Annotated in this window: 46 protein-coding genes, 1 tRNA gene, 2 rRNA genes and 2 pseudogenes (2 of these 51 only partly in view); 30 read left to right on the top strand and 21 right to left on the bottom strand. The window is 58.8% G+C overall.

Annotated elements, in window-relative coordinates:
• The 3 genes from OU993_RS10385 to OU993_RS10375 all read left to right on the top strand — a co-directional run.
• Positions 1-687 carry the 3' portion of a sulfite exporter TauE/SafE family protein gene (locus OU993_RS10385; RefSeq protein ID WP_268156793.1) on the top strand. 129 nt of this gene lie to the left of the window's left edge, so the window shows 687 of its 816 coding nt (coding positions 130-816); the start codon falls outside the window, past its left edge; it ends in the stop codon at positions 685-687.
• 16 nt (positions 688-703) lie between these two features.
• Positions 704-2,200 carry an amidase gene (locus OU993_RS10380; RefSeq protein WP_268156791.1) on the top strand — a complete coding sequence of 499 codons (1,497 nt, stop codon included), beginning with the start codon at positions 704-706 and terminating at the stop codon, positions 2,198-2,200.
• 320 nt (positions 2,201-2,520) lie between these two features.
• Positions 2,521-3,540, top strand: a complete 1,020-nt coding sequence (locus tag OU993_RS10375; protein ID WP_268157652.1) for a 1-aminocyclopropane-1-carboxylate deaminase — start codon at positions 2,521-2,523, stop codon at positions 3,538-3,540.
• Positions 3,541-3,556: 16 nt separating this feature from the next.
• Here the strand turns inward: OU993_RS10375 and OU993_RS10370 are convergent, their stop codons facing one another.
• Positions 3,557-4,039: an Lrp/AsnC family transcriptional regulator gene (locus tag OU993_RS10370; protein ID WP_268156789.1), complete on the bottom strand. Its 483-nt coding sequence runs from the start codon at positions 4,037-4,039 to the stop codon at positions 3,557-3,559.
• 35 nt (positions 4,040-4,074) lie between these two features.
• Here OU993_RS10370 and OU993_RS10365 point away from each other — a divergent pair, with 35 nt between their 5' ends.
• The 8 genes and pseudogenes from OU993_RS10365 to OU993_RS10330 all read left to right on the top strand — a co-directional run bounded on the left by OU993_RS10365 (position 4,075) and on the right by OU993_RS10330 (position 14,547).
• Positions 4,075-5,058, top strand: coding sequence for a DMT family transporter (locus OU993_RS10365; RefSeq protein ID WP_268156787.1), 984 nt, complete (start codon positions 4,075-4,077; stop codon positions 5,056-5,058).
• 432 nt (positions 5,059-5,490) lie between these two features.
• A complete protein-coding gene (locus OU993_RS10360) occupies positions 5,491-6,036 on the top strand; it encodes a TetR/AcrR family transcriptional regulator (protein ID WP_268156785.1) in 546 nt (181 codons plus the stop codon).
• A gap of 473 nt (positions 6,037-6,509) precedes the next feature.
• Positions 6,510-8,072 (top strand): glycosyltransferase family 2 protein, encoded by a 1,563-nt coding sequence (locus OU993_RS10355; protein ID WP_268156784.1) that lies wholly within the window; start codon positions 6,510-6,512, stop codon positions 8,070-8,072.
• On the top strand, positions 8,069-9,139 hold the full coding sequence (locus OU993_RS10350; protein WP_268156782.1) for a hypothetical protein: 1,071 nt from the start codon (positions 8,069-8,071) through the stop codon (positions 9,137-9,139). Before OU993_RS10355 ends, OU993_RS10350 begins: the two co-directional genes overlap by 4 nt.
• A gap of 153 nt (positions 9,140-9,292) precedes the next feature.
• A complete protein-coding gene (locus OU993_RS10345) occupies positions 9,293-11,068 on the top strand; it encodes an N-acetylglutaminylglutamine amidotransferase (protein ID WP_268156780.1) in 1,776 nt (591 codons plus the stop codon).
• Positions 11,069-11,073: 5 nt separating this feature from the next.
• Positions 11,074-12,874, top strand: a pseudogene (ngg, locus tag OU993_RS10340) (N-acetylglutaminylglutamine synthetase).
• Between the two features lie 3 nt (positions 12,875-12,877).
• A complete protein-coding gene (locus OU993_RS10335) occupies positions 12,878-14,080 on the top strand; it encodes an osmoprotectant NAGGN system M42 family peptidase (protein WP_268156778.1) in 1,203 nt (400 codons plus the stop codon).
• 65 nt (positions 14,081-14,145) lie between these two features.
• Entirely contained in the window at positions 14,146-14,547 is a 402-nt protein-coding gene (locus OU993_RS10330) for a four-helix bundle copper-binding protein (protein WP_268156776.1), read from the top strand.
• A gap of 32 nt (positions 14,548-14,579) precedes the next feature.
• Here OU993_RS10330 and OU993_RS10325 read toward each other — a convergent pair whose 3' ends face one another.
• From OU993_RS10325 to OU993_RS10295, 7 genes are all read right to left on the bottom strand, one after another.
• Positions 14,580-15,704, bottom strand: coding sequence for a Gfo/Idh/MocA family protein (locus OU993_RS10325; RefSeq protein ID WP_268156774.1), 1,125 nt, complete (start codon positions 15,702-15,704; stop codon positions 14,580-14,582).
• An 85-nt stretch (positions 15,705-15,789) separates the two neighbouring features.
• Positions 15,790-16,599 carry a 5-deoxy-glucuronate isomerase gene (gene iolB / locus OU993_RS10320; RefSeq protein WP_268156772.1) on the bottom strand — a complete coding sequence of 270 codons (810 nt, stop codon included), beginning with the start codon at positions 16,597-16,599 and terminating at the stop codon, positions 15,790-15,792.
• A complete protein-coding gene (locus OU993_RS10315; protein ID WP_268156770.1) occupies positions 16,596-16,850 on the bottom strand; it encodes a hypothetical protein in 255 nt (84 codons plus the stop codon). The genes iolB and OU993_RS10315 overlap by 4 nt, the downstream gene beginning before the upstream one ends.
• 22 nt (positions 16,851-16,872) lie before the next feature.
• Positions 16,873-17,766, bottom strand: coding sequence for a myo-inosose-2 dehydratase (gene iolE, locus OU993_RS10310; protein WP_268156768.1), 894 nt, complete (start codon positions 17,764-17,766; stop codon positions 16,873-16,875).
• 1 nt (position 17,767) lies between these two features.
• Positions 17,768-19,588, bottom strand: coding sequence for a 3D-(3,5/4)-trihydroxycyclohexane-1,2-dione acylhydrolase (decyclizing) (iolD, locus tag OU993_RS10305; protein ID WP_268156766.1), 1,821 nt, complete (start codon positions 19,586-19,588; stop codon positions 17,768-17,770).
• Entirely contained in the window at positions 19,585-21,525 is a 1,941-nt protein-coding gene (locus OU993_RS10300) for a bifunctional 5-dehydro-2-deoxygluconokinase/5-dehydro-2-deoxyphosphogluconate aldolase (protein WP_268156764.1), read from the bottom strand. Before OU993_RS10300 ends, iolD begins: the two co-directional genes overlap by 4 nt.
• Before the next feature lie 116 nt (positions 21,526-21,641).
• Complete coding sequence (locus OU993_RS10295) at positions 21,642-22,460, bottom strand: MurR/RpiR family transcriptional regulator (RefSeq protein ID WP_268156762.1); 819 nt, start codon at positions 22,458-22,460, stop codon at positions 21,642-21,644.
• A 147-nt stretch (positions 22,461-22,607) separates the two neighbouring features.
• On the opposite strand from OU993_RS10295, the gene iolG reads away from it, so the two are divergent.
• Positions 22,608-23,597 (top strand): inositol 2-dehydrogenase, encoded by a 990-nt coding sequence (iolG, locus tag OU993_RS10290; protein ID WP_268156760.1) that lies wholly within the window; start codon positions 22,608-22,610, stop codon positions 23,595-23,597.
• Positions 23,598-23,615: 18 nt separating this feature from the next.
• On the opposite strand, the gene OU993_RS10285 is transcribed toward iolG, so the two are convergent.
• Positions 23,616-24,164, bottom strand: coding sequence for a cupin domain-containing protein (locus OU993_RS10285; RefSeq protein ID WP_268156758.1), 549 nt, complete (start codon positions 24,162-24,164; stop codon positions 23,616-23,618).
• Between the two features lie 153 nt (positions 24,165-24,317).
• Between OU993_RS10285 and OU993_RS10280 the strand changes: the two genes are divergently transcribed.
• Positions 24,318-25,652, top strand: a complete 1,335-nt coding sequence (locus OU993_RS10280; protein WP_268156756.1) for an aspartate aminotransferase family protein — start codon at positions 24,318-24,320, stop codon at positions 25,650-25,652.
• Between the two features lie 58 nt (positions 25,653-25,710).
• Here OU993_RS10280 and OU993_RS10275 read toward each other — a convergent pair whose 3' ends face one another.
• A complete protein-coding gene (locus tag OU993_RS10275; protein WP_268156754.1) occupies positions 25,711-26,649 on the bottom strand; it encodes a LysR family transcriptional regulator in 939 nt (312 codons plus the stop codon).
• A 187-nt stretch (positions 26,650-26,836) separates the two neighbouring features.
• Between OU993_RS10275 and OU993_RS10270 the strand changes: the two genes are divergently transcribed.
• The 4 genes from OU993_RS10270 to OU993_RS10255 all read left to right on the top strand — a co-directional run bounded on the left by OU993_RS10270 (position 26,837) and on the right by OU993_RS10255 (position 31,371).
• Positions 26,837-28,012 carry an MFS transporter gene (locus OU993_RS10270; RefSeq protein ID WP_268156752.1) on the top strand — a complete coding sequence of 392 codons (1,176 nt, stop codon included), beginning with the start codon at positions 26,837-26,839 and terminating at the stop codon, positions 28,010-28,012.
• Positions 28,013-28,245: 233 nt separating this feature from the next.
• Complete coding sequence (locus OU993_RS10265; RefSeq protein WP_268156750.1) at positions 28,246-28,872, top strand: nitroreductase family protein; 627 nt, start codon at positions 28,246-28,248, stop codon at positions 28,870-28,872.
• A 41-nt stretch (positions 28,873-28,913) separates the two neighbouring features.
• Complete coding sequence (locus OU993_RS10260; RefSeq protein WP_268156748.1) at positions 28,914-29,768, top strand: aspartate/glutamate racemase family protein; 855 nt, start codon at positions 28,914-28,916, stop codon at positions 29,766-29,768.
• Between the two features lie 118 nt (positions 29,769-29,886).
• Complete coding sequence (locus OU993_RS10255) at positions 29,887-31,371, top strand: carotenoid oxygenase family protein (protein WP_268156746.1); 1,485 nt, start codon at positions 29,887-29,889, stop codon at positions 31,369-31,371.
• A gap of 42 nt (positions 31,372-31,413) precedes the next feature.
• Here OU993_RS10255 and OU993_RS10250 read toward each other — a convergent pair whose 3' ends face one another.
• Positions 31,414-33,156 (bottom strand): recombinase family protein, encoded by a 1,743-nt coding sequence (locus OU993_RS10250; RefSeq protein ID WP_268156744.1) that lies wholly within the window; start codon positions 33,154-33,156, stop codon positions 31,414-31,416.
• A gap of 316 nt (positions 33,157-33,472) precedes the next feature.
• Positions 33,473-33,706, bottom strand: coding sequence for a hypothetical protein (locus tag OU993_RS10245; protein WP_268156742.1), 234 nt, complete (start codon positions 33,704-33,706; stop codon positions 33,473-33,475).
• Between the two features lie 763 nt (positions 33,707-34,469).
• Here OU993_RS10245 and OU993_RS10240 point away from each other — a divergent pair.
• From OU993_RS10240 to OU993_RS10225, 4 genes are all read left to right on the top strand, one after another.
• Positions 34,470-35,843 (top strand): TIR domain-containing protein, encoded by a 1,374-nt coding sequence (locus OU993_RS10240; protein WP_268156740.1) that lies wholly within the window; start codon positions 34,470-34,472, stop codon positions 35,841-35,843.
• A 5-nt stretch (positions 35,844-35,848) separates the two neighbouring features.
• On the top strand, positions 35,849-36,868 hold the full coding sequence (locus OU993_RS10235) for a UDP-N-acetylglucosamine 2-epimerase (protein ID WP_268156738.1): 1,020 nt from the start codon (positions 35,849-35,851) through the stop codon (positions 36,866-36,868).
• A gap of 252 nt (positions 36,869-37,120) precedes the next feature.
• Entirely contained in the window at positions 37,121-38,299 is a 1,179-nt protein-coding gene (locus OU993_RS10230) for a toll/interleukin-1 receptor domain-containing protein (RefSeq protein ID WP_268156736.1), read from the top strand.
• A complete protein-coding gene (locus OU993_RS10225) occupies positions 38,296-38,880 on the top strand; it encodes an SLOG domain-containing protein (RefSeq protein ID WP_268156735.1) in 585 nt (194 codons plus the stop codon). The genes OU993_RS10230 and OU993_RS10225 overlap by 4 nt, the downstream gene beginning before the upstream one ends.
• Here OU993_RS10225 and OU993_RS10220 read toward each other — a convergent pair.
• Positions 38,877-39,374, bottom strand: a complete 498-nt coding sequence (locus OU993_RS10220; protein WP_268156733.1) for a TIR domain-containing protein — start codon at positions 39,372-39,374, stop codon at positions 38,877-38,879. The two genes, OU993_RS10225 and OU993_RS10220, sit on opposite strands and share 4 nt — an antisense overlap.
• Before the next feature lie 60 nt (positions 39,375-39,434).
• Here OU993_RS10220 and OU993_RS10215 point away from each other — a divergent pair, with 60 nt between their 5' ends.
• Complete coding sequence (locus OU993_RS10215; RefSeq protein WP_268156731.1) at positions 39,435-39,965, top strand: toll/interleukin-1 receptor domain-containing protein; 531 nt, start codon at positions 39,435-39,437, stop codon at positions 39,963-39,965.
• Positions 39,966-40,122: 157 nt separating this feature from the next.
• Here the strand turns inward: OU993_RS10215 and OU993_RS10210 are convergent, their stop codons facing one another.
• The gene (locus tag OU993_RS10210; protein ID WP_268156729.1) at positions 40,123-40,770 is read right to left on the bottom strand and encodes a hypothetical protein; all 648 of its coding nucleotides are present in this window, start codon (positions 40,768-40,770) and stop codon (positions 40,123-40,125) included.
• 139 nt (positions 40,771-40,909) lie between these two features.
• Between OU993_RS10210 and OU993_RS10205 the strand changes: the two genes are divergently transcribed.
• Positions 40,910-41,134 (top strand): helix-turn-helix transcriptional regulator, encoded by a 225-nt coding sequence (locus tag OU993_RS10205; RefSeq protein ID WP_268157650.1) that lies wholly within the window; start codon positions 40,910-40,912, stop codon positions 41,132-41,134.
• Between the two features lie 26 nt (positions 41,135-41,160).
• On the opposite strand, the gene OU993_RS10200 is transcribed toward OU993_RS10205, so the two are convergent.
• The 4 genes from OU993_RS10200 to OU993_RS10185 form a co-directional block, all read right to left on the bottom strand.
• Positions 41,161-43,266: a DUF3363 domain-containing protein gene (locus OU993_RS10200; RefSeq protein ID WP_268156727.1), complete on the bottom strand. Its 2,106-nt coding sequence runs from the start codon at positions 43,264-43,266 to the stop codon at positions 41,161-41,163.
• 671 nt (positions 43,267-43,937) lie between these two features.
• Positions 43,938-45,038 carry an IS110 family transposase gene (locus OU993_RS10195; RefSeq protein WP_268157561.1) on the bottom strand — a complete coding sequence of 367 codons (1,101 nt, stop codon included), beginning with the start codon at positions 45,036-45,038 and terminating at the stop codon, positions 43,938-43,940.
• 212 nt (positions 45,039-45,250) lie between these two features.
• Positions 45,251-46,789 (bottom strand): GNAT family N-acetyltransferase, encoded by a 1,539-nt coding sequence (locus OU993_RS10190; protein ID WP_268156725.1) that lies wholly within the window; start codon positions 46,787-46,789, stop codon positions 45,251-45,253.
• Positions 46,764-47,555: a helix-turn-helix domain-containing protein gene (locus OU993_RS10185; protein WP_268156723.1), complete on the bottom strand. Its 792-nt coding sequence runs from the start codon at positions 47,553-47,555 to the stop codon at positions 46,764-46,766. The genes OU993_RS10190 and OU993_RS10185 overlap by 26 nt, the downstream gene beginning before the upstream one ends.
• 148 nt (positions 47,556-47,703) lie before the next feature.
• Here OU993_RS10185 and OU993_RS28860 point away from each other — a divergent pair.
• The 7 genes and pseudogenes from OU993_RS28860 to OU993_RS10155 form a co-directional block, all read left to right on the top strand.
• Positions 47,704-47,838: pseudogene (locus OU993_RS28860) on the top strand (HNH endonuclease); the annotation flags it as partial.
• A gap of 264 nt (positions 47,839-48,102) precedes the next feature.
• Positions 48,103-48,471, top strand: coding sequence for a hypothetical protein (locus tag OU993_RS10180; protein ID WP_268156721.1), 369 nt, complete (start codon positions 48,103-48,105; stop codon positions 48,469-48,471).
• A 673-nt stretch (positions 48,472-49,144) separates the two neighbouring features.
• Positions 49,145-50,644, top strand: coding sequence for an IS21 family transposase (istA, locus tag OU993_RS10175; RefSeq protein ID WP_268154920.1), 1,500 nt, complete (start codon positions 49,145-49,147; stop codon positions 50,642-50,644).
• Positions 50,637-51,410 (top strand): IS21-like element helper ATPase IstB, encoded by a 774-nt coding sequence (istB, locus tag OU993_RS10170; protein ID WP_268154921.1) that lies wholly within the window; start codon positions 50,637-50,639, stop codon positions 51,408-51,410. The genes istA and istB overlap by 8 nt, the downstream gene beginning before the upstream one ends.
• Positions 51,407-51,604: a hypothetical protein gene (locus OU993_RS10165; protein ID WP_268155107.1), complete on the top strand. Its 198-nt coding sequence runs from the start codon at positions 51,407-51,409 to the stop codon at positions 51,602-51,604. Before istB ends, OU993_RS10165 begins: the two co-directional genes overlap by 4 nt.
• 443 nt (positions 51,605-52,047) lie before the next feature.
• Entirely contained in the window at positions 52,048-53,103 is a 1,056-nt protein-coding gene (locus OU993_RS10160) for an N-acetyltransferase (RefSeq protein WP_268156719.1), read from the top strand.
• A 29-nt stretch (positions 53,104-53,132) separates the two neighbouring features.
• Positions 53,133-54,293 (top strand): hypothetical protein, encoded by a 1,161-nt coding sequence (locus OU993_RS10155; RefSeq protein ID WP_268156717.1) that lies wholly within the window; start codon positions 53,133-53,135, stop codon positions 54,291-54,293.
• 114 nt (positions 54,294-54,407) lie between these two features.
• Here the strand turns inward: OU993_RS10155 and OU993_RS10150 are convergent.
• The 3 genes from OU993_RS10150 to OU993_RS10140 all read right to left on the bottom strand — a co-directional run.
• Positions 54,408-54,484: transfer RNA gene (locus OU993_RS10150), tRNA-Met, on the bottom strand.
• 83 nt (positions 54,485-54,567) lie between these two features.
• A 5S ribosomal RNA gene (gene rrf / locus OU993_RS10145) occupies positions 54,568-54,682 on the bottom strand.
• Positions 54,683-54,953: 271 nt separating this feature from the next.
• Positions 54,954-57,671 (bottom strand): 23S ribosomal RNA (locus tag OU993_RS10140); it runs 170 nt beyond the window's last position.

The raw sequence follows: 57,671 nt of genomic DNA, 5'->3' as shown, positions 1-57,671 counted from the left end.
GGCTATGGCAGCGACAAGCTGATGCAGGTCTGTGTCGCCACCTCCGGCGGCACCATCATCTTCAACTCCATCCGCTCGCTGACGATGCACAACCGCCGCGGTGCGGTCGATTGGGCACTTCTGAAGCGCTGGGGACCCGGCATCGCCATCGGTGCGATCTTCGGCGTGCTCGGCGCCGCAAGCCTGCGCTCGGCCAGCCTCTCGCTGCTCTTCGGCTGCATCGGCATGACGCTTGGCCTCTACATGCTGCTAGGCCGCGCGGAATGGCGGATCGCCGAGAGACTGCCGAACGCCTGGCTCGCCAGCCTTTATGGCACGGTGATCGGCTTCTTCTCCGCCATGATGGGCATCGGCGGCGGCTCCTTCGGCGTTCCGGCGATGACACTGCACGGCATGCCGGTGCAGCGCGCCGTCGCCACCTCCTCTGGGCTCGGCCTGCTGATTTCACTTGCCGCCGTCTCTGGTTTCCTCGTCAGCGGCTGGAATGTTGTGAACCTGCCCCCCTTCACCGCCGGCTACATCAACCTGCCGGCACTCGGGCTGATCGTCGCGGTCTCGACGCTCACCGTGCCGCTCGGCGTGCGGCTTGCCCATTATTTGCCGGCAGCAATGCTGAAACGAATTTTTGCAGTCGTCATTTCGGTGATGGCGTTCAAGATGTTGATGAACGGGCTGGCAGCGGCCTGAACCAGGGAGACAGTTCATGGGAAAAAGCAATCCTGCCGATCTCGGCGCTGGCGAAGCGGCAAGGCTGATTGCCTGGAAGGCGCTTTCCCCGGTCGAACTGGCGGAAGCCAGCATAAAGAGGGTGACGGAGCTCAACCCGGCAATCAATGCGCTCGTCGCTTCGGATTTCGACCGCGTCATGGACGAGGCCCGCGAGGCCGAACGTCAGGTCATGGCCGATGCGCCGCTCGGGCCACTGCACGGCCTGCCCTTCGGCGTCAAGGACATGATCGATGTTGCGGGCCTGCCGACGACCTTCGGATCGGAAATCTTCAAGGACAATATCGCCACGAAGGACGACGCGATCGTCGCCGCCATGCGCGCCGCCGGCGCCATCCCGCTCGGCAAGACCAACAATCCGGACTGGAGCCTCGGAGGCAACACCATCAACCGGGTCTATGGTGCAACCGGCAATCCCTTTGATCCGACCAAAAGCGCCGCAGGCTCGTCCGGCGGGTCGGCAGCGCTTCTCGCCGCACGCATGGCCCCGCTTGCCACGGGATCGGACACCGGCGGAAGCCTGCGCAATCCGGCCGCCTTTTGCGGGGTTGTCGGTTTCCGCCCATCGCCCGGCATCGTGCCCGGCAATACGCGCGTTGCAGCGCTCATGCATCTGTCGACCAGCGGCCCGATGGCGCGCTCCGTCGCCGATACCGGACTGATGCTATCGGTGCTCGCTCGCGCCGACCGCCTGGACCCCTTCACCGTCGTGATGGACGGCAAGACGCCCTGGCGGCCAGAAGATTTCGCCGCCCCCGGTCGCATCAACCTTTCCGGCCAGAAAATCGCCGTGACCGAGGATTTCGGTTTCGCCCCAACCGAACGGGTCGTGCGCGAAACCTTCCGCAAGGTCGTAGCCCGGCTTCTGCCGCACCTCGGTCCGGTCGAAGAGACGCATCCGACCTGCACCGATGCCGACCGCATCTTTTCCGTGCTGCGCGGGCTGGCGATGATCGGCCATGAAAAATACCTCCTGTCCTCGCCGGACAAACTCGGGCCGAATGCCAAGGACAACGTGGCGGAGGGACTGTCCTTCGGTCCGCGCGACTTCTATGAGGCGATGGCCGCGCAGGGGCGTTATTACCGCGACTGGCAGGTCTTCTTCGAAACCACCGATTTCGTCTTGTGCCCGGCGGTGACGATAAGCCCACGCGACTGGCATGAAGCCTACCCGCGCGAGATCGATGGCGTGACGACGAAAAGCTATTACCATTGGCTGGCCATGGCCTATGCCTCGACCCTTGCCGGGCATCCGGCCATCACCATCCCGGTCGGCCGAGACAGCCTCGGCATGCCCTTCGGCCTGCAGATCGTTGGGCGCCGCTTCGATGACCTGCGCCTGTTGCAGATCGCCGCCGAGATCGAGGCGCTTCTCGCCGACGACCCGGAATTCGGCAAGCCGGCCGTCGATCTCGATGCGCTCGCAACCGCCCCGCGCCTGGCCGATCGCCCAGGCTTCATCCCGGCCTGGTAAGGCCTTTCGATTGGTCGCCTCAGGCGCGACCAACCCGCCATCTGCCGCCTTTTCTCTCAGTCATTCGCGCCTGTGCCATGGGTCGTTTCCCTCGTCGGAAAATACCCATGGCACAGGCGTTTTCGCATCCCTGTTCCGGCTCCGACCGTCATCCAGGATGTGAGAATTTTCCTATGGAAGAATCTTTCATTGAAATCCAATCAATTGAGATTCTTTGACGTAAACTTCGCCAATATCCGAGAAAATTTATAAATCCGGCGCCATCTTAGAGAGCACCTTTCATTTGGCTTCTGCTATCACTCGGTCAGTGAAAGATGGAGATCACGATGCTGGAAAAATTCGAACGTTATCCGCTCACCTTCGGCCCCACCGCCATTGAATACCTCCCCCGTCTGACTGAGGCGCTCGGCGGCAAGGTCGAGATCTGGGCAAAGCGCGAGGATTGCAATTCCGGCCTCGCCATGGGCGGCAACAAGCTGCGCAAGCTGGAATACATCGTTCCGGATGCGATCGCATCCAACGCCGATACGCTGGTCTCGATCGGCGGCGTTCAGTCGAACCACACCCGCATGGTGGCCGCCGTTGCGGCCAAGATCGGCATGAAGTGCCGCCTCGTGCAGGAAAGCTGGGTTCCGCATGAAGACGCTGTCTACGACCGCGTCGGCAACATCCTGATGACCCGCCTGATGGGCGCCGACAGCCGCATCGTCGAGGACGGTTTCGACATCGGCATTCGCAAGAGCTGGGAAGACGCGATCCAGTCCGTGATCGATGAAGGCGGCAAGCCCTACGCCATTCCCGCCGGCGCCTCCGTGCACAAGTTCGGCGGCCTGGGTTATGTCGCGTTTGCGGAAGAAGTCGAACGCCAGGAAGCCGAAATGGGCATCAAGTTCGATTACATCGTCGTCTGCGTCGTCACCGGTTCCACGCAGGCCGGCATGATTGTTGGTTTTGCGGCCCAGAACCGCGCCGACCGGGTCATCGGCATCGACGCCTCGGGCACGCCGGAACAGACCCGCGCCCAGGTTCGCCAGATCGTCGACAACACCGCAGCGCTCGTCGAACTCGGCCGCGAGGTGCGCGAGGACGAGATCGTCATCCTCAACGACTACGCCTATCCGGCCTATGGCGTGCCCTCGCATGAGACGAATGAAGCCATTCGTCTGGCGGCCCGCACGGAAGCCATGATCACCGATCCGGTCTACGAAGGCAAATCCATGCAGGGCATGATCGACCTGACACGGAAGGGTTATTTCCCGGATGGTTCGAAGGTTCTCTACGTCCATCTCGGCGGCGCTCCGGCCATCAACGGCTACAGCTACACCTATCGCAACGGCTGATCCCCGTCGCCGATCCTCAGAAGACGAGTGGTTCGTTGTCGATGACCTCCTTCATCACGAAGAAGGTTCGGGTCTGGCGAACCCCCGGCAAAGTGAGGAGCTGATTTCCATGCAGGCGGTTGAACGCCTGCATGCTGCTGACGCGGATCTTCAGAAAATAATCGTAGTCGCCCGCAATCACGTAGCACTCGATGACGAAGCCGAGCTTTTTCACCGCGGCTTCGAAGTCGGAAAAAGACTCAAGCGTCGAGCGATCGAGAACCACACCGACCATGACGACCACCTCGAGATCGACGACCGCCGGATCGACGATCGCGCGAACGCCCTTGATCGCCTTCGTCTTGAACAGTCGTTGCGTGCGTCTGTGACAGGTGGCGGCGCTGATGTTCACCTTGGTCGCCAGTTCCGCATTCGTCAGCCGTCCATCCCGTTGCAGATGACGCAGGATATTCAGATCGATCGCATCAAGTTCCCCATCGGGAGCGAGAGTTTCTTTCATTCTGGCAGCCTTTTTTGAAACACCTGGAGTAGCCTATGCAAACCGCCGGACAAAAGACAAGCACGGCAGGTGCCTTTTCCGATGCCTTGCTGCTCGGCGGCATGATCGTTTTATGGGGATTGAGCTGGCCGGTCATGAAGCTGGCGGTTCTCGAGGCGCCGCCGCTGTGGCTGGCCGCCATCCGCTTTGCCAGCAGCGGCCTTTGCCTGTTTGCGCTCAACGCGCTGCGCCGCGAGATTCGGGTTCCCACCCTGCCGGATCTTCCGATCGTACTCAGCATCGGCTTGCTGCAGATGGCGGCTTTCACCGGGCTCGGCATGATTGCCATGCAGTTCATCGACGCCGGACGGGCCTCGGTGCTTGCCTATTCGACGCCGCTCTGGGCGGTGCTGATCGCCGCAATTCTCTATCGCGAGCGGCCAACCCCGCTCCAGCTTGTTGCCGTCGCAACCGGCATGAGTGGCATCATCATCTTGTGTTCGCCGGCATCGCTCAACTGGTCCAGTTCCAGCGTTCCGCTCGGCGCCGGTCTGCTGGTGCTGGCGGCCATCTGCTGGTCGATTGTCATCCTTCACGTCCGCCGGCACCGCTGGAAGACCACACCGCTGCAGCTGGCGCCCTGGGAAATGGCCCTGGCATCGCTGGTTCTCATACCCTTGGCCTGGGCGGTCGAAGGTCCGCCGACCTCGATCCAGTGGAGCCCGCACCTGCTGCTCCTCATCATCTATTTCGGTCCCGTCGCGACCTCCTTCTGTTTTGTTGTCTCGACCGAAGTCGGACGGCGGATCTCCACCTTCACGATGTCCAATCTGACGCTCGGCGTCCCCGTCATCGGCACCTTCGTTTCGGTCCTGCTGCTGGGCGAGACCCTTTCCTTCCTCGCATCGCTCGGTTTTTCGCTGATCATGTCCGGCATCGTGATTGCGGCCTGGGCCGTCCGGATGAAGGCCAGGGTCAACAGCCGGACCCGCGAACGAGACGAACATCAAAAGCAGGCCTGGCCGGTGGAACGCGTCTGATGTGACCAACGCTCTGCGAGCGACGCCGCCCGACCCTGCGGCAGAACGTCTCCGTCCGTACCAATATTCTCGCTGCACATTCGAAAGCCGCCTGTTACCATGCGATTCGTGACGTGAAGTCGCGGCTAGCCCGGGCGAATGCGATCGGTTCTGGCAGCTATGGGAGTGTTGTTCGCGCGTTCGGCCCATGAGTGTTCATCACCGGTCGGCCTGTCTTCGCAGGGCGGGAAAATCATCCTGTTCACGACGGGATGATTTTCTTTTCTTCATGCATGCATCGTAAAGCAACATCCTGTACAATTGTCCCTCAACGGATGTAGAGACACGTGGCATTGCATGAATGATCAGGAAAAACCCGTAATCCCGAACGTCAAACGAGGCCGTGGGCGTCCGAAGACACAAAGTGACGAAGATCGACTTCAGTCAATTATCGTGACCGCGCGCAAGACGTTTGCCGAACTTGGTCTGGTTCGCACGACAACGGATATTGTCGCAAGCCGCTGCCGGATCTCGAAGCAGACGCTGTACCGCCTGTTTCCGAGCAAGAATGATCTTTTCCTCGCCGTCGTGGTGGCACATCGGCAGATGATGCTCGACCTGCCGCGCCCACCGGAGGAAGATGGACCGCTCGACGAGGTGATCAGCAAGATCTTCCGGGTTGACATCGATCTTGAGACCGAGCGCGAACGGGAGGCGTTCATCCGCATCGTCATGCTTGAATCACCGCAAGTGCCGGAACTGGCCGAGATCCTCTACCGGGAGGGGCCGGAGACAGCCCGTCTGCAGCTTGCAAGATGGCTCACGCAGGAGATGGAGCGCGGAAAACTGCATCTCGACGACCCGATGGCAGGCGCACGCATGCTGCTCGACCTGATGTTCGGCGCCGGCGGTCCGAGGGGATGGCCGGATCTCGAACAGCGCCGGAACCACATGCGCCAGGCGATCGCACTTTTCGTCCGTGGCACGCGGCCAGCGTGACGGCCTGTTTCAATATGAGAATGAAGGCCGCAGAATCCGGCCTTCCTTAAAGATTGAACAAAAGCTTCGGGAAATTCTTTCCGCTCCAGCAATGGTTCTCTGACAGGTTGGTGGCATATACATCACCTGGGAACCCCGAACGATGAACGTTCATGATGAAAGCGCGGCGGAAAGGGCCATGACCCTGCGTGCATGCTGCCTCCTGATGGAGCGCGGCATTCTAAATCCCGACGACATGGCAAAGGTTCTGAACAGATGGTCCGGCGGTGGCTACAGGATGGAGCGGCTGCTGATCTCGGAGCGGCTGGTCACTGCGCGCGCCTATTACGAAGCGCTCGCCGAAGCCAATGATCTGCCCTTCATCGACCTGATGAAGGAGCCCTGTGATCCGACCCTGCTGCGGGCAGAAGACCGGAGTGATTACACGCGCCTTTCGCTGCTGCCCTGGCAAAGACAGGACGGTGTCACCCTCGTTGCAACCACCGAACTCGGCGAGGCGCAGCGACATTGGGCCGCCGAGCGCTACGGCAAAAACGGGTTTCGCCTTCCTGCTGACTTCGTCCTTCGACATCTTGTGGGAAACACAGCGGCTGTTCCGCGACAGCGACGACCGTACCGCCCGGGAAGACCTCTGCACGACGAGACCTCTTCTGTCTGCCCGCACGACATTCACCAGAGGTCACATCCTGGCCTTTGCAAGCCTTGCGGCGATTGCTTCGGCAGCGTTGATCTACAGCCCCCACACCACACTTGTGGCAGTGGGCGTGATCGTCACGCTGCTTTACACGGCCTCCTTTGTCTTCAAGTTCATTCTCACACTGCTCGGCGCCGGCAGCGCCGTGGACCAGGCATCCGACATCCGCGAACTTGCGGCAAACCTGCCGGCGGAATCGCTTCCGGTCTATTCGGTCCTGGTGCCGATGTATCGCGAGGCGCGTGTACTCCCGCTGCTGGTGCGAGCCCTGGAACGGCTGGATTATCCGGCCTCCAAACTGGACATCAAGCTGGTGCTCGAAGAGGATGACGTCGAAACCATCGAGGCCGCCAAGGCGATGCGCCTGCCGGCCACCTTCGAGATTGTGCGGGTGCCCGCTTCCCATCCCCGCACCAAACCGAAGGCGTGCAATTACGCTCTTCCCTTCTGCCGCGGCGCGTTCGTCACGATCTATGACGCTGAAGATCAGCCCGAGCCGGATCAGTTGCGGCTTGCGGTGGCCGCATTCCGGCTTGGCGACAATGGATTGGCCTGTGTCCAGGCCCGCCTGAACTACTTCAACCGCTCGGAAAACTGGCTGACGCGCATGTTCACGCTCGAATATTCGCAGTGGTTTGACTTTTTCCTGCCGGCGCTCTCCAGGATGAGCGTGCCGATCCCGCTCGGCGGAACCTCCAACCATTTCCGTATCGACGTGCTGCGCCAGGCCGGGGCCTGGGATCCCTTCAACGTGACGGAAGATGCCGACCTCGGGGTCAGGCTTGCCCAGAGCGGTTACACCGTCGGCGTCATCCCCTCCACCACCTTCGAGGAGGCGACAAGCGATATCAAGAGTTGGGTCAAGCAGCGGTCGCGCTGGATCAAGGGCTATATGCAGACCTGGCTCGTGCACATGCGAAGCCCCGTCCAGTTGTGGCGCTCGCTCGGCACCGCGGGTTTCCTGAGTTTCCAGGCCTTTATCGGGCTGCCGCCGTTTACCGTGCTGATCAACCCGATCCTCTGGCTGCTGACATTGCTGTTCGCCACCTCCGCCTTCGGCGTCACGGACTGGCGGCTTCCAGAACCCTTTGGTGCGCTTGCCCTGTTCAATCTGGTGATCGGCAATCTGCTGCTTCTCTATTTTGGCACCATCGCCTGCCTGAAGCGCGGTTTCTACGACCTCCTGCCATCCGGCCTCCTGATGCCGCTCTACTGGGTGCTGCATTCGGTTGCCGCCTATAAGGCGCTCTGGCAACTGCTCCACAATCCACACCACTGGGAAAAGACCGAGCACGGCAAAAGCGAGATCAGCGCCCAGCTTCTGGAAAAGGCGGCGGCATGATGCAGAGTTTTCCGCCGATCTTGCCGCCCCGCCCTGCCGGCCACCGGACCGGTTTTGTTCGTGACCTCGCCCTGGTTCTCGTCAGCGGCGCCCTCTTTGCGCTGATGGCCGTGACAACGGTGAACACGATGCCGCAACGCCCCTGGATCATCGCTCTCTTGGTCCTCCCGGTCCTGTGCATGGTGGCATCGCTGCGGCGCTTGCAGCAATCGGCCTGGGGCATCGCGGGCGCCGGTCTCCTGCTGCTGCTGACCATGTCGCATCCCCTGATGCTTTATGCGATTTCGAGCGAGCCCGCGACGCTGGGCGCAGTTGCGGCGCTGGCGCTTGCCGCCATCGCTGTCCTGGATATCCTGCAAAGGCCGGATGCCGAGGCACGGATCCATCTCGGTCTGTTTCTGGCGCCGCTTGCCCTCGTGCCGGGCGGCTGGCCAATCCTCCTGGTTCTGGCCTTTCTTGCGCCCCTCACGGAGCCACGCGCCCGCGCGGAGGTTCAGGTGGCGATTGCCCTGCTGCTTGTCGCACTCGTCCCGGCAGTCATCGCCGTGCTTGCCGTTTCCGCCCTGCAGCTTGCCGCGCCAGCCGGAGCAGTAGCACTGTTCCTGCAGGGCATCCTGTCGACCTTTGCCCTTCGCCCTTCGTTTGACGCGACCGCCGTCATGGCGCTGACGGTGACATCGCTTCCGCTTCTCGCCTTCATGCTCGCGGCCATGCGGGAGCCGGCAAACCGCGTGACTGCCGCTGCCGTCCTGATATTCCCCTTCCTGGTTGCCGCCGTCCAAGGAACCTTTGCCATTGATCTTGCGCCCTGGACCGCCAGTCTGCTCGCGCCTCTTCTGGCCTTCCTGTGGAGTGGCGGGCGACGATTGTCCGCAGCAATGCGCATCAGCCTCTATGCAGCCTTGGCGGCAAGCGCCCTGATGGCGTGGCAGTTCGATCCCCTGTGGAGCGGCTCCTCCTGGCGCGAACGACAGATGGGACGCTCGTCGGAACTTCTCTCGCAGACCTGCACCAGGATCGGAGCCTGCCCCGCACTCCTCCTGCGACCGACGCTGTCATTCTCCTGAGGTTCCGCACGTCCCCCAAAAAAACGCGCAACCTTTCTGGAACTTCTTCGTTAGGCCAATGGCTGGGCTTCGTCTCTTCGGCGGCGTCCAGCCGTTCGCGTCCCTGTCTACGGGGGCATTTCGAAGAAGAAGAGAGAGGTTCAAAGCAGCACAGTGTGTGGAATCTGCGGAGAAATACGGTTCGACGGCGCTCAGCCATCCCCCCTTATTCAAGCAAGGATGATGGAGGCTATCGCGCCTCGCGGGCCAGACGGCTCCGGCATGGTGATCCACGGATCCACTGCCCTCTCGCACCGGCGACTGTCCATTATCGACCTGTCGCAAAAAGCCCGCCAGCCGATGGTGGATGGCGAACTCGGCCTCACCATCGCGTTTAACGGCTGCATCTATAACTACCCGGAACTGCGCGCCGAACTGGAAGCCAAGGGTTACCGCTTCTTTTCGCATGGTGATACGGAAGTCATCCTGAAGGCCTGGCATGCCTGGGGCACGGCCTGCGTCGAGCGCTTCCACGGCATGTTCGCCTTCGTCATCCACGAGCGCGACACGAACCGCGTGGTGATGGCGCGCGACCGTTTCGGCATCAAGCCGCTGTATCTGGCCAAGGTCGGACGTGCCGTGCGTTTCGCCTCGTCGCTGCCGGCGCTGGTGAAGGGCGGCGAGATCGATACCTCGATCGACCGCAATGCCCTGCACCACTACATGAGCTTCCACGCGGTGGTGCCACCGCCACGCACCATCCTCAACGGCGTAAGGAAGCTGCCACCGGCGACCATCCGCGTCATCGAGGCGGATGGAAGCGAGACGGATAAAATCTACTGGAACCCGCCGCATCAGCGCGATCCGGATCTCTCCGGCCTCTCGCGCGAGGAATGGCGCGACCGGGTGCTGGATGCGCTGCGCATCGCGGTGCGCCGCCGCATGGTGGCCGATGTTCCGGTCGGCGTGCTGCTGTCCGGCGGCGTCGATTCCAGCATCATCACCGGCCTGCTTGCGGAAGAAGGCCAGAAAGACCTGATGACCTTTTCCGTCGGTTTTGAGGAGGCCAATGGCGAAAAGGGCGACGAATTCGTCTATTCCGACCTGATCGCCAAAACCTTCGGCACCGACCATCACAAGATCTTCGTGCCCTCGTCGCAGTTGATGGAGGCGCTTCCGGGCGTCATCAGCGCCATGTCGGAACCGATGGTCTCTTATGACAATGTCGGCTTCTATCTGCTGGCCAAGGAAGTCTCCAAGCATATCCGTGTCGTGCAATCCGGACAGGGGGCCGATGAGGTGTTTGCCGGGTACCACTGGTACCCGCCGTTGCAAAACACCAATGACGTGGTGGGCGATTACGCAAACGTCTTTTTCGACCGGTCGCATGACGTTCTGAAGAGCCAGCTCAACCCGGACTGGATGGCCGATCACGATGTCAGCCGGGACCTCGTGGCCGCACATCTGACAAGGCCGGGCGCCGATACGCCGGTGGACGCCGCCCTTCGCCTCGACAGCCAGGTAATGCTGGTGGACGACCCGGTGAAACGCGTCGACAACATGACCATGGCCTGGGGGCTGGAGGCACGCGTACCCTTCCTCGACCATGAACTGGTGGAACTGGCGGCAAAAATCCCACCGGAATTTAAGCTGAACGAAGGCGGCAAGGGTGTGCTGAAAGATGCCGCCCGCCTCGTGGTGCCGCACGAGGTGATCGATCGCAAGAAGGGTTATTTCCCGGTTCCGCAGTTGAAATATGTCGATGGACCCTATCTCGACATGGTGCGCGATGCGCTGACCTCGCAGGCCGCGCGCGAGCGCGGGATATTCCGGGAGGACTATCTGCAACAGCTCTTCACCGACCCGACCGGCCATATCACGCCGCTTCAGGGATCGGAACTCTGGCAGGTCGGACTGCTCGAAATGTGGCTGCAAACCCAGGGGGTATAAGGGGTATGGCAAACAACAAGACGAGCGAACGCGCCCACCGCCACCGCAGCGACAAGGCCGTGGCGCATCGGCTGAAACGCAAGCGCTTTGAATCCATGCACCGCACCGGCCTGTCGGATGGCACCGCGCCGACGGCATCCGCCTGCGTCGATTGCGGCTGGGGCCGGCTGATCTTTGCGCAAACCTTCGATGATGCCGGCGAACTGGTCTCGGCCCTTCGGGAAGAGGCCCCGGACCACCGCGACATTGCCGTCTATGTAGCCGATCCGCATGTGCTTCTGGCGGAAGCGCCACAGGAGATCTTCCTCGATCCGTCCCATACCTACCGGCTCGACCTTTCCACCTATCGGTCCGGTCGCCGCCAGCCGCGCGGTTTTTTCGTGCGCCGGCTGACATCGGAGGCGGATGCACGGGCCGTCAACCGCATCTATGCCGCCCGCGGCATGGTTCAGGTGCGGCCGGATTTCTTCTGGTCGAACCGCGACAACCGCGCCATCACTTATCTTGGTGGCCGAAGACGAGACGACCGGCGAGGTGATTGGCACCGTCACCGGCATCGACCACACGCGCGCCTTTTCCGATCCCGAACAGGGAACATCGCTCTGGTGCCTTGCCGTCGATCCTCAGGCCCGTCATGCCGGCATCGGCGAAACTTTGGTCAGGCGGCTGGGCGAACATTTCAAGGCACGCGGTGCCGCCTTCATGGATCTCTCCGTGCTGCACGACAATGAGCAGGCCATCGCGCTTTACGAAAAGCTCGGCTTCCGGCGTATTCCGGCTTTTTCCGTGAAACGGAAGAACTCGATCAACGAACGCCTCTTCGCAAGCCCGCTCGAAGCCTATGACGCGCTGAACCCCTATGCGCGGCTGATCGTCGACGAGGCGCGCAGGCGCGGCGTGCATGTCGAGATCACCGATGCCGAGGGCGGCTTCTTTCGCCTGTCGAACGGCGGGCGTTCCGTGCACTGCCGTGAAAGCCTGTCGGAACTGACCTCCGGCGTCGCCATGTCGATCTGCGACGACAAGGCGGTGACACGCCGCGTGGTCGAGCGCGCCGGGTTGATCGTTCCGGAACAGATGACGGCAGGTGATGACGAGGCGGCGCTTGCCGCCTTCCTCGACAAGCACGGACGCGTCGTCGTCAAGCCGGCCCGTGGCGAACAGGGTCGGGCGGTCGCAGTGGGTCTCTCGACACTCGACGAGGTCAGGGCCGCCATTCAAGCTGCCCGCGAAGTCTGCGACCGGGTCCTGATCGAGGCCTGCTTCGAAGGGGAGGATCTGCGCCTCGTCGTGATCGACTTCAAGCTGGTGGCCGCCGCCATCCGCCGACCGCCGCATGTCATCGGCGATGGCCGCAGCACGGTGCGGCAGTTGATCGAGACCTTGTCCCGCCGGCGCGCCGCCGCAACCGGCGGCGAAAGCACGATCCCGATCGATGCCGAGACGGAACGCTGCCTGTCACTCTCTGACCTCACGCTGGACGATGTTCTGGAGGAAGGCCGGGACGTGGTGGTGCGCAAGGCCGCCAATCTGCACACCGGCGGCTCGATCCATGATGTGACCGCCATCGTCCATCCGCGCCTGGTGGAGGCGGCGGTCAAGGCGGCGCGGGCGATCGACATTCCGGTCGTTGGCATCGACTTCATGGTGAAAGGCCCGACCGATCCGGACTACGTCTTCATCGAGGCCAATGAACGCCCGGGCCTTGCCAACCATGAACCGCAGCCGACGGCCGAGCGCTTTCTCGATCTCCTGTTTCCGCTGTCCGGTCACCGCGCGGCCCGCAATGCGCTGGGGAAAATGTAAGTCATGACGATCGATATCGACGAAGATTACCTGCTGGACCAGCTGAAGGCCTTGCTTTTGATCAACAGTCCAACCGGCTATACGGACCAGGTGGTGATCCATTGCTCCAAAGAGCTTGAACGGCTGGGGCTGACGCCGGAGCTCACCCGCCGCGGCGCCATCCGGGCCGTGCGCCAGGGCAGCCGGCGCAAGGGCGCACGCGCCATCGTCGCCCATGTCGATACACTCGGCGCGCAGGTCAAAGCGATCAAGGAGAATGGCCGGCTGGAACTCGTTCCCATCGGCCACTGGTCCGCCCGCTTTGCCGAAGGCGCGCGGGTGACCATCTACAGCTATCACGGCACCTTTCGCGGTACGATCCTGCCGCTGAAGGCCTCCGGCCACACCTTCAACGACGAGGTGGATACGCTGCCCGTCGGTTGGCCCTATGTAGAACTGCGCATCGATGCGATCACCCGTTCCGCCGCCGAGACGAAGGCACTCGGCATCGATGTCGGCGATACGGTGGCGATCGACCCCGGAACCGAGTTCCTCGACAACGGCTTCATCAATTCCCGTCATCTGGACGACAAGGCAGGCGTCGTAATCATGTTGGCAGCGATCGAGGCCCTGGAACGCACCGGCGCAAAGACGCCGGTTGACACCCACTGGCTGTTCACCATCGCGGAAGAAGTGGGTGTCGGCGCCTCATCGGTAATCTCGGCAGACATTGCCTCCCTTTTGACCGTCGACAACGGCACCTCGGCACCGGGCCAGAATTCCTCCGAATTCGGCGTCACGATCGCCATGGCCGACCAGACCGGCCCGTTCGATTATCACCTGACACGCAAGCTGGTGGAATTGTGCGAGGAAAAACGCATTCCCTACCAGAAGGACGTCTTTCGCTACTATCGCTCGGATTCGGCCTCGGCGCTTGAAGCCGGGCACGACATCCGCACGGCGCTAGCCACCTTCGGCGTCGATGCCTCGCACGGTTATGAGCGCATCCACAAACATGCGCTCGTCTCGGTGGCGCAGCTCGTCTCTGCCTTTGCCGTCAGCCCCGTGCTGATCGGGCGCGATGTCAACGAGTTGTCGAGCGTCAAGGGGTTTACGACACAGCCCACGGAAGAGGCCGAACAGGACCTTGCCATCCCGGTGATCAGGAGCCGGGAGCCGGAACAGCAGCGGCCGATCCGCGGAAAGCAGTCGCCCAGCGTGGTGTGAGGGAACTCCGGCTTTCGCTTGCCGTTAGGCCCACTCGCCCCCCCAAGCAGACGAGGAGAAGCCCGATGCACGTTCGTGAAATGATTTCCACCCATCCGCATGTCCAGGGCCAGACCGATGATGCCCTGCTGCGATGCATCGAAGAATGTTATGCCTGCGCGCAGACCTGCACCAGCTGTGCGGATGCATGCCTCGGCGAGGAAGACCATAGCAAACTCATTCAATGCATTCGCCGCAATCTGGATTGCGCCGATATCTGCGCGGCCACCGGCGCCATCGCCTCACGCCGCACCGGCTCCAACACGGAAGTCATGCGCGCCGTCATCCAGGCTTGCGCCGAAGCCTGCCGCGTCTGCGGTGCCGAGTGCCGCTCGCATGCCGAGATGCACGAACATTGCCGCGTCTGCGCCGATGCCTGCGAACGCTGCGAGCGGGCCTGCCGCGAAGCACTGCCCGCCGTTCACTGAGTTATACCCGGCGGGCGTCTCCGGGACGCCCGTCAACCACTCGCCTCGACATCGACCCAGCGGCGGTCTCGGAACGACTGCGCCATCGCATGCACCGCACGCTCGATGCGCAAACCGTCCTCAAAGCCGATGACATGGCCCTGGCGTCCCTCGATCACCTCCATCAGTTCACGGCATTCGATGATCTTCAGATCGTTGAAGCCGAGCCCGTGGCCGGGCGCGGGAATGAAGCGGTCATAGGGTGCATGATGCGGTGCCGCGAGGATGGTGCGGAACCCTTGCTCCTCGGGCCGCCCCGTCGCCTGATAAAGCTGGAACTCGTTCATCCGCTCCTGATCGAACAGGATGGAGCCAGCAGAGCCAAAAATCTGCAGCGCGATGCGGCCCTTGCGACCCCAGGCAGCGCGGTTCGCCATCAGCACCGCCGAAAGCCCGCCCTCGAGCCTCAGCAGAATACTTGCCACATCGTGATTTTCCACCGCGCGCGTGCCGCCCTCCTTCAGCGGACGTTCCGCATAGGGTTTGACCATGTCCGTCACCACGCTCTCGACATGGCCGAACAGCGAAAACAGCAGGGAGAGCGGATGCACGGCAAAATCATCGAGCGCGCCGTAACTGGAGGCTGCCTCGCTCTTCCAGTAGAAGAAGGCGGCAGGATCGGCCATGAAATCCTCGTCCATCTCGACGCGGACATGGTTGATGGTGCCGATCGCCCCTTCGTCGATCAACCGGCGCATATGGCGGATCATCGGGTTCTGGATGTAGTTGTAGCCCATCACCGCGGCCTTGCCGCTTGTCCTTGCCGCATCGCGCATGGCAATCGCATCGGCAAGCTTCGGCGCCATCGGCTTTTCGCACCACACATGCTTGCCGGCCTCAAGCGCCGCAATCGCCATCTCCGGATGGAAGGCGTTTGGGGTGGTGATGGAGATGACGTCGATCTGCGGATCGGAAAGAAGATCCCGCCACTCTCCGGTCGATGCGGCAAAACCCAGTTCGGCGGCGCGGCGGGCCGCCAGATCGGCATTCACCTCCGCCAGCGTCACGAGCCGCGGGCGCGGCACGTCACCAAAAACGCTTGCAACATTGTTCCAGGCCAGTGCATGGCACTTGCCCATATAGCCGGTGCCAATCAGGCCCACGCCGAGTTCCCGCATGCCTTCCTCCCAGAAGCAGTTGGTTGCGACAGCTGTTGTTAAGGTCCGGGCAGGCCCTCCTCAAGACATTGCCCGAAGGCAGCGATCACGGATTGTCGCGCTTGAAAATCCAGTCGTGGTCCGGGTGGTTCTGGAAGCGCCACTTGCGCATCGGACCGGCCATGACGTTCAGGTAATACATGTCGTATCCGTAAGGCGCGCCGCACGGATGATGGCCCTTCGGGACCAGAACCACGTCACCGTCCGAGACGGCCATCGTCTCGTCCAGCGAACCATCTTCGGTGAAGACACGCTGGAAACCGAACCCCTGCGCCGGGTTCAGGCGGTGGTAATAGGTCTCTTCCAGATAGGTCATCTCCGGAAACTTGTCCTCGTCGTGCCGGTGCGGCGGATAGGACGACCAGTTGCCCGACGGGGTGAAGACTTCGGTGACGAGCAGGCTGTCGGCCACATCCCGGTCTTCCATGGCAATCGGGAAGATGTGGCGGGTATTGGCGCCCTTGCCGCGTTCGGTGAGAGTGATGCCAGCGGGGCCGATCACCTGCGCCTCGCGGCCGGGTTTGGCGGGGGCCGTGCAGATGGCGAGCGTGCAGTCGGTCGTCGCGGTCGCCGTCCAGTCGCTGCCGGCCGGCACGTAGACGCAATGCGGCGGCGTCTTTTCGAACACGCTCATCCGGTCGCCCAGTTCGCCGAACGCCTTGCCCTGCGCCGCGATATCTGCCTTGCCTTCAACGAGAACGAGGATCACTTCCGTTTCGCCGGTCGGCTCGGCGGCGGTCTCGCCGGCCTTCAGGTGATAGAGGCCGAAACCGACATAACCCCAGTTGGCACTCGCGGGCGTTATGTCATGCACCTTGCCGGTTTTGCCCGTCGGTTTACGCAGCAGATCGCTCATTCCTCGTCTCCCTTGTCGGCCTCAAGCCTCGCCTTGCGGGCGGCTTCATCCGCCGCGGCCTGCGCTATCGTCCGGTCGTAATTGATCAGCAATTCGTAGGCCGCATAGGCTGCGGCCGCGAGAAACAAGAGGGCCCAACCCGTAGAGCCATTGTAGAGTTCCACCCCGCCCCAGGCTGCCGGCAAAACGACCGTCAGGATGCGCCGCCAGAGCGGCTTGAAGAACGGGTGATGGGGGTCCAGCAGTTTCAACGGGCTATCCTTCGGATGAGGTTCAGATCAGACCCGCATCCTTGGCGAAGCCCTTCAGCGATTTCAAGCCGAGGCTCTGATATTCGTAAGGGTTGCGGACATCCGGGTCCTGTTCCGCCTCGATGACGATCCAGCCCTGATAACCATGCTCTGCGGCAATCTTGAGGACCGGCGGGAAATTCACGCCACCTTCCGTATCGCCCGGAACGGTGAAAACACCACGGCGCACGCCTTCCAAGAAGGAGAGTTTTTGCGCGCGAACCTGCTCGGCAATGACCGGACGCACGTTCTTGGCGTGGATATGGCCGACGCGGTGCATGTATTTTTTCGCAACCGCTTCCGGGTTGCCGCCACCGAAATAACAATGGCCCGTGTCGAGCAGCAGCTTGGCATGCGGGCCGGTGTGCTGCATCAGAAGATCGATTTCCGCTTCGCTCTCGACGACCGTTCCCATGTGGTGATGGTAGACCAGCGAAATGCCCTGAGAAGCGGAAAATTCCGCCAGCGCCTCGACGCCTGCGCCGAACTTGGCCCAGTCGGCCTCAGCCAGCTTCGGACGATCGGCGAGTGCCACCTCATCATTGCCATGGATGGCATTCGAGGTTTCGCAGACGATGATGACCTTGCAGCCCATGGCGTTCAGCACGTCGAGGAAAGGCTGCATCGCGGCCTTTTCGTCCTCGATGCTGTTGGTCAAAAGGTTCAGCGAATGCCAGCCGGAGACGAATTTCAGACCACGCGGCTCGAGGACCGATTTCAGGCCGGCCGGATCGGTTGGCAGCTTGTGGCCCTTCTCGATGCCGTCGAAACCGATCTTGGCGGTTTCATCCAGGCACTGCTCCAGGCTGATATGCGCGCCAAGCGAGCGGTCGTCGTCATTGGACCAGGCAATCGGATTGGTACCGAAGAGGATCATCTTAAGTTCTTTCCTTCAGGGCAGCTTCATAGGCGGCACGCGCCGTTTTCACTTCGTCGCGGGCCGAGACTTCCGGTACGGCTACGTCCCACCAGTGACCGCCGGCCCCCGGTGTCGGATAGGGATCGGTATCGATGACGATCACCGTCGTCTCTGTCGCCTCGCGGGCCGCGGCAAGCGCGGTCTCCAGTTCCGAGATCGAGGCAACCTTATGGGCTTTCGCGCCCATGGCTGCCGCGTGAGCGGCAAAATCGATCGCGATGGGGCTGACATTCGAATGGGCGTAGAGATTGTTGAACTCCGCGCCGCCGGTGCCCATCTGCAGCCGGTTGATGCAGCCGTAACCGCGGTTGTCGGTGATGACGACGGTGATTTTCACCCCCATGCCGACCGCCGTTGCCAGCTCCGAATTCATCATCATGTAGGAACCGTCGCCGACCATCACGATGACGTCGCGCTTCGGCTCCGCCATCTTGATGCCGAGACCGCCGGCAATCTCGTAGCCCATGCAGGAAAAGCCGTATTCCATGTGATAGGAGAGCGGCAGCTTGGCTTTCCAGAGCTGGTGCAACTCGCCCGGCATGGTACCGGCCGCGCACATGACAACCGTATTGTCGCGAGACGCACGCTGCACAGCGCCGATCACCTGCATGTCGGTCGGCAGCGTATTGGCATCCTTGGGCGCCGCCGTCACCGCATCGGCTTTGGCAAACCAGCTGGCTTTCAAACCGGCATCCGGCTCGCCGAAGGCATGGGCGCCAAGCGCTGCGGAGAGCTTTTCGAGCCCGACCTTGGCATCTGCGACCAGCGGCATTGCATCGTGTTTGGCGCTGTCATAGGCCTGCACGTTAAGCGCCAGGATCTTGCGGTTCGGGTTCTTGAACAGCGCCCAGGATCCTGTGGTGAAATCCTGGAAGCGCGTGCCGACACCGATCACCAGATCGGCCTTTTCGGACACGATATTGGCACTGTCGCAGCCGGTAACGCCGACCGGGCCGAAGTTATAGGCATGATCCCAGGCCAGCGCCGACTTGCCGGCCTGTGTTTCGACCACCGGGATCTTGTGCTTCTCGACAAAAGCCTTCAGCGTGGCCGTTGCACCGGAAAAATGCACGCCGCCGCCGGCGACGATCACCGGGTTTTTCGCGGCCTTGATGGCGGCGACAGCCGCCTCCAGTTCCGCCACATCCGGCTCGGGACGACGGAAACGCCAGGTCTTTTTCGCAAAGAAACGTTCCGGATAATCGTAAGCCTCGGCTTGCACATCCTGGCAGAAGGCGAGTGTGACGGGGCCGCAATCGGCGGGGTCCGTCAGCGTGCGCATGGCACGCGGCAGCGCCGTCAACAGTTGTTCCGGCCGCTCGATGCGATCGAAGTATCGGCTGACCGGCTTGAAGCAGTCATTGGCGGACACCGTGCCGTCCTCGAAATCCTCGATCTGCTGCAGCACCGGATCAGGACCGCGATTGGCAAACACATCGCCCGGAAGGAAGAGCACCGGCAGGCGGTTGACGTGCGCCAGTGCCGCCGCCGTCACCATGTTCAAGGCGCCCGGACCAATCGAGGAGGTCACCGCCATGGCGCGACGCCGGCCCAGTTGTTTGGCGTAGGCGATCGCCGCGTGTGCCATCGACTGTTCGTTCTGCCCGCGATAGGTCGGCAGTTCATCGCGCACGCCATAGAGCGCCTCGCCCAGACCCGCCACATTGCCGTGGCCGAAAATCGCCCAGACACCGGCGATATAGGGCACACCGTCCTCGTTCATCTGGTTGGCGAGATAGCGCACCAGCGCCTGCGCCGCCGTGAGACGGATCGTTGTCATGCCATTCCTCCACCGGTTCCCTTGACAGCCGCAGCCTTTGCCCGCGCCCCATCCCAGACCGCACACAGGCTCTTGTACCGCGCCACCATATCCTCCACGGCGGCGGCATCATCGATCTGGCCCGACAGCCATTGGCGGGCCGCTTCGCCAAAGATGGTACGGCCGACCGCAAAACCCTTCACCAGATCGAAGCCGGCGGCAAGCACGAAACTTTCCTCAAGCTCCGCCTGCGACGCATCGAGACCAAGCACGACGATGCCGCGCGTATAGGCATCATGCCGTTCCACGGCGGCGCAGGCATTGGCCCAGGCGGCCTTCGTCTTCATCGGCTCCAGCTTCCACCAGTCGGGATAAACGCCGATCTCGTAGAAGCGGTCGATGATCGCAGCCGTGGTTTCGTCATCAACGGGACCGACCTTCGACGGGATGACCTCCAGCAGGAACTCCAGCCGGTTGCGGCGCGCCGCCTCGAACAGACGTTTGACCGTCTCCTCCTGGCGCTCCTTCATCTCAACCGTGTCGTCCGGGTGATAGAAACACAGAACCTTGACGACATGTTCGGCGGCCCATTCGCCAAGCCCGCCGCAATCGAGCCCCAGCTCCGGCTCCAGCGTCAGCGGGCGAGAACCCGGCCATTCGGCGGGACGGCCGATCCAGAGGCCAGTGCCGGCCGCGGCATACAGCGCCTCTTTGCCCAAACGGCCATCGCACAGAATGCCATATCCGCCCTGCCCGCCGGCAACGGCGGTGGCCGCCTGAAGACACAGTTTCTTGAAAGCGCCGATGCGATCCGTCGGAACACCGGCCTCTTCCGCCATGGCTTCCAGTTGCATGCGGTGATCGAAGGCGAAGACGCGCATGGTCGACCAGTCGCCCTTGCGGTTGGTCGACCAGTGCACCTGCTCGAGTGCCGCATCCTTGCGCAGCGCCTTGTTCTTGATGCCGGTCCGGAAGAAATATTGCAGCTCTTCCCAGCTCGGATAGGCGGGCGTGCAGCCGTGGCGCGATACGGCAAAGGCACCGCAGGCATTCGCGTATTTCAGCGCCGTCGGCCAATCCTCACCCGTCAGCCAGCCCTTCAGCAGGCCGGCCATAAAACCATCGCCGGCACCCAGCACGTTGAACACCTCGATCGGAAAACCGGGGCCAGTCTGCCCCTTGTCGAGACTGTCCGGGATTTCGCCTTCGAAAACCGCAGCCCCCATCGGCCCGCGTTTGCACACCAGCGCCGCCTTGGACACCTTGCGGACGGCCCGCAGCGCTTCCAGCGTATCGGTGGAGCCACCGGCAATGTGGAATTCCTCTTCCGTGCCGACGATCAGATCGAACAGATGCAGCGTGCTCTGCAGCTTGGCGGTCACCTTGGCGGATTCGACAAAACGGCTTTCGCCGTCGCCATGGCCCGCCACACCCCAGAGGTTCGGGCGGTAATCGATATCAAGCGCGGTCTTTGCGCCGTTCTCACGTGCCAGCCGCAGCGCCTTCATCACGGCAGCTTCCGTGCGCGGATGCGAGAGATGCGTTCCGGTGACGGTGACACAGCGCGAATCGGCGATAAACGCCGGGTCGATATCGTCTTCGCAGAGCGCCATGTCGGCGCAGTTTTCGCGATAGAAAATCAAGGGAAACTGGTTTTCGTCGCGGATGCCAAGCAATACCAGCGCCGTCAACCGTTCCGGATCCGTCTTCACACCGCGCACATCCACACCTTCGCGCACCAGCTGCTCACGGATGAAACGGCCCATATGCTCATCGCCGACACGCGTGATGACCGCGCTCTTGAGGCCAAGCCGCGCCGCACCCGCGGCGATATTGGTGGGAGACCCGCCGATATACTTGTTGAAGGAATTCATATCCTCCAGCCGGCCACCCACCTGCGCGCCGTAAAGGTCCACGGACGAGCGTCCGATCGTGATCAGATCCAGCGATGTCATCATTCCTCCCTCGCCCGCTCATCCCGCTGAGCCGGCGGCCTGCGCTCTCGTTCTTCTCGGATCATCGGCGCCACAAAATGAACTATATATTCCATTTTCTAGCGTTTCAATACAAACATTCAGCCATTGCCATGCCGCGCGCCGATTGCGACGGAAAGCGCGATGGCCAGACAGAGCGTTGCGGACAGCGAACGGAAGGCACCGAAATCCACTTCCGACACCGTCAGCAGGTTGACATTCAGCTTTCGGAGCGGGCTGACGACACGGTCGGTCAACGCCACCACCGGAATGCCGCTGCGGCTGGCGATTTCCACGAGTTCCATGGTCTCGGGCGAATTGGGTGAAAAGGTAATCGCCAGCAGCGCATCTCCTGGCCGCAGGGCGTTGAAACTGTCGAGCCGGCCCGTCACGCTGTGCAACATGGCCGGCACCTTCATCTTCTCCAGCGCATAGGCGATGTAACTCGCCACCGGAAAGGAACGCCGCAGACCGATGATGTGGATGAGATTGGCCTTCGCCAGTGTCTCCACCGCCCGGTCGAGACTTTCGGTATCCACCGTCTGCAGCAGGCTTTCCAGCGAGGCCCGCCCCGCCTCGACGAATTCCGCCAGAAGCAGCGAAGGGCTCCCCTCCCCCTTTTCCCGCAGATGGTCAAGCCGTGTCGAATAGTCGGGCCAGCCGCCGACATAACTCTCGCGGAACAGGCGCTGCATTTCAGAATAGCCGGAAAAGCCCATGATCTGGCAGAAGCGCATCACGGCCGATGGCTGAACGCCCGCCCCCTCCGCCATTTCCGCGACGGTCGACACCGCGATGCGATCATTGTTGGCCGCCACATAATCGGCGCACTGCTTCAGCCGCTTCGGCAGGCTGGCCGAGACACTCAGCAACCGGTCCTCGAACTCCTTGATCGTCGCTGGAGGACCCGCCTCGCTCATGATGCTGCTTCCCTTTTCCGCGCTTGACATGAATAGCATCACAATCTAGCCAAATGGAACATATATTCCAAACACTGATTTTCCACGGACCCTGGAGATCCCGGTTCACCAGTGGAAAACCATCGAAAACCTTCTGGAGGAGATCCCATGGTAACGCGACTGGCCCTGCTCGGAGCAGGACGTATCGGCAAGGTGCATGCAAAGGCGATCGCCTCCGACCCGCGGGCGAAGCTGGTCGCCGTGGTGGATGCCATGGAGGCCGCTGCCAAAGCGATTGCCGACGAGGCCGGCTGCAAGGTCAGCACGATCGAGGCGGTTCTGGCCGACAAGGATGTTGATGCCGTCATCATCTGCACGCCGACCAATACTCATGCGGACCTGATCGAAAAATTCGCCCGCGCCGGCAAGGCGATCTTCTGCGAAAAGCCGATCGATCTGGATGTCGCCCGCGCGCAAGGATGCATCGATGTGGTGAAGGAAACCGGCGCCAAGGTGATGCTCGGTTTCAACCGCCGCTTCGATCCGCATTTCCAGGCGGTTCGCGCCGAAATCGACAAGGGCACCATCGGCAAGGTGGAGATGGTGACGATCACCAGCCGCGATCCGGGTGCACCGCCGGTCGACTACATCAAGGTCTCGGGCGGCATCTTCCGCGACATGACCATCCACGATCTCGACATGGCGCGTTTCCTGCTCGGCGAAGAGATCACCTCGGTCTTCGCAACGGGTGCCGTCCTGGTCGATCCGAAGATCGGCGAAGCCGGCGATTACGACTCGGCCAGCCTGATTCTGACCACGGCCAGCGGTCGCCAGGCGGTGATTTCCAACTCCCGCCGCGCCACCTATGGTTATGATCAGCGTATCGAGGTGCATGGTTCGCTGGGGTCAGTGGCTGCCGAAAACCAGCGCCCGGTCTCTATCGAGGTAGCCAACAAGGACGGTTATACCCGCCCGCCGCTGCATGATTTCTTCATGACCCGCTACACGGCAGCCTATGCAGCAGAAATTGCCGCCTTCATCGATACGGTGGAAAAGGGCGCCACAGCGTCCCCGTCCGCAGAAGATGGCCTGATTGCGCTGAAGCTTGCCGATGCGGCGCTGAAATCCGCAAAAACGGGCGCTGCCGTCAGCCTCTGACCGGCTGCCTCGACGTTGTCAAAACGTCGGCGGCGTGCAGGCGCTGATCACCTCGCAGGGCACCGGTCCCACGCAGCGGAAGCGGTGGGGCCGTCGGCTTTCGAAATAATAGGCGTCGCCGGGCCCTAAGATCCGGCGCTCGTCATCGACGGTCACCTCCAGGCGACCGGACAGAACGATCCCTCCCTCCTCGCCATCATGGACCAGCGGCACCTTCCCGGTATCCGCCCCCGGCTGGTAACATTCCTTCAGGATCTGCAGGCTGCGGCCAAACAGGTTGTCGCCCACCTGCCGGAAGGAGATCTTGCCCTTGCCGATCTCCACCAGTTCCTCGGCCGCATAAAACGCCTTTTTGGACCGTTCCGGCTCGAAGGCGAAGAATTCGGCAAGACCGATCGGAATGCCGTCGAGAATACGCTTCAGCGCTCCGACGGAGGGATTGGATGCATTGGATTCGATCAGCGAAATGGTGGAATTCGTGACCCCCGCCCGTTTGGCGAGTTCGCGCTGCGACAGCTTGTGCGCCAGGCGGACATGCCGCAACCGGCTGCCGACATCAACACTCATGGCTCTTCCCCGTTTCAGATGTTCGAAATATCGCAAACAGTGCCCGATCAGATCATTCTTTTCAATAGCTTATGTGCCAGAAGAAAAGGACTTGTTGACCTTCGAAAAATGACTGACACCTAGCAGCATCACACCCACGGGGACCTTCAGGCCATGGACCATTCTTCCAACAGCAACATGCCGCCGCTCGATAATTTCTGGATGCCGTTCACGGCCAACCGCCAGTTCAAGGCGTCGCCGCGCCTCCTCGCCGAAGCCGAGGGCATGTATTACACCGACATCGACGGCAAGAAGGTTCTGGACGGCACTGCGGGCCTCTGGTGCGTCAATGCCGGCCATGGCCGCAAGCGCATAGCCGAGGCCGTTGAACGGCAGTTGCGCACGCTGGATTTTGCCCCGACCTTCCAGATGGGCCATCCGATCGCTTTCGATTTCGCCGCAAAGCTCGCCAAGATGGCGCCGGGCGGCCCGGAAGCCGGCCTCGACCGCGTCTTCTTCACCGGCTCCGGGTCGGAATCGGTCGATACGGCGCTGAAGATTGCGATCGCCTATCAGCGCGCCATCGGCCAGGGCACCCGCACCCGCATCATCGGCCGTGAAAAGGGTTATCACGGTGTCGGTTTCGGCGGGATTTCCGTCGGCGGTCTCGTCAACAACCGCCGCGTTTTCCCGCAGATCCCGGCCGACCACATGCGCCACACGCTGGATATCGAACGCAACGCCTTTTCCAAGGGCCTGCCGCCGCACGGGCTGGACCTCGCCGAGGACCTGGAACGTCTGGTGCAGTTGCATGGCCATGAAACGATCGCCGCCGTCATCGTCGAGCCGCTTTCCGGCTCCGCCGGCGTCGTGGTGCCGCCGAAGGGTTATCTCGAGCGCCTGCGCGCCATCTCCGAAAAATACGGCATCCTGCTGATCTTCGACGAAGTCATCACCGGCTTCGGCCGCCTTGGAACGCCCTTCGCGACGGATTATTTCGGCGTGGTGCCGGATCTCGTCACGACCGCCAAGGGCCTGACCAATGGCGCGATCCCGATGGGGGCCGTCTTTGCCAGCCGCAAGGTCCATGACGGCCTGATGCACGGCCCGGACAACGCGATCGAACTCTTCCACGGCTACACCTATTCCGGCCATCCGGTGGCGAGCGCCGCCGGCATCGCGACGCTGGAAATCTACGAGGAAGAAGGCCTCCTTACGCGGGGTGCGGAACTTGAGACGACCTGGCAGGACGCGCTGCACAGCCTGAAGGACCACCCGAACGTCATCGATGTCCGCAATCTCGGCCTCGTCGGCGCGATTGAGCTGAAATCCCGCGATGGCGCCCCCGGCACCCGCGCCTACGACGTCTTCGTCGATTGCTTCCGGAGCGGCCTGCTGATCCGCGTCACCGGCGACGTGATTGCCCTTTCGCCGCCGCTGATCATCGAAAAACAGCAGATCGAGACGATCGTCTCCATGATCGGTGATGCGCTGAAGCGCGCCGCCTGACGAGATGGGCCGGGGCCAGAGCTTCTGGTTCCCCGGCCATTTTCCGTTTTCAAGCCGGTCAGGAGACCGTTGCGTCGAGTGGAATGTCCTTTGCCGCCTGGGCAGCCTTGATGATCTGCGCGCGCAACCAGCGATGTGCGGGATCGTGGTCGCGATAACGCGGCCAGATCATGACCTCGACCAGTGCGTTCATGTCGAACGGCGCTTCCTTCAATATCAGTGGAAAGCGTTGCGCCAGCGGCACGGCGCAGCGTCGATGCACGGTGGCTATGCGGTTTGTCTTCATTAAGAGGCATGGCAATGCGCTGAAATAGTCGACACTGCATTCGACGCGCCGTTGCCGGCCGAAGCGCGGCAGGAACCATTCCTCGAAGGCAAGGCTCGTTTCATCGCCCAGGCGAACGGCGACGTGGCCGACATTCAGATAATCCTCCATGGTCAATGGACGACCGGCCAGCGGATTGTCCGTGCACATCAGACAGGCGTGGTCGTCGCTCAGGACGGGTATCTGGGGATGGTCGAACTCGGCGGCATATTGCTCGGGCATGATCATCAGATCGAGGCTGCCGCGCTCGAATGCATCGTGCAGATCGACAGGCGGCCTGGTGAAATCGAGCCGTATGCCCGGCGCCTTGGCTGCGATGCCCGTCGCTGCCGCCCCCATGAAAACCCAGAGGGCATAATCGGAAGAGCAGACCGTAAATCGCCGGGTTTCGGTGTGTGGATCAAAGCTCGGGCGCAACGATACCGCCGCACGCGCACGCATCAGCGTATCCCTGACCGGCCCTGCCAGCCCCTGCGCCAGAGGCGTCAGCTCAAAGCGCCGTCCAGCCGGAACAAGCAATTCGTCGCCGAAGAATTCACGCAGCCGGCGCAGCGCGGCACTGGCGGCGGACTGGCCGATATGAAGGCGCTCGCTGGCGCGCGTGACGTTTCGTTCTTCGAGAAGGGCGTCGAGAACAACGAGCAGGTTGAGGTCGAAACGATCCAGTCTCATCGAAACCCCTCCTCCATCAGGTATCGATCATGCTCATATGTACCATGAATTCAATCTGTTTTCCCACGACTAAAGTTGGGACTAAAACTTGACAAGTGCCAAGCTTGGCACAGGAGGCGCGTCTGTTTCTGAACCGGTCCGGGGGGACGGTGGGTGCAGCGCGAGAGGAAAATTTGGGAGAGAGAAGATGACACGATCCAACACTGTTGGAGGTAAGGTCGTGCTCAGCATTGGGCACGTCGCAGGCATGATCGATATGGTTGCGCTTCCGCTTTGGATCGGCAACCTGATGCAACATTACGGCTTCAGCCCCGTTCAGGCCGGCCTCACCGTCACCCTGTTTCTGTTCAGCGTCGTCATTGCCAGCACGATCGTTGCGCCAATCTTTGACCGCATCCCGCACAGGCTGGGCGTAGCCGGCGGCTTTGCGGTGGCCGCCGCGGCTTTCCTGGTGATTTCGCGCCTGCCGCTCGATGTCTCGATCCTGCCGGTCGCCATCACCCTTCACGTCATCGCGGGGCTTGGAACGGGTGTAGCACTGTCCATCACCCATGGCAGTATCGGCCGCACGGAGAACCCACACCGGCTATTTGCCACCGTCAACGTGGCACTCGGCGTGCTCGGTGTCTGCTTCTTTGCCGGCCTGCCGCAGCTTGTCGATCATTTCGACGCCTCAATGATGTTCGTCGTTTTCGGAGCAACGATGGGGATTGCCAGCGTCGTGGCGGCCCTGTTCTTCCCCGTTGCCGGTGAGGCCGAGTCGAGCCATGCCGCCGCGACACAGGGCCATGGCCCGGCCCCCAAGGTGGTCTGGTTCCTCATCGGTGTCGTTGTCTGTCTGACGTTCAACCAAGCAATGGTCTTCTCCTTCCTCGAACGCATCGGATCGGCGCGCGGGTTCGAAACGGAAAAGGTCCACATGGTGCTGGTGGCGCTTGGCTTCGTCAATCTTCTGCCCGGCGCACTGGCCGCCATCCTGCAGAAGCGCCTGTCGCCGCTGGTCGTCGGTTTTTGCGGGCCCGTGCTGCAGGCAATCCTGGCGCTGACCATGTCCAATGCGGCGAGTTTCCTGCCCTATGCCCTGTCGGCATCGGTCTATGTGTCGATCGTGATCTTCACGCACACCTTCCTGTTCGGCCTGCTGGCACGTATCGACCAGAGCGGCCGCGCCGTATCGGCCACACCGGCCATGATGATGATCGGTTCCTGCACCGGGCCAGCCGTTGGCGGCGCCATCGTGTCGGGCTTCGGTTATGGCGCATTGGGTGTGGCAGCGACCATCGTATCGGTCATGGCCCTGAGCCTGCTCGTGGCCGTCAAGGCGAAGCTTCCCGCGGCCGAGACCAGGCTGCAGTTCGCCTGAGCATCGCCCGCCTCCGGCAGACGCGCCGCAACCGCATCGCGCGTCTGCCAACGGATGACCAGACCATATCCGCATTCCGGTTTTCGCCACCAGCACATCGAAAGTGAGGGTGGAGATCCCAATGGCTTCAACGCCTTGCACGAAACCAGCCGTGCAGGCGACAGGATGTGCCGTCCCGACGTTCCGTCTCCAGGGGACAGGCAATTGAACCCTTTAAACGAGGAGTTTCTTCCATGAACACTCAGCTTGCCACCACAGGACAGGACATCATCGAATTGCCCAAACCCGTGACCGAGGGCGGCATGCCGGTATTGGACGCAATCCGGAAAAGGCGCTCCATCCGCGATTTCAAAACCGATCCGATCACGATGCAGCAATTGTCAAACGTCCTGTGGGTGGCCGCCGGTCTCAACCGCCCACAGTCCGGCGTCGGCATTTATGTGGAAGGCTGCGGCTCGGCACCAGGCGCGCACAACTGGCAGGAAATCGACGTCTATGTCCTGACGGCGCAGGGGGTGCATGTCTATGACCCGGCGCCGCATCATCTGCGCAAGGTGCACGACCGTGACATCCGCATGTTTACGGGAAATCTGCTCCAGCCCTTTGTGGTGGATGCGCCTGTCAGCCTGCTTTACGTCACGGATTTCAACCGCATGCCCCATTGTGACGATTGGGACCGCACGGTTTTCCCCTGGGCCAATGCCGGCGTTCGCGTTGAAAACGTTTATCTTTATTGCGCCTCGGAAGGACTTGCGACCGTGTGCCGGGCCATGTTCGACCGCCCGTCGCTGGCAAAGGAACTGGCTATCGCAAAACACCAGATGGTCAGTTTGCACCAGGTCGTTGGCTATCCGAAATAATTCAACACGGCCGAGCGCCAGAGACAGGTCACGGAGCTCCGATGTCGCACCCTTTGCAAGATCAATCCGCACGTGAAATCCGGCTGCTCATCGCCAATGTAGGCGCAGTCCCGGAAGACAGCGCAGGCGGTCGTTTCGTTCGCGAAGCCTTGGTTCCCGTGACGCAGCAAAATGCTGCGCTCATGGCACGGCATGGCACGCAATGCACCTTCAGATTCGCCAGTGAGGGCGTATCGCATCCTGCCTTTGCCAAATTCAAGCATGTGCCTCTGCTCAATCCCAAGAGCATGGCCGAGGCTGTGCAATGGGCACAGGAGGAAGGTTATGACGCCGCCATCCTGGGCTGTTTTGGCGATCCTTTCCTCGATGACATCCGTGCGTCGGTCAGCATTCCTGTCATCGGGTTCGGCGAGGCGGCCATCATTGCAGCCTCCCGTATCGGCCCGTTCGGCATCGTGGCCAACGCGTCCGTGCTTGTCGAACCGATACGGGGCCAGGTTGAGCGCTTGAATCTCACCGACAAGCTCGTGGGCATCGTCACCACCAGCGAACCGGCGGAAGAGCAGGAACATTCGGTGATTGACGCAACCGCGCTGATCAAGCGCTTCCGCGATGATGTTGCGCCGCTGATCGCCGCCGGCGCGCGGGCGCTTATCCCTGCCTGCGGCATCATGTCGGCGGCCTTGCGGGTCGCTCCGGGGTGTGAGGAGAAGGACGCGGCGCTGACGGCGGTTGGACCTGCAACGGTGATCGATATTGTGAGCGAAGCGGTTCTTGCCGCGGAGCGTGCCGTGCTGGATGGCACGGTCCCGGCGCCTTTGACTACCGCAACGGGACATACGGCCACGGGTCATGGCGCGCCATCGCCCGCCGGTCGCTTCTGGAATTGCCATTGATTGCACCGGGACAACCGCCCGGTCGACCGCCGATGCAGGATCTTGTCGCCATGATGCGATGGCCTCAGCGCGCCTGAACACTGTTTCCAAGTGCAAAATCTTACCGAAGGAGGAAGTCATGAACAAACACGTCCAAATCCAGACTGGCATGCAATTCCCCGATGATATCGTCTTCAAAGGTTATGCCGCGCCGGTGCGCATCGAGGGGCATGTGCATGATCTCGAAGTGATCGGCCGGATCCCGCTCGAGCTCGAAGGCATGTATATCCGCAACAGCGCCGACCACACCTACCCGCCGCTGCATGGCAAGGATATCTTTCTGAACGGCGACGGCATGGTGCATATGGTTCGCATCCAGAACGGTCATGCGGACCTGACGATGCGTTATGTCCGCACCCGCAAGTTCGAAATCGAGCGCGAGGCGCGCAGGGCCCTTTTCGGCGCCTATCGCAATCGCTTCACCGATCTGCCCGAGGTCAAGGACGAAGACAACAATACCGCCAACACATCGATCATGTGGCACCACGGCAAGCTTTACGCGTTAAAGGAATCGGGACGGCCCTATGAACTCGACCCGAACGATCTGTCGACACGCGGAGAGAGCGATTTCGGCGGCCAGTTGAAGAGCAAGACCTTCACGGCCCATCCGAAATACGACCCCATCACGGGCGAATGTGTGGCCTTCGCCTATAATTGCGAGGGTGTCGCAAGCGACGAGATCGAAGTCTACAATATCGACAAGGAGGGCCAGTTCACCCGGACCGAGCGCTTCAAGGCGCCCTATTGCTCCATGGTGCACGACTTCCTCGTATCCCGGAACTTCGTAGCCTTCGCCTTCGGCCCGATGATCTGTGACTGGGAACGGGTGAAGAGGGGCGAACCTTACTGGCATTGGGACAGCAAGCGCACGAGCCATCTCTGCGTCATCCCGCGCGACAAGGGCGTTGCCGGCATCAGCTGGTTCAAGGTCCCGAAGCTGGCAATGCAGACACATACGTTCAACGCCTGGGAAGACGGCGGTCGCCTCATTCTCGACCAGTTCGTCACGGAATCCGGTTGGCTCAGCCAGTTCCCCGACATTCACGACCCGCATGCGCATGAATTGCCACCCTATGGCGAACGCTGGATCGTCGATATGTCGAGCCAGAGCGAAACGATCGAGATCCGCCGCTTCATCAATCATATCGGCGAAATGCCTGTGATCGACCCGCGTTACGCCATGCGCAAGACCCGGCATTTCTGGTTTGGCACGACCAATCCGGCGCTCGGTCCGATGCTGCCCTTCGGCCCCAAGGGCCCGCCCTTCACCTGCCTCGGCCATTTCGACGAAGAGACGGGCAAGATCGATTTCTTTTATGCCGGACCGGATGCCGCACCGGAAGAGCCCTATTTCGTGCCGCGCAGCGCGAATGCGGAGGAAGGCGATGGCTGGCTACTGTCGATGGTGGGACGGCGCGCGGAAAACCGCACCGACCTCGTCATCCTCAACGCCCGCAACCTGTCGGCCGGCCCCGTCGCCATCCTGAAATTCCCCTGCCGCGTGCACGAGGGTTTCCATGGCATCTGGATCCCGGCCGAAGACCTCGGCGCCGACCGGCACTGATCCGCCGGAGACCCGGCCGCGCCAGCGCGGCCGGGCACGCGATCACCTGGAATCGGAACGGCTGACAATCATAAATTGGAAAGAGGCCCAGAAACGTAAAAACCCCGCAGCAATATTTGCTTGCGGGGTTTTATGTATTTGGTTGCGGGGGCTCGCTTCAACGAATGGCATAAAAGGGCTGTGCTGCGGCCCTCCTGCTTCCGCATTGGCAAGGCCGAGAATGCCGAACAGCTGGCCGCGTAGCTCTGCGTGAACCTCGCCGCGCTTGGTGCCGGGGGTCAGTACGATCTCGCCAATCAAGGACCGCAATGCCTCCGCCGCTTGCCGTCCGCCATCAGGATCGTTTAGCGCCTCCGTCAGACGTTCCACCCGCAGCCGATAGAGGTTGGCGATGTTCGGATGAATGTCGGGAATGTCGTCCGGGGCCTTTGAGAGACGGGCGGTGATCTCAGTCTTCTGTCGTTCAAGATCATCCATGCGCGCTTTCATCGACGGCTGGTACATGCCGTCCTCGATCGCGGAGATAATCCCGGCGATTGCCTTTTCGACCTTTGCGAGGTTCTTCCGGTCGATTGCCGCCTGCGCGCGCCGATCATGGTTCAGCCGGTTCATCTCATCGGCATAGGCCTTCACGGCTTCGGCCACCGCTTGCGACGAGACCAGCTTGTCCTTGATGCCGGAGAGAACCCGCGCCTCGATCTTCTCGCGGGTGATGGAGCGGCCATTGTCACAGGTGCCGCGTCGGTGGTGGTTGAGGCAGGCGTAGCGGCCCGGCGTGATGATGCCGAACTTGCCGCCGCAGCATCCGCAGGTGAGAAGGCCGGTCAGCAGAGACACCGGCCTGACCGTCAGATGCAGCCGCTTCATCCGCCCTTCAAGCGTGTTGGCCGGGTTCGGGCCGAAGATTGCCGAGATCTGCTTCTGCCGGTTTCGGACTGCCTGCCAGAGATCGTCTTCGATCATCTTCAGATGTGGCACTTCCGTCCTGATCCACTGGCTTTCCGGGTTGGGGCGCGAGACGCGCTTGCCGGTGGACGGGTCCTTGATGAAGCGCTGGCGGTTCCAAACGAGGACGCCGGTATAAAGCTCGTTGTTGAGAATGCCGGTTCCCCGCGTGACATGGCCTCGAATGCTAGTGTCGCCCCATGCGCGTCCAAGCGGACCGGGAATGCCTTCGCTGTTCAGATCCGTCGCAATGGCCTTCGGGCTTTTGCCGCTGGCGAACTCGCGGAAGATGCGGCGGATGATGTCGGCTTCCTCGGCAATGATCTCTCTGTCACCCCGGACCGGCTCGCCGTTACCGTCGAACTGTTTGAGGACACGGTAGCCATAGCAAAGCCCCCCACCTGCCTTGCCCTTTTCCACCCTGCCCCGCAGTCCGCGATGGGTCTTCATCGCCAGGTCTTTGAGGAACAGCGCGTTCATCGTGCCCTTGAGGCCAACATGCAGCTCGGAGATTTCTCCCTCGGCCAAAGTGACGATGGTGACGCCTGCAAACTTCAGGTGTTTGTAGAGCGTGGCGACATCGGCCTGATCGCGGCTGATGCGATCCAGCGCCTCGGCAATGACCACCGTGAACAGGCCGCGCTGTGCATCTCTGACGACCTGCTGGATACCATGGCGAAGAATGGTACTGGAGCCGGATATCGCAGCATCCTGATAGCTGCCTGCCACCTCCCAGCCTGCGCGCCTTGCATGTTCGTCGCAAAGGCGAAACTGGTCGACAATCGAGGCTTCCCTCTGGTTGTCGGAGGAGTATCGGGCATAAAGGGCAACACGGGTCATCGGCATGTTTCCTTCTCTCGCATCGGGTTCATGCATAGGGCGGCTGCGCGGTCCCCGGTGGACATTGCGGGTGCTGCCTTCAGCGCCCGCGCCCCGCCTTTCCTGCTTCGCGGCCAACCGCCGGGTCGAAGACGCTCGGTCAAGGCTGGCGCGGCACGCGCCACCGCAAAGCGGCTCGGGCCTTGAGGGAGTGGCTTCGGCCTGGCCCACTCCCCGCAGACAAGCAAAGGAGGGTCTCGCCTCAACCGGAATCGTATGCGCAAGCGGCGCGCTGTTGCAAGGCGTTTCAGGCCACTTGCCGATAGTTGAAGCGAGACTACTCCGCCTCGGGTTCATCTCTGGCGGTACGGTTGTCGCCATTGTCGTTGGCGGCCACCCGTGCCGCATGATCCTCCCGCGCCATCTGTCGTCCGATCAGCCGGGCCATGTCGATGACGACCCGGTCTAGGTGTTCACCGGCGGTGCGGCGAGTTTCTTCGACACTGCCGTCTTCTTCCGCAGGGCGCACGTTGTCGTTTGCTGCCTCCTGCCCTTTCTCGTCTCCGTCCATGTTCGACCTGCCTTTCCCGGATGGAAAGACCATGTAAGAACCAGAGATAGGACCAGGAAAAGCAGGAATTCACGGCCACTCGTAGGGTGTCGTAAAGCGTGAAAGGAACGGCGAAAATCTTCGCCTGCTATCTCTTCGCCGTGCGCTACGAGATGTCATTGCGAACGGTATTGGAATGGCATGCATGGCGCCGAAAGAGGACTGACAGATCCTACCCACACACTGGTAATAGCTGCGCGTCGACCTCCGAGTCTATTGTAAGCCCACGGCAGGTGGGTTGCTACGTCGCCGACGTCGAAGAGTGGTTCAGTCAATCAGATTCCTGACTACAGAGGGAATGTTTCGCCCGAAACACGATATTCGACGGAATAAAGATGACACTCGAATTCGCTGAAGTCTGACAACACGAAGAATAGCGATGACCGTTACGTGCTCCCGCAGTGTCGAACGTAATTGATTCCTATAGGTAGCGGGCCATAATACAGCCTGGAATTTCAACTCTTAACTGATTTGGCAGCAGAGATCCGCCTATAGGAGCTCCCCGATGCCAATCAGGATACGACTGCTATCCACAAATCCCGGGATTGACACAAGGTAGTAACTCAACGCTAAAATGCGGCACAGAGCACGCCAGATTGTTGTTATTAGACGAAATTCGCTACGGGTTCTTGAGCAAAAATACACAGATTAGTGATAGAAATCCCTCCAAATATAAATCCTTCACCCTTTCAAATTTATCTCAGTCCTATTTTGCAGATATTCTATGTCGAAGACACTGCAAGCGCTTTTTCGATATCTAACAAGACATGAGTGCTTAATGCTTCGTCCTCCGCTCAAGATCTTCATCGCACACCGCCACAAGTCCCCAGCGGCGCTTCGTATAGTAAAGGCTGTTCGCGCCTTGCAAGCACAAGGGTACCGCATTGAACCAATTTTGGTTGCCGATTTGGAGCATACAACTAACGTCTCGAGACACACGCTTTCAAACATGCGGCGGGCCGACTTAGCGATCGTAGTTTACTCACCAGACGACCGTTTGCCCTCTGTTGAAGGAAAAGGCCTACCGAGTCCTGCTGTAATATTCGAGTTCGGGTTCCTGACAGCGATCCTAGAGGGCCGAGGAAATGACCCCATTCAAGTCCTCGCCCAAGCGGATATGATATTGCCGCTCTATCAACGCGAATTGAATAGTGTCCAGATTCCGGACTCCCATAGAAAATGCGTGACCTGGCTCCAAAAATTCCTCAACACCCGTCACGTCAAGGCCTCCAGCAAACCACTTTGCGACCAAAGATACCTCTTTGCGTTGGGCAAAGGTGATCTTGGCAGAACCGCGATGTCAGAAGGCGAGCTTCTAGAATTCTTTGGCAATGAAATAGAAGATATGTCTTCTGCCGACGAAAAAATATTGTATGTCGGCGAGCGTATTTTTCTTGAGGCTTACCTTAAAAATCCGGAATTTTGGCGTAAGCAGATTTACGAAATTCGGAGATATGATCTAAGCGACTTCCAGGAGTCAATTGTCCAATGCATAGAAATAATACTTCACTACACATCCGGCGCATGGAGAGATTTAGATCATAAATTATCAGATTTCGACAAAAGAATACTATTCAATAATTTTAACAAGTTTTCCTATATAGTTCGTGAAATTGAAGGCGAACTAAACCCAATATTGTTAATCGTATTTCTGAATTATTTGGGGCTTTACGCATCCAGAAACGAACTTTCTGAATTGATTGGTTCTGATGGCCCGGGCATTGCTTTAAATTACTTTTTTCGAGCTCTAGAACTGATTGAAGGACGGAATTTTTCTCCAATGAAACTTTGGGAAGGTTTTATATCGCACAATATTTCGCGCTTTCCGTCCCAGGACGTTGTTGGAAAAAGATTTAGACCAAGTGAAGCCCTCGTTGCCGCACGAGACGCGAGGAAGACTTGGACGAATAACGAATTGGACCTACCCTACTTTCTACGCGAAATGTTCCAAATTGAATATATGGCCGCGCTCGACAACCTTGCGACGCAAATCCCTTCGCCGCTTTATCAAGCAGAACTCAGGTTAGAACGTGAAAGATGGCTGCAAACATCGCAAGCTGGACGTGTCATCTGGAGCACTAAACTACTTAAGGGATAGACAAATTGCTTAAGATACTAAGCCCACTCGGTGTAAGACCGCACGCCGTGAAGGCAGCTTGCCTCGTTGGCGATGTTGAAGATAGTGAAAATCAAGTCAGTTTCGCAATTACAGGGCAACAATCTGATATTTTGGGTAGAGTTCTCTCTGAAAATCAACGTAGGAAAGTACAAAAATTTGTGGTTGCAACGTCTATTGATTTTTCCTACGAAAAATCAGTCAGGTTTTTGTCAGACACACTTCGCAGCGGAGGATACTCAGCTGTCCTATCCATTGGGGACACGAAGACTTCGCTGTGTGCCGCGTTGGCTGCAAAGTCAGCCAACGTAATGCTCGTACATTACGAATCTGGTTTGCGGAGCACCATCAGGACGCTAGAGGAACGCATCAGAAGAAAAATCGACCGCATCACAGACCTACATCTTTGCTATAACGAGCAATGTGCGGTGACCCTTAATGCTGAAGGGGTTTCAAGGTCCAGGATCCAAGTAGTGGGCAGCTTATACGAGGAGTCTCTGGCGACCTCCCTAAATGAAGCCTCATCATACGATGGTATGTATGAGGGGATGATTGTCGTTGCCCTCCATCGCAAAGAAAATAGGTGGAATGCGCAAAATGCAGCGGCGCTTTCGCGTCAGTTGAACGATTTTTCACAGAAGAAGCTTTTAATTTGCCACCCATCTAATAGCAATCATATGATTTCCAGTGTAAAATCTCACTCCGATCAATGGATCGTAGCAAAAGAGATGGAGAACCCATTTTTTGTGCGGGTGTTGTCTGATGCTACAGCAGTCGTTACCGATTCAGCGGGAATAGCTGAGCAATCCTTTCTGCTTAATAAACCGACGATTATACTTAGAGATTGTACTGAGCGTCCTTGGATTCTGGGTCCTCGCTCCAGACTTGCGGGCCTTTCCAAATTGAGTTCTGTACTCTCTGATGTCTTGGCGAGAAGTTCATCCATGTCACCTCAACTCGATTGTAAAGCATCCCGCCGCATCCTTGAGGTACTTGGCTCAATTTAAGCAGGCATAGAACCAACAACATAATTCCTGAGAGGATTTTTGTGGCGCTGCAGCTAAGTGAGTACTGGTAGTTGACCGACCTGCAGTTTTCGCCTCGATCTCAATCTAGGTTGGCCTACAAATCCGGGGCCGCATAGATCGGCCAACCAGCTTGAATGGCTTTGGAGTTGTTGAAATACCATTCGAGTCGGGTTGAAAAGTGGATTATGAATAAGACCGAATAGGTTGTACCCCTAATGACAGGATCGGATTATGGCGGCACAGTATTACATTGCCTTGATAGGAGCCGTGAGTTCGTCGTGGCCGAAGCTCGAACCGGTATTATACAAGCGGCTAAAAGAGTTAGGGATTGATCGTGATGCGATCGCCGTCCTCGCTGAAGCAGACATCACAACCGCAGATCCCCGAGCACCTTTGGTCGCGATTTTTTTTGGCTACGGCGGAGCGAACGACGCCTTCCACCCCTGTCTAGCAAAGCTGATTACTGATTCAAACTCCATTATCCCATGCGTCCCGGATGTCGGTTCTGTGAGTACCGCTCTGCCAGTCAGTATCGGCCATATCAACGCCTTTCCTTTTACGAATAATGAGAAACACATTCAACGCTTAGCGACGTTGGTTCTAGAGAACCTTCGCCTGTTGAGAGTAGAGCGGCGCCTGTTCATTAGTTACAGACGGTCAGAGTCTCAATCAGTCGCAATCCAATTGTATGAAGCTTTGGACGAGGCAGGTTTCGATGTGTTTCTGGACACCCGTAGCGTCCCGTATGCGGAAGATTTCCAAAGTATCCTTTGGCATCGCATGGCTGATAGCGACATCATCATTCTACTCGACACACCGAAGTTTCGAGAAAGTTTCTGGACGAAAGCCGAGCTTACGCAAGCTAATGCGACAAGCGTGCAGATCCTGCATGTCTTATGGCCCGATGTTGACGCCGACGATACGTCGTCATTCAGCGTTTTCATGCCATTGAAACGTACTGATTTCGTCGGTCCAGAGGATACAGGTGTCAATGCACGCCTTTCCGAAAAAATGCGAGACAATATCGTATCTCGTGCAGAATCGCTTCGCGCTCGTGCGTTAGCCGCTAGGCACCGGAGCCTTGTTGATGATTTTTGCGATCGGGCACGTGAGGAAAACGCGATTAGTGTTGCGGTGCAGCCAGAGCGATTTATTGCCGTGGAACTTGCCAAAGGCGGTAAAGTTGCCGTGGTTCCGACTATCGGTGTGCCGCGCGCGGATCGATACCAGGAGATTGGAGATGGCATTCGTGAATTAGGCGATAACACCTCCAGCGTATGGCTGCTGTATGACGAGCGTGGAATTCTTGAAAAATGGATTTCTCACCTTGCGTGGTTAGACAACCATCTGCCAGTGAAATCGGTCCAAATTTCGCGGTCTGCTGAGCATTTGCGGAGGAGTGTTACATGATCAGAATTTTTCTTTCTGTCAGCGTACCTCTTCCATCGCGTGATCCCGTTTATTTCGAAACTGCTGACGTGCTCGGTATACGAGAAGCAGTTAAAGGCCTGGTTTCAGAAGTGGTGCTCCATGGAACAATCGTTTTTGGCGGGCATCCCGCTATCACGCCCCTTATTGCGCTTCTACTTAGAGATATGGGCAACCAGTATCGGGGTAGGGTCATTCTTTATCAAAGCGAGGCTTTTAAGGATAAATATCCGCCAGAGAAAAGCGAATTTTTGAATGTTATTGATGTACCCGCAGTTGGTATATCTGAGACTGATAGTCTGCAGGCTATGCGCGAACGCATGATCTACGACGCGCCATATGATGCCGGGGTTTTCATTGGCGGCATGGAAGGTGTAGAGCTCGAATTCAATATGTTTCGAGAGGCATACCACGGCGCGCCCATATGGCCTGTGGCTTCTACTGGTGCGGCGGCAAGAAGGATTTTCGACCAGCTCGACAGACCGAACCCAGACTTATGGCTTCACGAGTTAACCTACAGCACGCTTTTTCGGCGAATGATACGTGAGTTGCCGCTTCGCTAGTTCTTGCCTCTGATAGTGATGGCCTCTTCTACAGCGTCTGACAAATATGTAGAAATCCAGTTGTAGCGTGCTTTGCTGTCGTTGCCACCCGGATTATATAGCTTAACGATTGTCGATAATGGCTTCCCGCTGGGGCTATGTGTAATATAATCGAATGGGTTGGCGCCGATGGTCGATATTTCCCCCGCAAAATTTTTCAGACCGTGGATGTTGATACCTACGACGCCTAAGCCCCGGTCCCAAGCACGAATGATTTCGTAGTTGATCCACTTTCTGTTTGCAGTGCCGGAACCTACTAAAACGACCGCGCACGTCTTTCCGTTCATTTGTTGATTGATCCATTTCTCGATAGCGGCATCTCCCCCACGAGTAACTGACTCCCAATCGTTGTCCGATACGGGCGGATCGCCTTCGATAACGCCGATATTGCGGACCTGGCTGGCTCGAGCATGATCGGGGACATAGTGAAAGCTGTAGAAACATTTACGTGCCATTAGAATCCCCTCTCATAAATGTTACTACCATTGCTAGAATAGCCTTCGCATGAAGGCAATATGGATGGCGGTGAGAAGAAGATGGTTTTTCGTCAGGCAGACATTCAGAATTTTTCCAACTCGTACGCTGTGAGAAAGTCGACAGTAACCGCAAAGGCTGAGGGCAAGCCGACGGCGTTTCTTTCTCATAGCCACAAGGACGCTTACCTCGCAAAGGGGGTTCAGGCTTTCCTGCATGCTCAGGGATGGGAGGTTTACATAGATTGGGAAGATGGGGCGATGCCGGACACGCCAAACCGAACCACCGCCGAACAAATTCAAGCTAAGATTCGTGATCTCGATATGTTCTTCTATCTTGCCACGGCCAATTCTTCCGCAAGTCGTTGGTGCCCTTGGGAAATTGGGTACGCCGACGGAAAAAAGCCGCTTGAGTCTATTCTTATTTTGCAGACCCAGGACAACAACGGGTACTCGTATGGCGCTGAGTACTTGCAGTTATACAATCATCTCGACTACGCGGCCAGCGGAGGAATTGGAACATTTGGCTCCAATAATCGTGGCCGGGTCCTGAGGGGCACAATGCGTGCATGATATTACATTTCGATGGGTGAACCGCACCGGCTTGGCCGAAGACCGTTTGGTTTAGGTTATGCGACCATGGCTGGGTCGTCCAGTATGGCGTAGTGGCGTTGTTCAGCTTGAACTGATGGTGTGGATGCCCCCTCCGGCCGGCATCCACACCATCAGTTCATGTTCGACGTCCGCTACCTAGTCTGACCAAGTCTGTTATCGCAGCGCGAATTTGCGGCAATGGAAATCCATCGACTGGACTGTCTTCTCCCATAGCGAGAACAGCATGAAGCTTCGCGGCGACACCGGCAACCGAGCAAGCCGGGTGCGCAAACAGATCATTCAATCGGTCCGCCCGCATCGCAAACGCTTCTTCCTCCGCCTGCTTGGCTCTGCTGTATCCCAGCCGCTCGTCTAGTGCATCCCAGGCGGCTTGCCGCTCTGCAAGAACCGCCTTCGACTGCATCTTTGCTTCGGCGTTCTCTGAGGCACCGCCAAATAGGCGGTCAATCTCCTCCATCGTGAAAGCCGGGACCATGCAATCCCGACCAGGCGAGGCGATGACAACATGGGGAAAGCCGATAGCCGCGATCAGTGCGGTCTCAAGCCGCTGCTGCTTCCGGCAGAACCTCTCGACCTGCTCATGGGCAGTCCACCACTCCTGCCACAACATCAATGCTGGATCGCCACCGTCAGGCTGGTCGTCTGCGGAATAAAGTTCCGTATCCACATCCCCAGCCTGTACCGCCAGCCACGCCGCCGACGTGGAAAGCAATCTGCGTCGCGTGACGAGAGGCAAAGTTCTGCTATTGTCGGAATCAGCCATGATCCGAGTTCCCTACGACTTGGTTATGGTCAGATCAGGTGGATGTTACAGCATCTGCCTGATCGAATACGGCAAAGCATCACATACAAAATGATAGACATCAATCAGAAAGTTTGCCTTGGCTAGCAATGAATTGACGATGGAACAGTGCCGCGCCGCGCGGGCAATGTTGGGGTGGAGTCAAACGACGCTTGCAGATGCGGCGAACGTCTCGCGGCAAACAATTGCTGATTTCGAACGTGGCGCACACATGCCCATTGCGAACAATCTCGCCAGCATCACCGCTGTGTTTCAAGAGGCTGGTATAACCCTCATTCATGCAGAAGGCGGGGCCATAGGCGTTCTTTTCAAGAAGGCTAAGTAGGTAAGCCACACTGTGGCCGATCCGCGTTACAGCCCCAACCCCCGCTTCCTCGCAAAGCTCCAATCAACCCCACCACCGTCTCTCACCACGCCGCTGATATGCTGGCCAATCCGTTGATCGAGCGCCGGTTGCCACGGCACAAGCTGGAAGCCGATGCCATCATCGAGCATCGCGAACCGCCCGCTGGCGAGATTGACGCTACCCTTCAGCGATCCACTGACATATTCCCCCGGCTGGCTCGGTGTGTAGGACAGGCCCCTCTCCGCCGCCATCTGATGGCCAACGCGGTCGATCTCGGTTCGCTCCAGCTGCTCCAGCAAATCCTTGGGCGCCCGGATGCTGCCATTGTCGAGACGCACGGCATGCCCCTGATCGACAAGGCTTTGGCGACGGCGGTCCAGTGCCTCGCTGACCTCCCGGCCAAAGCCCGCTTGCGTGAGTGGTGTGCGGTCGCGGGAGACAAGCTCCCTATCGAGCCACGTCGCGCCGTCGCTGCCGACCTGTCTGTTGAGGTCAAAGGTGGACAGCGTGCGGACAGTAAAATCCTTGGCCCGGTCTCTGGCGTCATAGGCCATGCCACGTTCGGGAAGATCATTGGGGATGTTCCAGTAATCGGCATCGATCCGCTCGACATGACCGGCACGGCGCAGTGCTTCGAGACGGCGGACATGGGAGCGGATGAAGGCATCGGGATCACCGCCGATCTTTTCGATCTTTGCCCTCGCCTGCTCCAGATGATCGCTTGGCCGGTAGATGCCGTCATTGTGGGCGGCGAGATCACGGATGTTGATGTCGGATGCCCTGGGCTCGGTCTTTGGCGGGATCGGGTCGAGGGACACGATATGGCCGCGCTGGATATCGTCCAGTCGGCCGATATCTGTTGTCTCTACATAGTGGGTATGTCCGTCCACGCCATCGATGACCAGATGCAGCCGGTCGCTCATCTCGTCGCCTGCAAGTCCCTTGGCCAGAACCCGCCCGACGACAGGCTCGGTGATGCTTTTTCCATGGGTGATGTAATCGCGAGCACCACGCTCGTCCGCAAGGCCGTGATCCTCCAGCGCCCTGTGCATGGTCTTGATGATATCCCCGCGCTCGCCAAGCGCACGCAGCGTCTGTTCCGCATCGTCCCGGATGGTCCATCGTCCGGTGTCGATCTCATCCGCTAAGCCATACCGCTCCAGCCGCTTGGCCCGGTCGATCAGGAGCGATCGGTTGGCCCGGACTGTGTAGCTGTCGGAGGCATCGGGACGAAGGTTGATGATGCCCTGTTCCTCGCTCTCGGCGATCAGCATTCTGTCGAGACGGGTGAGGCGTTCGGCCTCGACCTCATGACGCAGTTTTGCCGCGATCTCCAACTCGCTCTGCTGGCCCAGCTCCAGCGTCACCAGTGCCTCGGCCCGATGGCGGACCCCATGGGCGATATAGTCGCCGGCAATGTTGAGGATGCGGCCATCCTCCAGCACACCCCGGACGATGACATGGGTATGGGGATGACCGGTATTGTGATGATCGACAGCGATCCAATCCAGCCGGGTATCTAGATCACTTCCCATCTGTTTCATAAGATCGCGGGTGAAGGATCGTAGATCCTCCATTTCGACTGCATCTTCGGGTGCGACTATAAACCGGAACTGATGCCGATCCTCGCTTCCGCGCTCAATAAATGCCTTTCCATTGGCCTCGTCCTCAAATGCGGAATAGGCCCGGCCCTTCTCGCCATCTTTCGTGACGCCATCGCGTTCCAGATAGCGCAGGTGGGCATCGACCGCCCTGCCCGAAGTCGAGCGGAATTTCGAGCCTCGTGACTGTCCCCGCTGCGGGGCAAGCTTCACCACCCGCGCCTTGACCACGACACGCCGCGACCGGAACCGGGTGCCGCCGCCATCGCGCGTCCATCCGCCGCCGTCCTTCGGAAACGACGGCGCAAGTTTTGCACCACGGCCACGGGCGTTAAAGCGTCCGCTCCCATTGCCCGACTCCCCGCCGATCCGGTTGGGGTTTCCGCCGGCCTTGCGCACGGCGATCTTCACTTGGGTGATGAATGGTTTCGTGTGCAGGCTCGCACGGCTGCCCCGGCTCTTCGGTCGGCCCGGTTTGATGCGGAAATTGTTGTCGTCGTGGTCTGCCATAGGGGCAGGTTCGACGCCCATCCGAGGCGTGACAAGCAACAAATTGCCGCCATCGCAGGCGGGCGTAAAAAGACTTGCAACCGCGCAGATCGGCGTAGCGCACCTCGCGGCAGGTGACCGCTACCCCCCCGGATCGCAAAGAACATCAGTCGGATCTAAAACTCATCTCACATCGCGGTATCCGACCCCTTCCCGTTTTCCGACTGGAAAACAATGTGCAGACAATGACTTACGAGCGCAGCTCGGGCGAACCCCGGTTCGCTTTATCTTGCACTCTTAATCGGTCGACTTTTTGGTGTGTTTTCCATAATCGCAACCTTTCCTGCTGTTGATTAAAATCCATAATGTTTGACGTTGCAACACGCCACTGCCGGTGATCATCGGGGTCGGGTACGCCGTGCACTCTTGCGCACGCATCGAAGGCTTTTTCGGGCTGACCTTTGGCAGCGCTTTTGCCATCGCGGTGCATTTTACCATCGGATGGACGGGGCAACGTCACAGGCAGTCAAAACGTGGTCCACCCGTCTTGTCGTCGGTGCGGCCACAGGCAAGATAACGTGCGTCCCGTCTTCCTGGTCTGTACCTTTCCCATCCGCTCACGCGGAGCCGTGTTGTCCGTCACACCACCGTCAAAGCGGCGGTAAACTGTTCGCTCCCATCTGCATCCCGCATCATAGGCCGCGCAACGCCTGGGCACCCAGAAGCCTCAGCTCCTTGCCCTTTGCCCGCGCCGCCAGATCCGTCTCGCTCGCCGACGGGTCGCCGACATAAAACGTTCCGTCGCTCCACATGGCGTGCATGATCACCGCCAGCTTGCGCGCCACCGCGACCGTTGCCTTGCGGTGACTGCCGCGCTTGGCCAGGCTCTCACCCCATTGCTTCACCTTGTCCTTGCCGCGAAAGCGCGTCATCAGCGCCGACGCCGCCTCGTAGAGCGCGCGCCGCACGTCGGGGTCTCCGGCTTTCGATATTCGCCCCTGCACATCGATCGACGTGCCAGACTGCCATCGCCGCGATGTCAGCCCGAAGTAGGCTGCCACATCGCGCGAACGGCGGAACCTCGCCGGGTCCTCTACCGCCGTCATGAACGAAAGTGCCGCCACCGGCCCGACACCCGGTATCGCCATGAAGCGTCGGCAAAGCTCATGGCGGGCAACAAACTGCACGACAAGTTGGTGCAGCCGCTTGTACTGCTTCCACAACGCTGCGCGCGCCGACAGCATGGCATCCATCAGGTCGCGCGTCAGCTCATCCTGCGCCACCGCCTCTCTAACCGCCGCTTCGAAGCCGGTCCGACCCGTGCCTTTCAGGCGAATGCCGAATGCCTTCAGGGAATGGCGGATGGCGTTCTCCAGATCGAGAAACTTGCGCTTCAGGTTGCGCCGGTGCGTCAGAAGCAATCGCAGCCGGTAGCATTCCGGCGTCTTCACATGGGCACGGCGGAACCAGCCGGTGCGCATCATATGCGCAATGCCCAGCGCATCCTTCTGGTCCGTCTTGTTGCGCTGCGCCGCCATCGCCGCGCGCACATGCCGCGTTTCCAGGCAGACAGCCGGAATGCCAAGTTTGACAAGCTCCGGATGCAGCCACGGCGACAGCGAGCCGGCCTCGTGGCCGACACGCCGCAGACGGGAAAGGAACGGCTTCAGAGCCGCAAGCAAGGCCTGCGGATCGGTTGCCACCTTCACCTCCAGATGCACCTCGCCATGATCGTCAACGACGCAAACCGCCGTCTCCACCGTCGCAACGTCTAGTCCGCAAAAATACTCCATCATCCGCCTCCTGCATGGTTTCGAGGCGGCAATACTATCAGCGCCAGGCGCCTCAGTCGGCGCCGCGCACGCGACCTGCCGATTACGGGCGGCAATCTTTCCCCTATCCAGTTGACGCTCCCAATATGGCTGCTTTCCGGAGTTCAGAGCCGATGGTGGGGGACTTGCATGTGCGCCGTTCAAGGGAGGATCGCAACAATTCGACCAGGGCATCAAACCTCGAATTCCAAGTTGGCACGAGTGAGAAGCCGCGGCAGGATGTCAGGCCGAATTTCATAGATCGACTGCTGCGGGTTACCGTTCACAACACCAAGTTCTCTCAATTCGTCCAGCCCGACCACAGGCTCAATATAGGCGGCCAAAAGATAGTTGATGACTTTGACCGGCCTGGTCGTCGTCGCCTGCCAGTGCTCAAGTTGCTGCTCGCTGTAGACGGATCGGCCACCCGTTAATTGCATCAGTTCTCTGGTGGAACTCGCGAAGGTGACGCTCTCCAAGATTCCTAGCGTCGTCATGGCTTGGGAAGGAGGCTCCTTTGACGCCCCCTTGTAGAAGAACAGGAGAGAGCCCGCATCGCCGAGGTTTGACGGTGCTCGGCACAGGTAGACTTTCCGGATTGTGTTCCCTGGCCGGGTCGGGCGGTCGGCCCGAGAAGCGCCCACGAAGAAGTCCGGCTGATTAGGCTTCCATAGGTCGGGATAGAGGGTGTCGTGATAGTCTTCCTTGATAGGAATTCCGAAGGCGCGAACTTGGTCCGTCACAAGAAAGCGGGGGTAGTTTTTTCTTGCAGACTCAAAAATCGAAATGGTGGGATCATGAAGCAGTTTTGCGGACGAAAATGCCCGTTCATAGATGAACTCGCCGTTGTCTTTCGTGCCGGCATGAGTAAAGCCATAGAATTCCAGGAGGTTCATCAGCGCCGCTTGGTCTTCATATGTCGTGAGATACGCCAAGTCGTAGCCGTTGCGCTGTGCGTACCAAAGTACCTGCTTTAAAAGTAGCTCACCGAGTTTGACACCGCGTTTGTCGGGCGCCACCTTGAAGGTGCAAACTTTCAAGATTTTGTTGGCTTTTGTCACCGCATCTGTGTCGGTCGCACTCTCATCCTTTCGAACGATCAGGCCCGCAAGCTCGTCGTCATCATAAACAACCCAGCACGGGCGGTGCTGGCGAACACACTTCTCGCGCCACCAATCGTCGAACTCCGGATACCCCTGGCGGAGGCTGTCGAAAAAGTTATCTTTGTTGTTGATGGTATGAGCCTCAACCTCGGCAACATGCCTGATTGGGACCTGCTTTGGCTCGTATGTCTGCGTGAGAAGATCGACAGCGTCGCCAACGAACAAGATGCGCCGGCCAAGCTCGGCCGAATGTTTGAAGGCGCGCTCGTGAAGGCCTTTGTCCTGCGTGACAAGAAAATCGACCGCGTCACTTTTCAAGGCGTGGAGGAGAGTTGCGTCGACGATGTCATTGGGCCGCTTCAAAGGGCCGAACTCAGCTTGAAGGTCGGCTTGGCTCAGGCCGCGCTGTTTCCCCAAGACTTGGTATTTTGAGATTTTGCTAAGGGAGATTCGACGACGTTCCGCGTTCTTGTCGCGGGCAATGTCGTCGCGGGCCGCCTCGTGGACGAAAATCGTGATCTTGTGGGCCGCAGCGAGACTTGAGAATTTAGCGTATGCGGCTTCTACAGCGTGGTAGTCTTCCAGGCCGATCAGGATGTTCGTATCAATGAGATACGACTGTTGCCTCATCTCTTAGGGCCTTTCGCAGATCGCGGCTCGCATACAGGAATGACTGCGGTGGTTCGAAACCAAATTTCTCTCGTAATTCCGTGAGTGGAACCGGACGGGAGAATGGCTTAACATCTTCGAAGAGCAGAGCGAAACCAAACTCTAGACCCTGAAAATAGCTATCAAAATCATTTCGCTCGATAAATGCGGTGTCTTCAAACTCGGACCAGATTTGCTGCACGGGCAGCTTCAGCACATCCTTGATCTCGGCTATTCCGACCATTGCTCTAATTGGCGACGTCGAATAAATATACGCCATGGTCCCGCCAGGCGCGGAAACCGGAAATCGCCGGCGCAGCTCAACGGTTTTACGTCCTTCCATAATTTTCTCCGAATATTGCGGACGAATGGAAAGAACAACATCTCTCTGCGGACGAAACGGCTCATCTGCCAAGAGCGGAAAGACAAGCTGATCGTCGTTGCCGTATTCAATGTCGAATGTCTCTTTCACGCGCAGGACAAGGCGGGCGTCTGCGGGGAAGACTGCGTCTACACGCAACGACGCACCAAGAGCCTCCACGTAGCGTTTGACCGTGGACAGGTGAACTTCGCCACCCTTTTCAAGTTTTGAAACGGCTGCTTGCTGGACATTCATGCGAACAGCCATTTCGGCTTGCGTCAGTCCAGACAGAAGCCGAAGTCGACGCAGATCGACACCAGCAGCGTGCTCGTCACGTGGCTCGGTTGCCGCCGAAGCTTCGATAACTTTTCCCGCCAGTTTGCCCATTTTATGCTACTCCATGTTGTGGAGTAGCTACCCCTAAGAAACATTCCTTGCAAGGAATATTCTTATCGGGAGACGTCGCACGCAAATTTAAACTAGGCTTTCCGGATTCATGCCGAAATTTTAGGGGGGGACGAACTTCGCGCAGTGTATTTTTTGTCGAGGGGATGCGACGCAATCGCGCTCGGTTGAGCACATTGTCCCCGAATCACTAGGTAACTGTAAGCATACGCTGCCACCTGGCATCGTGTGCGACCGTTGTAACAACTACTTCGCGCGAAAGATTGAAGGCCCACTACTTGAGACGGAATACTTTCGTCATCTCCGTAACATGATGGCTGTCCCAAACAAACGGGGCCGTATTCCGCCAATGAGCGGTCACGTATCCCATTCGAAAATCCCAATAAACGTCTGGATGGATGCAACCGGGATATTCATTGAGCCAAAGGATAGGAGCCGAGCCAGTGAGCTTGAGCGCTCCTTACTCGCAGAAACTCAAGGCACTTTGCTAGTGCCCGTTCCACATAAATCGCAAATTGACCCTCGCCTAATGTCTCGTTTCATCGGAAAAGTTGCGATCGAAGCGCTTGCGCTGCGCGTCATTCAAGTCGAGGGTTGGCGCGAGGAATTGCTCAGTAACGAAGGCATGGAGCCTTTGAGAAGATTTGTTCGCGCTGGAGAGGGGCCGAAGGAGTGGCAATTTTACCGTCGCAACCTGTATCGCTTTGACCGCCGGTTTATTGAAGGGACGGATGTCTACGAGGTGCTGTCGGTGGCTGTTGAGAACCGCGCATATTTGGTGCCGAGACGGGATTACGGCGAATCTGGACGCGGCGGACAGGGCCCTGAGATTATTGCAAAGGTTTTGATGGGGGAGATGAGCGCGGGATGTGGCGTCAGGAGCCCGGAGGGCGACTGAGGCACATCCCGCGCTGCGTCCGTCAATGATAGACTGGCGGAGCGCCGCAAACAGACATCGACCAAAGCTACCAGGCCAATTCGATGTCCAATCCCTCAGGCATCTGTGAGATGACGTGGCTGTCATCACGCAGGACTGCCGACTGGTTCACGGTGAGCGTCATTATAATGGTATTGGCGCATTCCGTCGAGCTTCTCCGATCAATCCCGACGGCGCTTCGAAAGGTGCGCCGCCGCGATGCAAACTGCTCGTTTCTTCCTCTGCGGGCGGTGTCGCGCGCAGGTTCTGCTTTGCCGCCATTGCGATCGGGGTCAGCGCTATTGCGGTTCTGCCTGCGCCCATGCGGCGCGCCGTGACAGCCTGCGGGCAGCCGGACGGCGCTACCAGAGCACCCGGCCGGGGCGCTTTGCCCATGCCGATCGCTCCCGCCGATATCGGCAGGCTCGCAAAAACGTGACGCATCACTCTCCACCCGTCGTTCCAGAGGGTTCACGACTGAAGGCGTCCACAAACGGCGGCATCGTTGCACCGGGCGATGGCACCGCTGGCGTGGTGTCATCGATCGAGCCGTGGTGCCGGCGCTGCGGCAGCTCTGTGCCGCTGTTCTTTCGCCGCGGCTTCGTGCGTCGCCGGGGGACACACGTGCGTCCATTCGACCATGGAGATCGAACCGATGACCATATCTGCCGAGAAGGAAGCGATGATCCTGCGCCTGTACCACGTTGAGAAGTGGCGCTGCGGCACGATCGCCAAGCAATTGCATTGCCATCACACCACCGTCTTCAGGGTCCTGAAGGACGCGGGCTTGCCTCGACACAGGCCGGTGATCCGCCCCGCCGAGATCGACCTGTACCTGCCGTTTATCCAGCAGACGCTGACCAAATATCCTGACCTGACGTCCAGCCGCCTTTACGGGATGGTGCAGGAGCGCGGCTATAAGGGATCGCCCGACCACTTCCGGCACATGGTGGCGCTGCACCGACCACGGAAGGCGGCGGAAGCTTATCTACGACTACGCACCCTGCCGGGTGAGCAGGGCCAGGTCGACTGGGGTCATTTTGGCCACATCGAGATCGGCAGGGCCCGCCGCCCGCTGATGGCCTTCGTCATGGTGCTATCCTACTCGCGCGACATCTATCTGCGCTTCTTCCTTGATGCCCGCATGGAAAACTTCCTGCGCGGCCATGTCGGCGCATTCAACGACTGGAACAGCCTTCCCAGAGTGCTGCTCTACGACAATCTGAAGTCCGCCGTCCTTGAACGGCAGGGCGATGCCATCCGCTTCCATCCGACATTGTTGGCCTTCGCGGCTCATTATCGCTTCGAACCCCGTCCTGTCGCGGTAGCACGGGGCAACGAGAAAGGCCGTGTCGAGCGCGCCATTCGCCACATCCGGGAAGCCTTCTTCATCGCCCGCACCTTCAAGGACCTCGACGATCTCAATGCCCAGGCCGAACACTGGTGCCGGACCCAGGCTGCCGACAGGCCATGCCCGGAGGACCGGGCAATGACGGTGCGTGAGGCGTTCTCAAAAGAACAGCCCATGCTTCTGCCCTTGCCGGCCAATCCCTATCCCGTCGAGGAGCAGGTGGCCGTGAAGGTTGGCAAGACACCCTACGTGCGCTTCGATCTGAACGATTACTCGGTCCCTCATACGCATGTCCAACGAACACTCACCGTTCGCGCCGATCTCGTCCAGGTCAGGATATTCGACGCCGCCACGATGATCGCCAGCCACCGTCGCAGCTTCGATAGGGGCCAGCAGATCGAGGATCCTCAGCACCTGAAGGCACTCGTCGCCGTCAAGCGCGAGGCACGCCAGCATCGCGGCCTCAATAGCCTGACGCGGGCCGTGCCGGCTTGTCAGAAGCTGATGATGCATGCCGCAGAACGTGGCGCCAATATCGGCGCAATCACCAACGCCATGCTGACGTTGCTCGACCTCTACGGCGCCCAGGAACTCCAGGCGGCCGTCGAAGACGCTTTGCGCGCCGGCGCCTCGCATTCCAAGGCGGTTCGATCAGTGCTCGAACGCCGCCGGATTGCGCGGGGCGCTCCGCCCCCGGTCGAAACCAGGCTGCCCGAGCATGTCCGCAAGAAGGACACGACTGTCATTCCCCACAAGCTCGACCGTTACGATCAACTCACATTGAAAGGAAACGACGATGAATAAGATCGACACCCTGTTCAATCGCGCCAGACAATTGCGCCTTTATGGCCTGACGGCCCATTGGGACGAGATCGCCACACAGGACTGGGTGCCGACCGTGATCCGGTGGGAAGAAGACGAGCGCTCCGACCGCTCGCTGCTGCGACGCATGCGCACCGCCAGGCTCGGCCACTTCAAGCAAATGGCCGACTATGACTGGAAGTGGCCGCGCCGCATCGACCGCGCCACCGTCGAGGAACTGATGACGCTGGCATTCATGAAGGATGCCACCAACATCGTCTTCATCGGTCCGAACGGCGTCGGCAAATCGACGCTCGCCCTCAACATCGCCTACCAGGCACTCATCCGGGGCCATTCGGTCCTGTTCCGCACCGCCAGCGAAATGCTCGGCGAACTCGCCGCCATCGACAGCGATTCCCTGCTGCGCCGCAAGCTTCAGTACTATGCTTCCCATGACGTCCTGCTGATCGACGAGATCGGCTACCTATCCTATTCCAACCGCCATGCCGATCTGCTCTTCGAGCTCATCAGCCGCCGATACGAGAAACGCTCGACCATCGTCACCACCAATAAACCCTTTGCGCAATGGTCGGAGGTCTTTCCGAACGCCGCGTGCGTCGTCAGCCTGGTCGATCGCCTCGTCCACCACTGCGAAGTCGTCGCGATCGAAGGAGATTCCTATCGCTTCAAGGAAGCCAACGAGCGCTCCATAGCCCAGCGTCAGCAACGCGCCAGTCACCAATCCGGCGAAACAGAGCCCGCATCATGACCGAAAAGACGCACCACTCTTCAGGTCTCAAGCGTGGCCTGCCAATCCTCATCAGTGCCGAATGGACCCCCGAGCAGGCATGGGCCGTCTTCGAACTCCTCGATGATCTGCGCGACGCCATCTGGAACCATTACGCCCCTGACATCCAGCACATGGTCCAAAACCAACAAGCTTCCGACGATAATCAAGATTAGCAACACTGAAGGCGGCTTCTTCAGCCGCTTTCAAAGTTCTCAATCCTCGGCACCATTTATCCGCGCTTTTGGACAGCCGCCAACAGGTGCTACATGAGTATGACTTCGTCTATACCGATAAAGGATTACTGTTTTTTGTGATAGCAATATTTGGCGAGGAGTTTGCAATTGATATGGGCAATCCTGAGATACTGTCCTACGAAACCTATCTTCGAGAGCAGGACGGTGTGAGCCCTCTTTATCCGGTTCGCCGCAAGAAATAGGTAGGGCTTTTATGGCCTTTTTAGCACATCAATGAGAAGTTATTTCAAGGGACGTGGAAGGCGTCGTCTAATGACGGTACTCGACAATTCGCCCTTCCTGCCACTTCAAATTGTGTTCACGTATTGATACATATTTTGCGCTTTATATGCTCTATTTCGTACGATTCGGGGGGGCAACGCATGGGGCAGACCTTACGCCCGACGAAATTCAAAGACGTGGATCTGAACGACAAGTTCTTCGACAGTCTGAAGGCGCAATACCAGGAATTTTCAGGCTGGTTCCTAAAAAAAGCTGCTGAACCAGCGTACGTCATCGATGATGACATCGGAAAGGGTATTCGCGGATTTCTCTACATCAAGGTCGAGACCGGGGAAATTACAGACGTTCAACCGCCCCTGTCTGCCAAACGCAGGCTCAAAGTTGGAACGTTGAAAGTCAATGCCAGGGGCACTAAACTTGGCGAAAGGATTATCAAGCGTATTTTCGACCACGCCATTCTCGAAGACGTGTCAGAGATTTACGTTACGGTCTTCGATACACACGTCTCGCTTATCAACCTTTTCAAACGGTATGGCTTCGAACAGAAGGGGGTTAAAACCACCCCCAATGGACAAGAGCTCGTCCTACTCCGGTCGTTCGAAACCTTGGCGAACGACATCGTCAGAGATTACCCTTTGATGCAGACGTCCGGAAAAGCGAAATGGCTGCTGGCCATCAAACCCGAATTCCATACCGATCTGCTGCCGGACTCGATTCTCAAGACAGAAGATACAGCTTCGGAAGCTGATGTTCCCCATACCAACTCGATTCACAAGGTCTACATCGCCGGCCTATCTTTGAACCGCATGAAACGGGGCGACCTTGTTATCATTTACCGAACGACTGATATCCAGGGCAAGGCCTATTACAGGTCGGTAGCGACGTCGGTGTGCGTGGTCGAGGCGACCTATGCTCGGAAATATTTCAAAGACGCAGATGCATTCGTCGCATTCGCAAAGGATCATAGCGTGTTTGGTGAACAACAACTAAGGGACCGCTATGCCGACGGAAAGCCACTGTACGTCGCAAAATTGACCTACAACGCCGCTTTCGTCAAACGTCCCAATCGCGGTGCTTTATTGGATGTTGTCGGCATCACATCACAGCCAAAGTGGGATCTGCGCGCGCTTAGCGACGCTCAATTTTCGAGCATCCTGGAATTGGGCAAAGTCGACGAAAATTTGATTGTTAATTGAGCCCTGCGCTTTGAAAGGTCCGATGCGAGATGAATGGCACCTTGGCTATTTGGTATGAGCCGGAAGAGGATCGTCATTCCTTTCCGCAAATCGATGCCAAACGACAGCACCCAAACCTAGAGATTCACTTTAACCTCTGGCGAGACAACCCATCGAAGACCAATTTCCTCGACATCGGGCTTCGGTTGTCGGATCTCCAAATGGTCAAGCGGATTTATCTGTATTTTCCGGTAGCGCTTCAACTCGATCAGTTTCAGGATCTGAGCGATGTGATGGCCTATGGGCAGACGCTGGACGCGGTCTTCAACATGGTCGTTGAGGTTGGACGTAAAACCGACCTGGGATACGAGACTACAGCAAACGGCGAACCGTTCGTGACCGTTCACAAAGTGAAGATCGGCGAACATCTTACCCTTGCACCGGTCGAAGATGGCTTAAAAGGAGCTGGCTCCACCGTTACATTAACGGAGACTATCTGCGCGCGCCTGCGAGCGGCAGGGCCTGGGCCACAGTATGTTCGGCTTCGGCTACACCTAACAGGTGAATCCAAATCGCTATTTACCCAAGAAATCATTGGTCAGGAAAAGGTATTTGTGAGTTCGTCACAGCGTCTTGAGTTGACAGAGCTGCGATTAAACGAGCAGCGAAGCTTCCCACATTCGATCGCTAAACGTGCCTCCGCGAACGCATTCACGATCGTCCGTGTCCATTATTTTCTGATACGCGAGCTCGGCCACGCGCTTGTTACGCAGCACGCCCCTATGCGGAAGGTTCGGAGGCTTGAGGCGAAACTGTGGTCCTCTTATTTGCGCGGGCGTGAGATTGCCGCGCGCGATGCTGCCGAAGAGGAGCGGCTTCTGTCGCGACTGATGATCTATCATTGGCGAGAAGGCTCAGAAAGCGAGCCAATACAAGACTTCACGGCATTCGCGAGTTTTCAGGCAAGCACTCCTGGTCTCCTATTTTACATGATCGGGGTCATTCTGCTCGGTGCAATCGGGAGTGCGCTGAATGACTGGGGAAAGGTCTATTGGGGTGTTACCGTGACGAGCCTGCCCTACTGGTGCGGCGGGCTCGCTCTTCTATGGGCAATTGCTCGAAGCGGAATCTGGAGTCGACTTGAGGGAGAAGCAAGTCGGCTTCGGCGGACTTGCACGCGTTCTTTTGTTCGAGCATTCAAGCGTCTATGACGATGAGTTGCACCCACCCAAACGGAAAAACCGCCCCTGAGGTACAGAGGCGGTAAGAAGAATTGCCGGTTAAGCCGCTGTTATATCGGCGTAATAAGCGATTTATGTTTGAACTGGTTGCGGGGGCAGGATTTGAACCTGCGGCCTTCAGGTTATGAGCCTGACGAGCTACCGGGCTGCTCCACCCCGCGTTATTGGGTGTGTTTTGTCATGTCCGGGCTTTTTTGTGTCCGGGAGGTTTTGTTGTGAGAAGATTTTGTATTGCCTTTAGCAGACCTGGCAGCGACCTACTCTCCCGCGTCTTGAGACGAAGTACCATTGGCGCAGGGGCGTTTCACGGCCGTGTTCGGAATGGGAACGGGTGCAGCCGCCCCGCCATGACCACCAGGTCAGCTAAGGGCAATGTATCCGGCGCGGTTTGGCGCCGGAGATTGTTGAGAAGCTGGTGACTGAGGGCTTAGCCAGTAGGCAGTAGCCAATAGTCTTTTTTTTGAACACGTCTTTTGTTCGTTTCGCGTGGCACCAGCAGCCGGCAGAGCCGAGCCGCCGGTTGTCCGGCGCGCCGTCCGCAGCGAAGGCTCGAAGAGCCGCCAGCGTGAGGACAGAACGAAGGCATCATCGACGCGGCGTTAGCCGCGTTGATGAGCATTTACAATGGGAACGATGAAGTCGATCGGGCTATTAGTAAGGCTAAGCTTCATGCATTGCTGCACGTCCACACGCCTCCTATCAACGTGGTCGTCTTCCACGGCCCTGATAGGGAATACTCGTTTTCAGGTGGGTTTCCCGCTTAGATGCCTTCAGCGGTTATCCCTTCCATATATAGCTACCCTGCTATGCCGCTGGCGCGACAACAGGTCCACCAGAGATATGTCCATCCCGGTCCTCTCGTACTAGGGACAGATCCTGTCAATATTCCTACACCCACGGCAGATAGGGACCGAACTGTCTCACGACGTTCTGAACCCAGCTCACGTACCGCTTTAATTGGCGAACAGCCAAACCCTTGGGACCTGCTCCAGCCCCAGGATGCGATGAGCCGACATCGAGGTGCCAAACAACCCCGTCGATATGGACTCTTGGGGGTCATCAGCCTGTTATCCCCGGCGTACCTTTTATCCGTTGAGCGATGGCCCTTCCACGCGGGACCACCGGATCACTATGACCGACTTTCGTCTCTGCTCGACTTGTCAGTCTCGCAGTCAGGCGGGCTTATGCCATTGCACTCGACGAGCGATTTCCGACCGCTCTGAGCCCACCATCGCGCGCCTCCGTTACTCTTTCGGAGGCGACCGCCCCAGTCAAACTACCCACCATACACTGTCCCGGATCCGGATGACGGACCGCGGTTAGACATCCATGACGATAAGGGTGGTATTTCAAGGATGGCTCCACCGAGACTGGCGTCCCGGCTTCAAAGCCTACCACCTATCCTACACATGCCGACACGAATGCCAGTGTAAAGCTATAGTAAAGGTGCACGGGGTCTTTCCGTCTGACCGCAGGAACCCCGCATCTTCACGGGGAATTCAATTTCACTGAGTCTCTGCTGGAGACAGCGGGGAAGTCGTTACGCCATTCGTGCAGGTCGGAACTTACCCGACAAGGAATTTCGCTACCTTAGGACCGTTATAGTTACGGCCGCCGTTTACTGGGGCTTCGATTCAAAGCTTGCACCTCTCCTCTTAACCTTCCAGCACCGGGCAGGCGTCAGACCCTATACGTCGTCTTATGGACTTCGCAGAGCCCTGTGTTTTTGATAAACAGTCGCTACCCCCTGGTCTGTGCCACCCCAAGCTACTTGCGTAATTTGGGGTCACGCTTCTTCCGAAGTTACGCGTGCAATTTGCCGAGTTCCTTCAGCAGAGTTCTCTCAAGCGCCTTGGTATACTCTACCTGACCACCTGTGTCGGTTTCGGGTACGGTCTATAATGGTGGTGCTATTTCCTGGAACCATTTCCTCGCCCGTTCAATCCAATAAGAACGAACAAGTTACATGATCCGTCACATCCACCAGGCCCACGAATATTAACGTGGTTCCCATCGACTACGCGTGTCCGCCTCGTCTTAGGGGCCGGCTAACCCTGCTCAGATTAACTTTAAGCAGGAACCCTTGGTCTTTCGGCGAGGGGGTCTCTCACCCCCTTTATCGTTACTCATGTCAACATTCGCACTTCCGATACCTCCAGAGGCCCTCACGGGTCCTCCTTCACAGGCTTACGGAACGCTCCGCTACCACTCCTCAAAGAGGAATCCTCAGCTTCGGTGCATGGCTTTAGCCCCCGTTACATTTTCGGCGCAAAGACCCTTATTTAGACCAGTGAGCTGTTACGCTTTCTTTAAATGATGGCTGCTTCTAAGCCAACATCCTGGTTGTTTTGGGATCCTCACATCCTTTCCCACTTAGCCATGACTTGGGGACCTTAGCTGGAGGTCAGGGTTGTTGCCCTCTTCACGACGGACGTTAGCACCCGCCGTGTGTCTGCCGACTAGTACTCCCAGGTATTCGGAGTTTGGTTAGGATCAGTAAGACGGTGAGTCCCCATAGCCCATCCAGTGCTCTACCCCCTGGGGTATTCGGTCGACGCTCTACCTAAATAGATTTCGCGGAGAACCAGCTATCTCCGAGTTTGATTGGCCTTTCACCCCTAGCCACAAGTCATCCCAATCTATTGCAACAGATGCGGGTTCGGTCCTCCAGTTGGTGTTACCCAACCTTCAACCTGCTCATGGCTAGATCACTCGGTTTCGGGTCTAATGCGTCGAACTGAACGCCCTGTTCAGACTCGCTTTCGCTGCGCCTACACCTACCGGCTTAAGCTTGCTCGACACACTAAGTCGTTGACCCATTATACAAAAGGTACGCCGTCAGGCTTGCGCCCTCCGACTGCTTGTAGGCATCCGGTTTCAGGTTCTATTTCACTCCCCTCGTCGGGGTGCTTTTCACCTTTCCCTCACGGTACTTGTTCGCTATCGGTCATGCACGAGTACTTAGGCTTGGAGAGTGGTCTCCCCATGTTCAGACAGGATTTCACGTGTCCCGCCCTACTCAAGGACATTCAAGACATTTACGTCTACGGGGCTGTCACCCACTACGGCCGACTTTTCCAAATCGTTCGACTTCTATCTTGAATGCCACTGGCCTGGTCCGCGTTCGCTCGCCACTACTTACGGAGTCTCGGTTGATGTCCTTTCCTGCAGGTACTTAGATGTTTCAGTTCCCTGCGTTCGCTTCTAACCCCTATGTATTCAGAGTTAGATACCTTATTTGCGATACTTGGAAACCAAGCGCGTCTTCGACGCGTCAGGCAATAGCCAACAGGCAGTAGCCAATAGGATAAAAACCCTACCGCCTATTGCCTAAGCCCTACCGCCTTG

Origin of the sequence: Rhizobium sp. SL86 (genome assembly GCF_026672545.1) — a bacterium.
Lineage (GTDB): Bacteria > Pseudomonadota > Alphaproteobacteria > Rhizobiales > Rhizobiaceae > Neorhizobium.
The sequence above is the reverse complement of the archived record's forward strand: the minus strand, read 5'-3'. Positions and strand labels throughout refer to the sequence as shown.

Coding starts and splice junctions, on each gene's coding strand:
- OU993_RS10380 (WP_268156791.1), top strand. CDS start 704: ATGGGAAAAAGCAATCCTGCCGATCTCGGCGCTGGCGAAGCGGCAAGG.
- OU993_RS10370 (WP_268156789.1), bottom strand. CDS start 4,039: ATGAAAGAAACTCTCGCTCCCGATGGGGAACTTGATGCGATCGATCTG.
- OU993_RS10365 (WP_268156787.1), top strand. CDS start 4,075: ATGCAAACCGCCGGACAAAAGACAAGCACGGCAGGTGCCTTTTCCGAT.
- OU993_RS10350 (WP_268156782.1), top strand. CDS start 8,069: ATGATGCAGAGTTTTCCGCCGATCTTGCCGCCCCGCCCTGCCGGCCAC.
- OU993_RS10335 (WP_268156778.1), top strand. CDS start 12,878: ATGACGATCGATATCGACGAAGATTACCTGCTGGACCAGCTGAAGGCC.
- OU993_RS10330 (WP_268156776.1), top strand. CDS start 14,146: ATGCACGTTCGTGAAATGATTTCCACCCATCCGCATGTCCAGGGCCAG.
- OU993_RS10325 (WP_268156774.1), bottom strand. CDS start 15,704: ATGCGGGAACTCGGCGTGGGCCTGATTGGCACCGGCTATATGGGCAAG.
- iolB (WP_268156772.1), bottom strand. CDS start 16,599: ATGAGCGATCTGCTGCGTAAACCGACGGGCAAAACCGGCAAGGTGCAT.
- iolE (WP_268156768.1), bottom strand. CDS start 17,766: ATGATCCTCTTCGGTACCAATCCGATTGCCTGGTCCAATGACGACGAC.
- iolD (WP_268156766.1), bottom strand. CDS start 19,588: ATGACAACGATCCGTCTCACGGCGGCGCAGGCGCTGGTGCGCTATCTC.
- OU993_RS10300 (WP_268156764.1), bottom strand. CDS start 21,525: ATGATGACATCGCTGGATCTGATCACGATCGGACGCTCGTCCGTGGAC.
- OU993_RS10295 (WP_268156762.1), bottom strand. CDS start 22,460: ATGAGCGAGGCGGGTCCTCCAGCGACGATCAAGGAGTTCGAGGACCGG.
- iolG (WP_268156760.1), top strand. CDS start 22,608: ATGGTAACGCGACTGGCCCTGCTCGGAGCAGGACGTATCGGCAAGGTG.
- OU993_RS10285 (WP_268156758.1), bottom strand. CDS start 24,164: ATGAGTGTTGATGTCGGCAGCCGGTTGCGGCATGTCCGCCTGGCGCAC.
- OU993_RS10280 (WP_268156756.1), top strand. CDS start 24,318: ATGGACCATTCTTCCAACAGCAACATGCCGCCGCTCGATAATTTCTGG.
- OU993_RS10275 (WP_268156754.1), bottom strand. CDS start 26,649: ATGAGACTGGATCGTTTCGACCTCAACCTGCTCGTTGTTCTCGACGCC.
- OU993_RS10270 (WP_268156752.1), top strand. CDS start 26,837: ATGACACGATCCAACACTGTTGGAGGTAAGGTCGTGCTCAGCATTGGG.
- OU993_RS10265 (WP_268156750.1), top strand. CDS start 28,246: ATGAACACTCAGCTTGCCACCACAGGACAGGACATCATCGAATTGCCC.
- OU993_RS10260 (WP_268156748.1), top strand. CDS start 28,914: ATGTCGCACCCTTTGCAAGATCAATCCGCACGTGAAATCCGGCTGCTC.
- OU993_RS10255 (WP_268156746.1), top strand. CDS start 29,887: ATGAACAAACACGTCCAAATCCAGACTGGCATGCAATTCCCCGATGAT.
- OU993_RS10250 (WP_268156744.1), bottom strand. CDS start 33,156: ATGACCCGTGTTGCCCTTTATGCCCGATACTCCTCCGACAACCAGAGG.
- OU993_RS10245 (WP_268156742.1), bottom strand. CDS start 33,706: ATGGACGGAGACGAGAAAGGGCAGGAGGCAGCAAACGACAACGTGCGC.
- OU993_RS10240 (WP_268156740.1), top strand. CDS start 34,470: ATGTCGAAGACACTGCAAGCGCTTTTTCGATATCTAACAAGACATGAG.
- OU993_RS10230 (WP_268156736.1), top strand. CDS start 37,121: ATGGCGGCACAGTATTACATTGCCTTGATAGGAGCCGTGAGTTCGTCG.
- OU993_RS10225 (WP_268156735.1), top strand. CDS start 38,296: ATGATCAGAATTTTTCTTTCTGTCAGCGTACCTCTTCCATCGCGTGAT.
- OU993_RS10220 (WP_268156733.1), bottom strand. CDS start 39,374: ATGGCACGTAAATGTTTCTACAGCTTTCACTATGTCCCCGATCATGCT.
- OU993_RS10215 (WP_268156731.1), top strand. CDS start 39,435: ATGGATGGCGGTGAGAAGAAGATGGTTTTTCGTCAGGCAGACATTCAG.
- OU993_RS10210 (WP_268156729.1), bottom strand. CDS start 40,770: ATGGCTGATTCCGACAATAGCAGAACTTTGCCTCTCGTCACGCGACGC.
- OU993_RS10205 (WP_268157650.1), top strand. CDS start 40,910: ATGGAACAGTGCCGCGCCGCGCGGGCAATGTTGGGGTGGAGTCAAACG.
- OU993_RS10200 (WP_268156727.1), bottom strand. CDS start 43,266: ATGGCAGACCACGACGACAACAATTTCCGCATCAAACCGGGCCGACCG.
- OU993_RS10195 (WP_268157561.1), bottom strand. CDS start 45,038: ATGGAGTATTTTTGCGGACTAGACGTTGCGACGGTGGAGACGGCGGTT.
- OU993_RS10190 (WP_268156725.1), bottom strand. CDS start 46,789: ATGAGGCAACAGTCGTATCTCATTGATACGAACATCCTGATCGGCCTG.
- OU993_RS10185 (WP_268156723.1), bottom strand. CDS start 47,555: ATGGGCAAACTGGCGGGAAAAGTTATCGAAGCTTCGGCGGCAACCGAG.
- OU993_RS10180 (WP_268156721.1), top strand. CDS start 48,103: ATGTCTCGTTTCATCGGAAAAGTTGCGATCGAAGCGCTTGCGCTGCGC.
- istA (WP_268154920.1), top strand. CDS start 49,145: ATGACCATATCTGCCGAGAAGGAAGCGATGATCCTGCGCCTGTACCAC.
- istB (WP_268154921.1), top strand. CDS start 50,637: ATGAATAAGATCGACACCCTGTTCAATCGCGCCAGACAATTGCGCCTT.
- OU993_RS10165 (WP_268155107.1), top strand. CDS start 51,407: ATGACCGAAAAGACGCACCACTCTTCAGGTCTCAAGCGTGGCCTGCCA.
- OU993_RS10160 (WP_268156719.1), top strand. CDS start 52,048: ATGGGGCAGACCTTACGCCCGACGAAATTCAAAGACGTGGATCTGAAC.
- OU993_RS10155 (WP_268156717.1), top strand. CDS start 53,133: ATGAATGGCACCTTGGCTATTTGGTATGAGCCGGAAGAGGATCGTCAT.